The sequence below is a fragment of the Gottfriedia sp. S16(2024) genome (assembly GCF_050473765.1).
Taxonomy (GTDB): Bacteria; Bacillota; Bacilli; order Bacillales; family Bacillaceae_G; genus Gottfriedia.
Genome location: NZ_JBFLUO010000001.1, coordinates 3,975,731 through 4,033,401 on the forward strand (window position 1 = coordinate 3,975,731; position 57,671 = coordinate 4,033,401).

The 57,671-nt window shown below is 32.6% G+C and carries 56 protein-coding genes and 2 pseudogenes (2 of these 58 running past the window's edge); 14 read left to right on the forward strand and 44 right to left on the reverse strand.

Annotated features, from left to right (window positions below; translation table 11 throughout):
- Both AB1282_RS18780 and AB1282_RS18785 read left to right on the forward strand, forming a co-directional pair.
- Nucleotides 1-122 carry the end of a cytochrome c oxidase subunit II gene (locus AB1282_RS18780; protein ID WP_429899817.1) on the forward strand. It extends 349 nt beyond the left edge of the window, so 122 of the gene's 471 nt are visible here — the last part of the coding sequence; the start codon falls outside the window, past its left edge; it ends in the stop codon at nucleotides 120-122.
- Between the two features lie 8 nt (nucleotides 123-130).
- Nucleotides 131-1,786 carry a b(o/a)3-type cytochrome-c oxidase subunit 1 gene (locus AB1282_RS18785; RefSeq protein WP_429901181.1) on the forward strand — a complete coding sequence of 552 codons (1,656 nt, stop codon included), beginning with the start codon at nucleotides 131-133 and terminating at the stop codon, nucleotides 1,784-1,786.
- Nucleotides 1,787-1,969: 183 nt separating this feature from the next.
- On the opposite strand, the gene AB1282_RS18790 is transcribed toward AB1282_RS18785, so the two are convergent.
- The 9 genes from AB1282_RS18790 to AB1282_RS18830 all read right to left on the reverse strand — a co-directional run bounded on the left by AB1282_RS18790 (nucleotide 1,970) and on the right by AB1282_RS18830 (nucleotide 12,494).
- On the reverse strand, nucleotides 1,970-2,785 hold the full coding sequence (locus AB1282_RS18790) for a formate/nitrite transporter family protein (RefSeq protein WP_429899819.1): 816 nt from the start codon (nucleotides 2,783-2,785) through the stop codon (nucleotides 1,970-1,972).
- Between the two features lie 16 nt (nucleotides 2,786-2,801).
- Nucleotides 2,802-3,518, reverse strand: a complete 717-nt coding sequence (locus tag AB1282_RS18795; protein ID WP_429899821.1) for a sirohydrochlorin chelatase — start codon at nucleotides 3,516-3,518, stop codon at nucleotides 2,802-2,804.
- Between the two features lie 4 nt (nucleotides 3,519-3,522).
- Nucleotides 3,523-4,947: a uroporphyrinogen-III C-methyltransferase gene (gene cobA / locus AB1282_RS18800; RefSeq protein WP_429899823.1), complete on the reverse strand. Its 1,425-nt coding sequence runs from the start codon at nucleotides 4,945-4,947 to the stop codon at nucleotides 3,523-3,525.
- Nucleotides 4,948-4,950: 3 nt separating this feature from the next.
- Nucleotides 4,951-5,268: a nitrite reductase small subunit NirD gene (gene nirD / locus AB1282_RS18805; RefSeq protein WP_429899825.1), complete on the reverse strand. Its 318-nt coding sequence runs from the start codon at nucleotides 5,266-5,268 to the stop codon at nucleotides 4,951-4,953.
- A 25-nt stretch (nucleotides 5,269-5,293) separates the two neighbouring features.
- Nucleotides 5,294-7,693, reverse strand: a complete 2,400-nt coding sequence (gene nirB, locus AB1282_RS18810; protein WP_429899827.1) for a nitrite reductase large subunit NirB — start codon at nucleotides 7,691-7,693, stop codon at nucleotides 5,294-5,296.
- Nucleotides 7,694-7,914: 221 nt separating this feature from the next.
- Nucleotides 7,915-8,304 carry an iron chaperone gene (locus tag AB1282_RS18815; protein WP_429899829.1) on the reverse strand — a complete coding sequence of 130 codons (390 nt, stop codon included), beginning with the start codon at nucleotides 8,302-8,304 and terminating at the stop codon, nucleotides 7,915-7,917.
- Between the two features lie 18 nt (nucleotides 8,305-8,322).
- Nucleotides 8,323-9,561 (reverse strand): MFS transporter, encoded by a 1,239-nt coding sequence (locus AB1282_RS18820; RefSeq protein ID WP_429899831.1) that lies wholly within the window; start codon nucleotides 9,559-9,561, stop codon nucleotides 8,323-8,325.
- A 306-nt stretch (nucleotides 9,562-9,867) separates the two neighbouring features.
- Nucleotides 9,868-11,490, reverse strand: a complete 1,623-nt coding sequence (locus AB1282_RS18825) for a flavin-containing monooxygenase (protein ID WP_429899833.1) — start codon at nucleotides 11,488-11,490, stop codon at nucleotides 9,868-9,870.
- A gap of 53 nt (nucleotides 11,491-11,543) precedes the next feature.
- Nucleotides 11,544-12,494, reverse strand: coding sequence for an alpha/beta hydrolase (locus tag AB1282_RS18830; RefSeq protein WP_429899835.1), 951 nt, complete (start codon nucleotides 12,492-12,494; stop codon nucleotides 11,544-11,546).
- A gap of 143 nt (nucleotides 12,495-12,637) precedes the next feature.
- Here AB1282_RS18830 and AB1282_RS18835 point away from each other — a divergent pair, with 143 nt between their 5' ends.
- Complete coding sequence (locus tag AB1282_RS18835; RefSeq protein WP_429899837.1) at nucleotides 12,638-13,336, forward strand: response regulator transcription factor; 699 nt, start codon at nucleotides 12,638-12,640, stop codon at nucleotides 13,334-13,336.
- A 589-nt stretch (nucleotides 13,337-13,925) separates the two neighbouring features.
- Here AB1282_RS18835 and AB1282_RS18840 read toward each other — a convergent pair.
- The gene (locus tag AB1282_RS18840; protein WP_429899839.1) at nucleotides 13,926-14,603 is read right to left on the reverse strand and encodes a response regulator transcription factor; all 678 of its coding nucleotides are present in this window, start codon (nucleotides 14,601-14,603) and stop codon (nucleotides 13,926-13,928) included.
- 230 nt (nucleotides 14,604-14,833) lie between these two features.
- Between AB1282_RS18840 and AB1282_RS18845 the strand changes: the two genes are divergently transcribed.
- The gene (locus tag AB1282_RS18845) at nucleotides 14,834-15,730 is read left to right on the forward strand and encodes a LysR family transcriptional regulator (RefSeq protein WP_429899841.1); all 897 of its coding nucleotides are present in this window, start codon (nucleotides 14,834-14,836) and stop codon (nucleotides 15,728-15,730) included.
- A 57-nt stretch (nucleotides 15,731-15,787) separates the two neighbouring features.
- Here the strand turns inward: AB1282_RS18845 and AB1282_RS18850 are convergent, their stop codons facing one another.
- The 7 genes from AB1282_RS18850 to AB1282_RS18880 all read right to left on the reverse strand — a co-directional run bounded on the left by AB1282_RS18850 (nucleotide 15,788) and on the right by AB1282_RS18880 (nucleotide 24,576).
- Entirely contained in the window at nucleotides 15,788-16,216 is a 429-nt protein-coding gene (locus AB1282_RS18850; RefSeq protein WP_056465853.1) for a protein-tyrosine phosphatase family protein, read from the reverse strand.
- 32 nt (nucleotides 16,217-16,248) lie between these two features.
- A complete protein-coding gene (locus AB1282_RS18855) occupies nucleotides 16,249-16,995 on the reverse strand; it encodes an MBL fold metallo-hydrolase (protein ID WP_429899843.1) in 747 nt (248 codons plus the stop codon).
- Between the two features lie 304 nt (nucleotides 16,996-17,299).
- Nucleotides 17,300-18,850 carry an acyl-CoA carboxylase subunit beta gene (locus AB1282_RS18860; RefSeq protein WP_056465856.1) on the reverse strand — a complete coding sequence of 517 codons (1,551 nt, stop codon included), beginning with the start codon at nucleotides 18,848-18,850 and terminating at the stop codon, nucleotides 17,300-17,302.
- Between the two features lie 4 nt (nucleotides 18,851-18,854).
- Nucleotides 18,855-19,295 carry a methylmalonyl-CoA epimerase gene (gene mce, locus AB1282_RS18865; RefSeq protein ID WP_056465859.1) on the reverse strand — a complete coding sequence of 147 codons (441 nt, stop codon included), beginning with the start codon at nucleotides 19,293-19,295 and terminating at the stop codon, nucleotides 18,855-18,857.
- Nucleotides 19,295-20,314 carry a methylmalonyl Co-A mutase-associated GTPase MeaB gene (meaB, locus tag AB1282_RS18870; RefSeq protein ID WP_056465862.1) on the reverse strand — a complete coding sequence of 340 codons (1,020 nt, stop codon included), beginning with the start codon at nucleotides 20,312-20,314 and terminating at the stop codon, nucleotides 19,295-19,297. Before meaB ends, mce begins: the two co-directional genes overlap by 1 nt.
- A complete protein-coding gene (gene scpA, locus AB1282_RS18875) occupies nucleotides 20,315-22,480 on the reverse strand; it encodes a methylmalonyl-CoA mutase (RefSeq protein ID WP_429899845.1) in 2,166 nt (721 codons plus the stop codon).
- Nucleotides 22,477-24,576: a methylmalonyl-CoA mutase family protein gene (locus AB1282_RS18880; protein ID WP_429899847.1), complete on the reverse strand. Its 2,100-nt coding sequence runs from the start codon at nucleotides 24,574-24,576 to the stop codon at nucleotides 22,477-22,479. Before AB1282_RS18880 ends, scpA begins: the two co-directional genes overlap by 4 nt.
- A 397-nt stretch (nucleotides 24,577-24,973) precedes the next feature.
- Between AB1282_RS18880 and AB1282_RS18885 the strand changes: the two are divergent.
- Nucleotides 24,974-25,832 (forward strand): annotated as a pseudogene (locus AB1282_RS18885) (IS1595 family transposase); the annotation flags it as partial.
- A gap of 86 nt (nucleotides 25,833-25,918) precedes the next feature.
- On the opposite strand, the gene AB1282_RS18890 reads toward AB1282_RS18885, so the two are convergent.
- On the reverse strand, nucleotides 25,919-26,293 hold the full coding sequence (locus AB1282_RS18890) for a hypothetical protein (protein WP_429899849.1): 375 nt from the start codon (nucleotides 26,291-26,293) through the stop codon (nucleotides 25,919-25,921).
- A 45-nt stretch (nucleotides 26,294-26,338) separates the two neighbouring features.
- Nucleotides 26,339-26,863: pseudogene (locus tag AB1282_RS18895) on the reverse strand (class I SAM-dependent methyltransferase); the annotation flags it as partial.
- A gap of 350 nt (nucleotides 26,864-27,213) precedes the next feature.
- On the opposite strand from AB1282_RS18895, the gene AB1282_RS18900 reads away from it, so the two are divergent.
- Nucleotides 27,214-27,915: a GNAT family N-acetyltransferase gene (locus AB1282_RS18900; RefSeq protein ID WP_390312265.1), complete on the forward strand. Its 702-nt coding sequence runs from the start codon at nucleotides 27,214-27,216 to the stop codon at nucleotides 27,913-27,915.
- 136 nt (nucleotides 27,916-28,051) lie between these two features.
- Here the strand turns inward: AB1282_RS18900 and AB1282_RS18905 are convergent, their stop codons facing one another.
- The 9 genes from AB1282_RS18905 to AB1282_RS18945 all read right to left on the reverse strand — a co-directional run bounded on the left by AB1282_RS18905 (nucleotide 28,052) and on the right by AB1282_RS18945 (nucleotide 36,442).
- Nucleotides 28,052-29,011: a PDR/VanB family oxidoreductase gene (locus AB1282_RS18905; protein WP_429899851.1), complete on the reverse strand. Its 960-nt coding sequence runs from the start codon at nucleotides 29,009-29,011 to the stop codon at nucleotides 28,052-28,054.
- Nucleotides 29,012-29,026: 15 nt separating this feature from the next.
- Nucleotides 29,027-29,515, reverse strand: a complete 489-nt coding sequence (locus tag AB1282_RS18910; RefSeq protein WP_056465881.1) for a dimethylamine monooxygenase subunit DmmA family protein — start codon at nucleotides 29,513-29,515, stop codon at nucleotides 29,027-29,029.
- A gap of 6 nt (nucleotides 29,516-29,521) precedes the next feature.
- Nucleotides 29,522-30,472 carry a heme-dependent oxidative N-demethylase family protein gene (locus AB1282_RS18915; RefSeq protein WP_429899853.1) on the reverse strand — a complete coding sequence of 317 codons (951 nt, stop codon included), beginning with the start codon at nucleotides 30,470-30,472 and terminating at the stop codon, nucleotides 29,522-29,524.
- A gap of 655 nt (nucleotides 30,473-31,127) precedes the next feature.
- Nucleotides 31,128-31,424, reverse strand: a complete 297-nt coding sequence (locus AB1282_RS18920) for a rhodanese-like domain-containing protein (RefSeq protein WP_056465887.1) — start codon at nucleotides 31,422-31,424, stop codon at nucleotides 31,128-31,130.
- 16 nt (nucleotides 31,425-31,440) lie between these two features.
- On the reverse strand, nucleotides 31,441-31,794 hold the full coding sequence (locus AB1282_RS18925; protein ID WP_429899855.1) for a rhodanese-like domain-containing protein: 354 nt from the start codon (nucleotides 31,792-31,794) through the stop codon (nucleotides 31,441-31,443).
- 74 nt (nucleotides 31,795-31,868) lie between these two features.
- Nucleotides 31,869-32,129 carry a metal-sensitive transcriptional regulator gene (locus AB1282_RS18930; protein ID WP_056465893.1) on the reverse strand — a complete coding sequence of 87 codons (261 nt, stop codon included), beginning with the start codon at nucleotides 32,127-32,129 and terminating at the stop codon, nucleotides 31,869-31,871.
- 525 nt (nucleotides 32,130-32,654) lie between these two features.
- Nucleotides 32,655-33,233 (reverse strand): signal peptidase I, encoded by a 579-nt coding sequence (gene lepB, locus AB1282_RS18935; RefSeq protein WP_056465896.1) that lies wholly within the window; start codon nucleotides 33,231-33,233, stop codon nucleotides 32,655-32,657.
- A 96-nt stretch (nucleotides 33,234-33,329) separates the two neighbouring features.
- Nucleotides 33,330-34,973 carry an AMP-binding protein gene (locus tag AB1282_RS18940; RefSeq protein WP_390312260.1) on the reverse strand — a complete coding sequence of 548 codons (1,644 nt, stop codon included), beginning with the start codon at nucleotides 34,971-34,973 and terminating at the stop codon, nucleotides 33,330-33,332.
- Between the two features lie 212 nt (nucleotides 34,974-35,185).
- Nucleotides 35,186-36,442: a cation:dicarboxylate symporter family transporter gene (locus AB1282_RS18945; protein ID WP_056465901.1), complete on the reverse strand. Its 1,257-nt coding sequence runs from the start codon at nucleotides 36,440-36,442 to the stop codon at nucleotides 35,186-35,188.
- Between the two features lie 644 nt (nucleotides 36,443-37,086).
- On the opposite strand from AB1282_RS18945, the gene zwf reads away from it, so the two are divergent.
- A complete protein-coding gene (gene zwf, locus AB1282_RS18950; RefSeq protein ID WP_429899858.1) occupies nucleotides 37,087-38,586 on the forward strand; it encodes a glucose-6-phosphate dehydrogenase in 1,500 nt (499 codons plus the stop codon).
- Nucleotides 38,587-38,655: 69 nt separating this feature from the next.
- Here zwf and gndA read toward each other — a convergent pair whose 3' ends face one another.
- On the reverse strand, nucleotides 38,656-40,062 hold the full coding sequence (gene gndA / locus AB1282_RS18955) for an NADP-dependent phosphogluconate dehydrogenase (protein ID WP_429899860.1): 1,407 nt from the start codon (nucleotides 40,060-40,062) through the stop codon (nucleotides 38,656-38,658).
- Between the two features lie 247 nt (nucleotides 40,063-40,309).
- Between gndA and AB1282_RS18960 the strand changes: the two genes are divergently transcribed.
- Nucleotides 40,310-41,419 (forward strand): AbrB family transcriptional regulator, encoded by a 1,110-nt coding sequence (locus AB1282_RS18960; protein WP_429899862.1) that lies wholly within the window; start codon nucleotides 40,310-40,312, stop codon nucleotides 41,417-41,419.
- 214 nt (nucleotides 41,420-41,633) lie between these two features.
- Here the strand turns inward: AB1282_RS18960 and AB1282_RS18965 are convergent, their stop codons facing one another.
- Nucleotides 41,634-42,380 (reverse strand): SDR family NAD(P)-dependent oxidoreductase, encoded by a 747-nt coding sequence (locus AB1282_RS18965; RefSeq protein ID WP_429899864.1) that lies wholly within the window; start codon nucleotides 42,378-42,380, stop codon nucleotides 41,634-41,636.
- A 98-nt stretch (nucleotides 42,381-42,478) separates the two neighbouring features.
- Nucleotides 42,479-42,928 (reverse strand): MarR family winged helix-turn-helix transcriptional regulator, encoded by a 450-nt coding sequence (locus AB1282_RS18970; RefSeq protein WP_429899866.1) that lies wholly within the window; start codon nucleotides 42,926-42,928, stop codon nucleotides 42,479-42,481.
- Between the two features lie 1,021 nt (nucleotides 42,929-43,949).
- On the opposite strand from AB1282_RS18970, the gene AB1282_RS18975 reads away from it, so the two are divergent.
- On the forward strand, nucleotides 43,950-45,497 hold the full coding sequence (locus tag AB1282_RS18975; RefSeq protein ID WP_056465927.1) for a bifunctional GNAT family N-acetyltransferase/carbon-nitrogen hydrolase family protein: 1,548 nt from the start codon (nucleotides 43,950-43,952) through the stop codon (nucleotides 45,495-45,497).
- A gap of 469 nt (nucleotides 45,498-45,966) precedes the next feature.
- A complete protein-coding gene (locus AB1282_RS18980; protein ID WP_056465933.1) occupies nucleotides 45,967-46,746 on the forward strand; it encodes a nitroreductase family protein in 780 nt (259 codons plus the stop codon).
- A gap of 60 nt (nucleotides 46,747-46,806) precedes the next feature.
- Here AB1282_RS18980 and AB1282_RS18985 read toward each other — a convergent pair whose 3' ends face one another.
- Together AB1282_RS18985 and AB1282_RS18990 are read right to left on the reverse strand one after the other, a co-directional pair.
- Nucleotides 46,807-47,229: a hypothetical protein gene (locus tag AB1282_RS18985; protein WP_429899869.1), complete on the reverse strand. Its 423-nt coding sequence runs from the start codon at nucleotides 47,227-47,229 to the stop codon at nucleotides 46,807-46,809.
- A 300-nt stretch (nucleotides 47,230-47,529) separates the two neighbouring features.
- Nucleotides 47,530-48,189 carry a class I SAM-dependent methyltransferase gene (locus tag AB1282_RS18990; protein WP_429899871.1) on the reverse strand — a complete coding sequence of 220 codons (660 nt, stop codon included), beginning with the start codon at nucleotides 48,187-48,189 and terminating at the stop codon, nucleotides 47,530-47,532.
- A 229-nt stretch (nucleotides 48,190-48,418) separates the two neighbouring features.
- Between AB1282_RS18990 and AB1282_RS18995 the strand changes: the two genes are divergently transcribed.
- Nucleotides 48,419-49,000, forward strand: a complete 582-nt coding sequence (locus tag AB1282_RS18995) for a TetR/AcrR family transcriptional regulator C-terminal domain-containing protein (RefSeq protein ID WP_429899873.1) — start codon at nucleotides 48,419-48,421, stop codon at nucleotides 48,998-49,000.
- 155 nt (nucleotides 49,001-49,155) lie between these two features.
- Here AB1282_RS18995 and AB1282_RS19000 read toward each other — a convergent pair whose 3' ends face one another.
- From AB1282_RS19000 to AB1282_RS19015, 4 genes are all read right to left on the reverse strand, one after another.
- On the reverse strand, nucleotides 49,156-49,353 hold the full coding sequence (locus AB1282_RS19000) for a DUF6440 family protein (RefSeq protein WP_429899875.1): 198 nt from the start codon (nucleotides 49,351-49,353) through the stop codon (nucleotides 49,156-49,158).
- 12 nt (nucleotides 49,354-49,365) lie between these two features.
- Entirely contained in the window at nucleotides 49,366-49,665 is a 300-nt protein-coding gene (locus tag AB1282_RS19005) for a hypothetical protein (RefSeq protein WP_056467032.1), read from the reverse strand.
- Nucleotides 49,666-49,791: 126 nt separating this feature from the next.
- On the reverse strand, nucleotides 49,792-49,959 hold the full coding sequence (locus AB1282_RS19010) for a hypothetical protein (protein ID WP_156339587.1): 168 nt from the start codon (nucleotides 49,957-49,959) through the stop codon (nucleotides 49,792-49,794).
- A gap of 161 nt (nucleotides 49,960-50,120) precedes the next feature.
- A complete protein-coding gene (locus tag AB1282_RS19015; protein WP_429899877.1) occupies nucleotides 50,121-50,453 on the reverse strand; it encodes a hypothetical protein in 333 nt (110 codons plus the stop codon).
- A gap of 376 nt (nucleotides 50,454-50,829) precedes the next feature.
- Between AB1282_RS19015 and pssA the strand changes: the two genes are divergently transcribed.
- Nucleotides 50,830-51,321, forward strand: a complete 492-nt coding sequence (gene pssA, locus AB1282_RS19020) for a CDP-diacylglycerol--serine O-phosphatidyltransferase (RefSeq protein ID WP_429899879.1) — start codon at nucleotides 50,830-50,832, stop codon at nucleotides 51,319-51,321.
- An 81-nt stretch (nucleotides 51,322-51,402) separates the two neighbouring features.
- On the opposite strand, the gene AB1282_RS19025 is transcribed toward pssA, so the two are convergent.
- From AB1282_RS19025 to AB1282_RS19035, 3 genes are all read right to left on the reverse strand, one after another.
- On the reverse strand, nucleotides 51,403-51,756 hold the full coding sequence (locus AB1282_RS19025; RefSeq protein WP_056465949.1) for a hypothetical protein: 354 nt from the start codon (nucleotides 51,754-51,756) through the stop codon (nucleotides 51,403-51,405).
- A 259-nt stretch (nucleotides 51,757-52,015) separates the two neighbouring features.
- The gene (locus AB1282_RS19030) at nucleotides 52,016-52,192 is read right to left on the reverse strand and encodes a hypothetical protein (protein WP_429899881.1); all 177 of its coding nucleotides are present in this window, start codon (nucleotides 52,190-52,192) and stop codon (nucleotides 52,016-52,018) included.
- Nucleotides 52,193-52,408: 216 nt separating this feature from the next.
- Nucleotides 52,409-52,906: a hypothetical protein gene (locus tag AB1282_RS19035; protein WP_429899883.1), complete on the reverse strand. Its 498-nt coding sequence runs from the start codon at nucleotides 52,904-52,906 to the stop codon at nucleotides 52,409-52,411.
- Between the two features lie 405 nt (nucleotides 52,907-53,311).
- Between AB1282_RS19035 and AB1282_RS19040 the strand changes: the two genes are divergently transcribed.
- Nucleotides 53,312-54,271, forward strand: coding sequence for an AAA family ATPase (locus AB1282_RS19040; protein ID WP_429899885.1), 960 nt, complete (start codon nucleotides 53,312-53,314; stop codon nucleotides 54,269-54,271).
- 11 nt (nucleotides 54,272-54,282) lie between these two features.
- Nucleotides 54,283-54,918 (forward strand): RNA ligase family protein, encoded by a 636-nt coding sequence (locus tag AB1282_RS19045; protein WP_429899887.1) that lies wholly within the window; start codon nucleotides 54,283-54,285, stop codon nucleotides 54,916-54,918.
- Between the two features lie 351 nt (nucleotides 54,919-55,269).
- Here AB1282_RS19045 and AB1282_RS19050 read toward each other — a convergent pair whose 3' ends face one another.
- The 4 genes from AB1282_RS19050 to gnd form a co-directional block, all read right to left on the reverse strand.
- Nucleotides 55,270-55,584, reverse strand: a complete 315-nt coding sequence (locus AB1282_RS19050; RefSeq protein ID WP_056465961.1) for an iron-sulfur cluster biosynthesis family protein — start codon at nucleotides 55,582-55,584, stop codon at nucleotides 55,270-55,272.
- A 22-nt stretch (nucleotides 55,585-55,606) separates the two neighbouring features.
- Entirely contained in the window at nucleotides 55,607-56,665 is a 1,059-nt protein-coding gene (locus tag AB1282_RS19055) for a lactonase family protein (RefSeq protein ID WP_429899889.1), read from the reverse strand.
- A 117-nt stretch (nucleotides 56,666-56,782) separates the two neighbouring features.
- Entirely contained in the window at nucleotides 56,783-57,448 is a 666-nt protein-coding gene (fsa, locus tag AB1282_RS19060) for a fructose-6-phosphate aldolase (RefSeq protein ID WP_056465967.1), read from the reverse strand.
- A gap of 48 nt (nucleotides 57,449-57,496) precedes the next feature.
- Nucleotides 57,497-57,671, reverse strand: partial view of a phosphogluconate dehydrogenase (NAD(+)-dependent, decarboxylating) gene (gene gnd / locus AB1282_RS19065; protein ID WP_429899892.1) — the 3' end only. It continues 719 nt past the right edge of the window; only the last 175 of its 894 coding nucleotides appear in the window; its start codon lies beyond the right edge, outside the window; the stop codon is at nucleotides 57,497-57,499.

Sequence of the window (57,671 nt, forward strand, 5' to 3'; positions counted from 1 at the left end):
CAGGTCAAATTAATACGAAGGAGTATTCGTTTAAAAAGTCAGGAAATTATTTAATTTTATGTAATGAATATTGTGGAACGGGTCATTCATTTATGCAAACTACTATCGAGGCGGTGAAATAATGAATGAAATGATAGGAAGACCAGATCGTAAACTAGCATTAACACATATTGTAGTGGCATATCTTGCTTTTTTAATCGGTACATTTACTGGGCTTATGCAGGTTTTTGTGCGAAATAATGCACTTGAACTTCCAAAGTGGCTTGATTACTATCAAATTCTTACAGCTCATGGAGTGCTGCTTGCGCTTGTTTTTACTACATATTTTATATTTGGTTTCTTAATTACAGGAATGAGTAAAACATTAGGGGATTTTGGTTCGAAAGTACAGACATTTATTTGGCTAGGCTTTATTGTAATGACAATCGGAACAATACTTGCAGTGCTAGAAATATTATCAGGTCAAGCCTCTGTTTTATATACCTTCTATGCACCATTGCAGGCTAATGCTTGGTTTTATGTTGCCTTAGCACTTTTTGTAGTTGGTACATGGATCAGTGGATTTGCATTAGTTGGACATTATGTTGCTTGGAAAAAGAATAATAAAGGTAAAATAAGTCCTCTAATCTCTTTTATGACTGTAGCAACAATCGTATTATGGGTTATTGCCAGTCTCGGTGTAGCTGCAACAGTTCTGTTTCAATTCATTCCGTGGTCATTTGGATGGGTGGACACAATCAATGTGGAATTAAGTCGATCGCTTTTTTGGTTTTTCGGTCACCCACTTGTTTATTTTTGGCTACTCCCTGCTTATATAGGCTGGTATGCAATTATGCCAAAAATAGTTGGTGGTGAAGTATTTAGTGACTCTCTTGCACGACTCGCTTTTATCTTATTTCTTTTGTTCTCTATACCAGTAGGATTTCATCATCAACTTCAAGAACCAGGAATTTCAACCTTTTGGAAATTCTTACAGACTGTATTAACTTTTATGGTCATTATACCATCTTTAATGACAGCTTTCTCTATGTTTGCTGTGTTTGAGATTTCTGGAAGAAAAAAAGGTGCGAAAGGTTTATTTGGTTGGATTTTTAAATTACCATGGACGGATGTTCGGTTTACATCACTTTTCATTGCCATGTTATTTTTCGCGCCAGGTGGTGCAGGTGGAATCATCAATGCAAGCTATCAATTAGATGAAATTGTTCATAATACACTTTGGATTGTTGGTCATTTCCATATTACAGTTGGTACGCCTGTTGCAATGACATTTTTCGGATTAACCTTTTGGCTTATTCCTTATTTAACAGGGAAAAAACTTACAAAAGCATTCCAAAAATTAGCGTTTATACAGATTTTCACATGGGCTATCGGGATGTTTTTAATGTCAACTACAATGCATATTCTCGGAATTTATGGTGCTCCTAGACGGACTTCATATACAGATTATATGGGGCATCCTGCAGCAGCTAAGTGGTTTACTGGTTTATTCACAAATCATGTAACAGTTGCGGTTGGTGGATCTATTTTGTTTTTATCTGCTTTATTATTAATTTTTATTGTCCTACAAGCGTTATTCACTTTACCAACTGCGAATTCGAAAGAAGAAACAGTTGAATTCCCAGTTGCCGAAAGTAATACTGAAAACACACCTCGTATATTGGAAAACTGGTGGCTATGGATTGGCGTTTCCATTGTATTAATTGCAATTGCTTATACAATTCCTTTATCACATATGATGCATCAACATCATCCGACTGGCTCGGAAGGTTTCAAAACTTGGTAGGAGTGAATAAATTTGTTCATATTTACATTTTCATTAATTCTAGTATGTGTCATTGGTATCGTTATTCTTGTTGATTTAACAACAAAAGAGGAATAAAAAAGAGGTTCTCTCTTTATAAATTAAAAAGAAACAACCTAATGAGCTCAGGTTGTTTCTTTTTGTTTTTATTTTTATCAAAGTAAATTAAGATGCAATTTTATTTTCATTAATTTTAACGTTTGAATGTTTTTTATTTTTTGCTTCTGAACTAGAAATCCAGTAAGCTGCTCCAACAAATAAACTACCGCCAAGAATATTTCCAAGTGTAACCGGTACAAGATTTGAAATCATTCCAGCAAGGGTTACTGTTTCTGGGTGTTTAATAAGTAATGAGATTGATAATAATGTCATGTTTGCAACACTATGCTCAAATCCTGAAGTAATAAATGCAAACAAACACCAAAATACCATAATTAATTTTCCTGTTTCCGATTTCATTTTAAATGAACACCACAGTGCTAAACAAACAAGTATATTACAAAGAATTCCACGAACTAGTAATTCCATAAATGGTGCATTCATTTTTGCAGTAGCTGCATTATTAATAAAATCTGCTACGCCACCATTTGCCAATCCTGAGTAAGCAAATAATAACGCAACTAATACTGAGCCAAGAAAATTTCCTACATAGCTATAGCCCCATACTTTAAAAGTATCAAGCCAATTAACCTTTTTATCTAACATACCAATAGACATGATCATATTGTTTCCAGTAAATAAATCCGCTCCAGCCATTATGACTAAACTTAAGGCAATTCCGAAAGAAACACCCATAATAATTTTCGTACCCGCAAAACCAGTAGGTGCGAGTAGTCCACCGATCGTAAAGATTAATATTATTCCTAATCCTACAAAAAATCCTGCCATCATTGTAGGGACCATATATTTTGATTTACTTGCTTTGATTTGGTTTGACTTCGAAATAGCTACATTCCCAATTGAATTTATAACTTCTTTCATATTCATCACCCTATATTTAGATTTTAAACTTTTCTTGAATACGTTCTATCAGAGCTTGACTCATGAGCTCATCAAATTGTAAATTCCCACAAAGATAAAATTTTTCATTTTCAATGGAAATTCGTCTCTTAATTTTTTCAAGAAGTAATCCTGTAAATAATAAATACGGCATAATATAAATACTTTCAAATTCTTTACTCATTTTACTAATCATATCTTCTAACCTAGGTTTACCCGCTGTTAAAAAAGCTGTGCGAACCGGAACTTTCATTTGAGCTTCTACTGCATTTCCAATTTGCTCGAGCATTTCAATCGGCTCGGGGTCACTGCTTCCGCGTCCGACTAATAAAATTGCCGAGTTACTAGTTCCGTACGCTGACTGGGCACGCTTTTCTACAAGTTGGATCATTTTTTCATGAATACCAAATGGCTCAGATGTCGTAACTTTCACATGTGGAAATCGTTTTAAAATAATATTCAATTCGTCCGGAATATCGCGTTTATAGTGTCCTGCTGCAAATAATAATACTGGCACTACTAATATATGCCTAGCACCTTCTAAAATAATTTTTTCTAAAGTTTGTTGAATTGTTGGAGCAACTAATTCTAAAAATGCATACTCTTGATTTTGAATAGGAATCTCTTTGATTACAGATTGAATAAAGTGAATAAATTGCTCATTACCTTCTTGTTTGCGACTTCCGTGTCCAATATATACTACAGCATCAAACATGATTTCACTTCCAATCACCAAGCATTAATTCCTTTTGTAATTCTTCGTCAATTTTAGTAAATCCGCATTGTATTGCATATTCCTTAACCGATTCACCAATATATGCAAATGGTAAATTCAGTAAATGACTTTCATTCGTTTTCTTTAATTCTTTTATAAACCAATCAACTGATGATTGATTTGGAAAAATAATTGATTCCCATTTTGTTTCTTCAAGCATTCTTTGATTTATTACATCAAATCGTGAATCTGCAATATTTTCATGTGTGGCTATAAATTGTGAGCTTGATGGTAATTTCGTATCTTTGTCTACCGACCCTACAAATACTGAGTGGTTCTTATCTCCACTGTCCTTCTCAGCTAAAATTCCATACTTCTCAAGTTCCTTGCTTGTTTTCGGCGATATATACTCGATTTTATTAGGAAGTTTACGAACATCGAATTTTGATTGATACATTTTAGTAAAAAATAATTTCACACTTTCTGGCGAACAAAAGACGATTCTTTCTTTGCTTAGTGCATCCGCTACCTGATCATGTTGAATTGAAAGTTGAACTGATTTAAGCGTAGGAAATGCGTAAACTTCAGCACCGTTTTCTGATAAAAACGATTCTAATCCATTCTTTTCTACTGTTGCTGTTCCCTTAGCTAATAAAATTTTCCGACCGAAATACTTTTTCTTTTCAAACCAAGATATCTTTGAGCGTAATTTAACAACATCTCCAATAATTGTCATTGCAGGATTTGTAATTTCTTCTTTCTCAATAATTGATACGATTGAATCAATTGTTCCCTCAACAACTCTTTGTTTTCCAATTGTTCCCCACTGAATAACAGCTACAGGAGTATCCTTGGATTTACCATTCTTTATTAGGTGCGTACATATTTTAGGAAGATTACTTACCCCCATATAATAAGCAAGTGTGTCCCCTAACTGATCAGAACAATTCGATTCAATAAGATCTTCATTCTCCATACATTTATGGCCTGTTCTTAAGGTAAAACTTGTACTATATTCTCTATGTGTAACTGGGATTCCAGCATATGCTGCTGCAGCAATGCTAGAAGTAATTCCCGGAATAATTTCAAAAGGTATATCATGCTTTGAAGCTTCCTCTGCTTCTTCACCTACTCGTCCAAAAACGGAAGGGTCTCCGCCTTTTAATCGAACGACATATTTCCCATCTAGGGCGAATGTTACTAAAGTTTGATTAATCATTTCTTGACGCATAATATGTCTGTTAGGGAGCTTCCCACAGTAAATGAACTCACAATTTTCATTCGCTTCACGAAGTAGCCTTGGATTAGCAAGTCGATCATATAAAATGACTTCAGCAACTCGAATACATTTCAATCCTTTTTCTGTTATTAATCCTAAATCCCCAGGTCCTGCACCTACAAATGAAATAAATCCTGATTTTTTTTTCATAAGTTACACCGTAATATAAACATAACTGTCGATTACTTCGGTTTTATATGTTTTTACAGTTCCATCATCTGGTTTTTGAACTTCACCAGTTATTAATGAAATTTTCCAGTCACGAAGGGGGCAGTACACATATTCACCTGAAACAATCCCTTCAGCAAGTGGTCCATTTGTCCCTGGACAAATACCTTCGATTGCTCGAACATCTTCATTTGATAAACGGAATAAAGCAATTGATTCCCCTTTTATCACTACTTCTTTTCCAATTTGAATTGGTAAAGAAGCTAAATCTATAATTTTTATCTTCTCTTGTGTAGTGATCATTTTTTTGCTCCTCTCATGTTTGCAATTACTTTCTAATAACCTCATATAGATCTAATTGATTAGTAAGCGCTTGGCCCCATGCTTCTTCGTATGTTGATTTTGCTTGATCAAATTTCTCTACTAGAGCATTTTCTTGTTCTTTGTTTAACAATACTTCTTTAATGATTTCCACTCCGATTCGCTCTACCCAAGGAGCAGTTCGTTCTCCGTAAACTCCTGTTTCGCGATAGTATTGAACATAAGCTTTTGCCATGTGAACGACTTCTTCTTCTGTAGTTACAGTAGTTAACAAATCACATTCTCTAACTTCTGTTCCACCATTACCGCCAAAGTAAAGCTGGAACCCATTTTCCACACAGATTACTCCAAAGTCCTTAGTAAGCACTTCGGCGCAATTTCGAGGACATCCTGTAACACCCATTTTCATCTTATGTGGCGTATCAACCATTTCGATTGCTTTTTCTAATTGGATACCTAATCCTAATGAATCTTGTGTTCCAAATCGGCAAAATCGATTACCGACGCATGATTTAACATTTCTAAGAGACTTAGAGTAAGCATATCCTGAACGCATTCCTAATTCTTCCCAAACTTTAGGTACATCTTCTTTTTTAACACCATATAAACCAACACGGCTCGCACCTGTAACTTTTACTAAAGGTACGTTGAATTTATTTGCTACTTCACCAAGTTTAATTAATTCATCACCTGTCGTTACTCCCCCATACATTCGCGGTACGATTGAGAATGACCCATCTTTTTGAATATTTCCTTCCATTCTTTCATTAACGAAGCGTGATGATTTATCATCAAGATAATCATTTGGATACATCATTCTTAAATAATAATTTAGAGCTGGACGGCATTTTGAACATCCTTCTTCATTTTCAAACCCTAATACAATGCGAACCTCTCTAGGAGTTTGTAATCCTTTTTCTTTGATTTCATTTATAACTTCATCACGAGATAATGTTGTACATCCACACATACCAGGTTTTGCAGCATTAGGATCAAATGTAGCACCTAATGTAGCTGCTAAAATACTTTCAACCATTCCTTTACATTTTCCACATGATGCACCAGCCTTTGTGCAACTTTTCACATCTTCAAACGTAGTAAGTTCTTGTTCTAAAATTGATTGAACAATTGTACCTTTCGTGACCCCATTACATCCACAAACTGTATCATTTGCACTCATTGTAAGAACAAAATCTTCACCAGAGTCCTCACCTGATTTATGGAGAATAGAAGCACTTGTGTATTCTCTTATATTTGTTTCATTTTTCAACATGTTGAATAATCGATTTCCATCCGATGCGTCACCATATAAAACTACTCCAACAACTTTTTCATCTTTCACTATTACTTTTTTGTAAAGTCCAGCAAATTGGTCATTTACTATGATCGCCTGCATATCTTCTTCTTCATGGATAAATCCCCCAGAGAATAAATCACAACCAGATACTTTTAACTGAGTTGATAAAATGCTTCCTTTATATCCGTTTGTTAAATTACCAGTCATATGATCAGCAAGCACAATCCCTTGTTCATACAACGGTGCTACTAACCCATAAGTAGTTCCGTTATGCTCAGCACATTCACCCACTGCATAAATGGATGGTTCAGATGTTTGCATAAAATCGTTTACAACTATTGCACGGTTTGCATCGATTCCTGCTTCTTTTGCTAAAGAAATATTAGGTCTAATTCCAACTGCCATAACGACTAAATCACAATCTAATGAAGTTCCATCCGAAAAACTAATCCCTTCTACACGATTCGTTCCATTTATTGAAATCGTTTGTTTTTCCATTAAGAAGTTCATTCCTTGTGCTTCTAAATCTTTTTTTAGCATTTTCGCAGCAGTTTCATCTAATTGTTGTTCCATTAATGTAGGTAGTAAATGAACAACATAAACTTCCATTCCTCGATCAATTAAGCCTCTTGCTGCTTCTAAGCCTAATAGGCCTCCCCCAATTACTACTGCTTTTTTATATTTTTTTGCATAATCAATCATTAATTCAGTATCTTGAATTGTACGGAAACCGATTACACCTTGCAGATCATTTCCTGGAATAGGGAGTATAAAGGCACTAGATCCAGTAGCTAAAATAAGTTCATCATATAAAAGCGTTTTCCCTTTTTCTGTTTCAACTTTTTTTTCTGTTGTACATATTTTTGACACTTTTTCATTTGTGAGTAATGTAATTTGATTCTCTCTATACCAATTCCAATCATTAATATTGATTTCATCGAAGTTTGTTTTTCCTTGTAATACATTTGATAACATGATTCGGTTATAGTTTGGATAAGGTTCATCACCTATTATCGTAATTTCAAATAAATCTTTATTTCTTTTTAAAATCTCTTCTATACATCGAACTCCTGCCATACCATTACCAATCATCAATAATTTTCTTTTCATCTTTTCTAGCCCCCAAGTATACTTTGTGAAATTGTTCACAAGTTTTACTAAAAAAAATCAACTTCATCATTTATTAATTGTTTTTCCTATCTAAATACAAGTTTAGTATAACGGATAAAGTAATGTTTTAACGAAAATTATATGTCAAAATTTTGAACAAAAGCTTCAGCCTTTTTTCCAAAAAACCTCCAAAGCTAAAAATAGCTTTAGAGGTCCCGAACTTATTTTTTCTTTTTTAATTTCTCTTCTGCTTTTTTAATATCCTCAACTTCTCTATACTTTACAATCTTTTTTATTAGATCAAATGGAAGTGGATCGTTTAACGGAAATTGTACAGATCCTTTAGCACCTTTATAAACTGATAATTCTTGTTTAAATGCTGCAATACCACTTGCTCCAGGGTAAAATCCAATATGATGTTTAAATGCAGCAAAATGTACTAAATTTTTATTAAGCGCAAATGTAGGCATTTGGTAACTAATTCTCTCTACAGCATTTGGCACAACTTCTTTTACAGTTTTTCTTAAGGCTTGTAACTTTTCCTGAACATCTGGCTGAAATTGTAAAATATATTCATCAATCGTTTCAGAGGTTTTTTTAGTATTTTCCATAAAATCTCCTTTAGCAAATTATCCTGCTTTTTCTGTTTTCTCTCCAAAAAGTGAATTAATTCTTCTAAGTGAAGGGAATAAATACATCCAAAGTCCTGCAACTAATATCGTTCCAAGTCCACCCACAAATACAGCTGGTACCGCACCAATTAATCCAGCCATCGTTCCAGATTCAAATTCCCCGAGCTGATTTGAAGTTCCAATAAATAGAGAATTTACAGCATTTACTCTGCCTCTCATATCATCCGGTGTCTGTAGCTGAACTAGCGAAGAACGTATTACTACGCTGACTACATCCGAGGCTCCGATGATAAATAATGCAATTAATGAGATGACTAAGTTTGTTGAGATTGCAAATAGCATAGTTGCCAGCCCAAAAATACCTAACGCTCCAAATAATATTGGACCATATGATCTTTTAAGTGGAAAATAAGCTAAAATTAAAGACATGATTAATGCTCCAACAGCTGGTGCAGTACGCATTAGCCCTAAGCCCCAAGCACCTGTATGTAAAATATCTTGCGCATAAATTGGTAAAAGTGCTGTAGCTCCTCCGAGTAAAACGGCAAATAAATCAAGTGATATCGTTCCTAAAATGATTGGGTGCTTATAGACAAATTCTAACCCCATAAGCATTGTACGTAAAGTTACTGGTTCTGATTTTCGAATAAATTGACTGTCTAATTTTATAAAAAATGTTAGGATTGATGAAAGTAATAAAGCAATTGCTGACGTTGCATATACGTATGCTGGTCCTACCGAAAATAATACCCCACCAAGAGATGGCCCTAGTATTTGTGCTGTTTGACCTGCAGATGTACTCCAAGAAATGGCTTGCTGTAAAATAGACTTTGGCACAACTTGAGGTAATAATGCAGAAGAAGCAGGTCCTTCAAAAGTACGGCATGCACCGAGTATAAAAGCAGCAATTAATATTTCCTCTTTGCCAAGCCAATTAGCAAAATTACCATATAATAGAAGCCCTGCTATTATAGCTTCTACCATTTGGCATATGAGAACAATCTTCCGACGATCAACCCTGTCAGCAACTTGACCAACTACTAAAGTAAGTAAGACCATTGGAATAAATTGCGCCAAACCAACTAGCCCCAGACTAAACGCGTCATGTGTCAAATCATACATTTGCCATCCAATTGCCACCGATAGCATCTGAAATGAAGTCGAAGTAAACATACGAGAGACCCAAAAATTCGTAAATGAGGTCCCTTTAAAGATAGATTTTTTTGATGCAGACAAATTAAAACTCTCCCCTTTTTAACTCTAACAAATAGCAAATTGAATATTTATACTATTAATGAAATTTAAATACATATCATTATACTATTTTTACTCTGAATTTGTGGATTAATTCAACTTTCATTAAATGAATTTTAATACTTGGAGAGATCTGTTCTATTTACACTCCAACTAATTGTAAGTAAGCTATATTCATCTTTTCGCTGTTTTACTTACTCATGAACCACTTATGAAGTACTAAACTTTAAGCACATTGAAAAACACTTCTCTATAAAAAGAAGTGTTTTTCAATGTGTTGTATTCTAATTAATGAACTGCTGTTGAGGTTAATACAAAACCTTCATATCCATTTGTTGCTATTTCATCACATTTTTTACGATATGCTCCTACACCACCAAGGTAAATTTGAAATCCTCGTGGTTTTCCTTTAATATTTGCCCCGGTGTACCATGAATCTGTTTTTGTAAATAGCGTTGCTTCTGCAACTTCCCTACAATGTTGGCTCCATTCATTCTCTGCATCAACATTAGCTTCAATAATATCAATTTCTTTCGTACGTAAGAACTGAATACAATCAGCGATCCATTCTACGTGTTGCTCAATTGAAACTGGCATGTTGCTAAGTACTGAAGGACTTTCAGGCCCAGTAATCATAAACATATTAGGGAAACCTGCATTAGCAATTCCAAGATATGTTCTCGTTTGTGCTCCTCCGTCCCATTTTTCTTTCAAACTAATTCCATCTTTTCCTTTAATATCAATCTTCATTAATGGTCCAGTCATTCCATCATACCCAGTAGCAAATACAATCACATCTAATTCATATTCATTGTTGATTGTTTTCAACCCATTAGGTGTAATTGATTCAATTGAATCGTTCTTCACATCAACTAAAGATACGTTTCCACGATTATAGGTTTCGTAGTAATTTGTATCAATAATTGGACGTTTTGTCCCATAGTAATAGTATGGCATTAATTTTTTGGCAACTTCTGAATCATGTACAATTTCACTAATTTTTGATCTTATAAATTCAGCAACTGTCTCATTTGCTCTTTCATCAATTGTGAGATCAGTGAAAGCCCCAAAGAGTCCAAGTCCACCATTTTTCCAACTATCTTCATATATTTTGTTTCTTTCTATTGGATTGACCTCTAAAGCTGATTGTGTAGGTGGTACAACCGGTTGGCCGCCAGTCGATTCTCTCATTTGTTTTTTAATTTTTTTAAAGTTTGCTTTAGATTTTCGTATATATTCCGGGTCATAAAGATGGTTTCTTGCTGGTGCACTATATTGAGGTGTACGCTGGAATACAGTTAGATGACCTGCCTGTTCTGCAATAACTGGAATAGCTTGTACCCCGCTCGAACCAGTTCCAATAATTCCAACACGTTTACCTTTAAAATCAACTACCTTATTTCTTGGCCAGTGACCCGTATGGTACCATTCACCTTTGAATGATTCGATTCCTTTGAAATTAGGTACATTTGCCGCTGATAAACACCCCACACCAGTAATAAAATATTTAGCCGTTACATTCGTATGATCATCTAAATTGATCGTCCATCTATTATTTTTCTCATCATAATGAGCTGATTGAACCCTTGTATTAAATTGAATATCTGAGCGCAAATCAAATTTATCTGCCACAAAATTTAAATATCTTAAAATTTCAGGTTGCTCTGGATACCTAGACGTCCAAGTCCATTCTTTATATAACTCTTCTGAAAAAGTATAATTATAGTAAACACTTTCTGAATCACATCTTGCGCCTGGATAACGATTCCAAAACCACGTTCCTCCTACACCTTCACCTGCTTCATATACACGAACTGAGAGTCCATCCTCTCGTAAGCGGTGAAGCATATATAGCCCCGAAAAACCAGCACCAATTACAATTGCATCAAAGTGTTGAATGTTAGTTTTCATTTGGTATCCTCCTTTTATAAATAGATTTATTTTTATTTTTTTCAGACTTAAATTTACCTTTTATTTAATACTGTTTGATCCACTTTATTTAAAAACTCATCAATTCGATTGATTGACTCTTCAATTCGCTCAGGAAACACTGCCATATTTGTAAAGTATCCATGAACTAGTCCTTGTTCACAATGCAGCTCTACATTTACTCCAGCCTCTTTTAAACGTTTACCATATTCAATTCCTTCATCTCGAAGTACATCATTTTCCGCTGTAATAATAAGAGCAGGGGGTAGGTTCGTTAAATCTTCAGCTACAAGTGGTGAAACATACTTATTTCTAGCATCTTCTTTGGAATTTATATAATGATTTCCAAACCAAATCATTAAATCTCGATCAAGTCCATAGCCTTCTTGGAAATCTAAATAAGATTTTGAATCATAAGTTAATGCAGTAACAGGATAAACCAGCACTTGTGCGACAACTTTTGGTCCGTTTTGATCTTTGGCAGCTTGTGAAACTACCGCAGCAAGATTCCCTCCAGCACTATCACCGCCTACAACGATATTGGAAGCGTTTCCATTAAATTCTTTAGCATGTTCACTCACCCAATTTAATGCAGCAAACGAATCTTCAAATGGGATTGGAAACTTGTATTCCGGAGCAAGTCGATAATCTACTGAAACAACGATTCTTTTCGTACGGTTAGCAAGCATTCTACAACTTGCATCCGATGTTTCTAAATCACCAATAACCCAACCGCCACCATGGTAATACACAAATACTGGTAAAGGACCTTCACCTTTAGGAGTGTAAATTCTGATTTTAATTGTTTCACCTTGTCCCACTTGAATTAATTTATCTTCAACTTTCGCTAATGAAGCAAGTTCTACTTCAACTGGTGGAGCATCTGCAAACATTTCTCTTACAGCTTCCGGTTCCATTTTGTGAATTGCTGGCATTTGATTAAACATCTCCACATATGCTTTTGCTTTTGGATCTAAATTAGCCAATTTACATCTTCCTTTCAGATTGGATTTTAATTTACTTTCGAGATCCTATATCTCAAAAAGCCTATCTAAAGGGTATAACTTTTAGTATAATTAGAATATTCCTAATTTTGAATATATAATATCCCTAAAAAGGAGATGATAACGTGGTATCTGACTATACCATTCAAGAACATATTCGAAAACTTGAAGTTAGTACAAGTCATGAAGAACATATGTACAATATTCTTGATATCTATATGAATCTTTTCCCCGTTCGAAATGCTTATTTATTTAGATATTCTCCTTTTGGATTTTTAGGTGAAGGCATTATTTTGATTTCAAATGATGGATTATCACATATACGAGAGATAAGAGATGATATTCGTTCGCTCCCAATCATCTTTTCAGCAATTTGTGAGCGAAAAGCAAAGTTTTGTTCAGGGATTGAATACTTAAAACAAACGAGTAGTAAATATATCTTCCCTTCTAGTGTTAACTCTATGATTGCTGTGCCAATCTGTTTCGGTTCAGTAGTTGTTGGATATATTTGTTCAACGGAATTTAAAGATGATTTTATTAATATGGATGATAAACTACTCTCTTCATTTACATACTATGGTAAGTTAATTGGTAAATTTTTAGAAAATACAACTGGGGCTTATCATTCAATCATTTTAAGTAAAAGAGAATTAGAGGTAATGAAACGCATTGCTTGGGGAGAAAGCACAAAAGAGATGGCAGATTCCATGAATATTAGTGAACTTACAGTAAAACAATATGTGAAATCTGCTATTAAAAAACTTGGTGCTAACAATCGCTCTCATGCTGTTGGTGAATTAATTCGAAAAGGAATTATTTCTTAAATTTTGAAAGCGCTTTAAAAATAAAAAAAGCACTAATCCTTTTATGCAGGAGATTAGTGTCAGACTGTTGAAGTATAAAAGGTCTATAAGGAAAACAAAATTTAGGGGAATTGAATTGATGTTAAAATTCATTTTTTTATATTTAGTAACGATTTTAAATGTTAAAGTGTTTCAACAATTTTAATATACCAACAAACTATAGTAATTGTTTTTTCAAATTTTAGATATATCGTTTTAAATGATTAGTTTATTAGTTAATGTTCGATCCCAATTTACCTAAAAATTGATTATTAAACTGCTACACTAAGTAAAGGATACTTAATTAGTATTTTTTCCGTAAACTTTTATTGATGGATTAGTTGATTGGAATGGAGGGATGCTCGACTCCTATGGGATATGCGGGAAGGCTGAGACCCCGCAGGCGCGCCGAGGAGGCTCAGGTCTCGCCCCATGGAAAGCGAGAGTCCTGTAATCGAAATCAACAACACTCTACTTCTTTTACGAAAATTTGATAATTATAATTTACAAGATGGTTTTACAAAAGCGTGACACTAATCCTTTTATGTAAAAGAATAGTGTCATTTTTTTCTTAATCAAGCGAAATCCAATTATTTTTCATTGCAAAAATCACAGCGTTTAGTCTGTCAGATACTTGTAATTTTTGGATTATATTTGAAACATGGTTTTTAACAGTTTTACTCGAAATAAATAATTCAGATCCTATTTGGATATTAGAATATCCTTGAGCTAGAAGTTGTAAAATTTCTATTTCTCTTTTTGTTAAAAGACTATTCATAGCCTCTGAATCTAGTTCTTTCTTTTTCTTTCCATTCTCAAGAAGTCGTGTATTTTCTTCAATAATTAAATTTGTTAATCGAGAATCTAAGAAAAATTGGCCATTTTGAACTTGTTTTACAATATAAAGTAAATATTCTTCATCAATGTCAGTTAAGCAAATTCCATTTACCCCAATTTCTAGTAAACTCTTTATTTCTTTATAATCTATATTATTTTTTATGATTATTATATTAATGTTCTTATCAATTAACTTTAAAAGCTGAGATTTTACTCCCATCTCTTCATTTTTCACATGACAAATAAAAAATGTTTCATTTAAATCACTTGTATTAATTTCATGGAAATCTATTTTTCTAGCATCTAGATTATGATGTATTAAAATTGTACATATACCAGATACGAAAAGAGTATTTTCAACAAAAATAAATGTTTTATTTTCGTGGTGATTAAACTCATTGTTAGTAAACATTTTTATTCCCAACTTTCAACAGTAATTAGACTCAATTACTGATATTTCATTACTTAATCCTAATTAATCCTATAAAATTAAATGGAATTAAGTAGTATTTTACATCGTTTACGGAAGAAATTATATTTCATATATGTTAAGCTATAGTTAAGTAATACTTAACAATGTAAAACACTTAAATATATTAAACTATTGATAGGATAAGTTAGTTTTTATATTAGGAGGATAAAATGAACTTTGAACAACTAGAATATGTTGTAAGTATCGCAAAAGAGAAGTCGATTTCAAGGGCAGCGAAAAAATTGCATATTTCTCCTTCTGGGGTTAGTCAAGCCATAACTCAACTTGAAAGAGAATTAGAAATAAATATATTTAATCGTTCTAGAGGCGGAATTACGTTAACTTTTGAGGGAGAGTTAGTATTATCTAGGTCAATTGATATTTTAAATAATTTAAAAGAATTAAAAGATCAACTTTCGACTTTTAAGGAAACTAGAGTAAAACATATGAAAATTGCATGTGCACCTACGTTCACTTTTACAATTCACGATGTTTTAAAAAAATACTCTGGGAAAAACAATGGCGCTACAATTGAATTAATTGAACAAGGTTCACCTCAGATCATTAACAATTTAACAAAAGAGGACTATGATTTAGCGTTAGTTGTTTCTTCAAAACCGGAATTAGAAAAGGAAAATAATATTAATTTCGAATTTTTAAGTAAAGGAAATGTTTGTATTATAGTAGGTAAAAATTCTCCTTTATATGATTTAGATTTTGTTACAGCTGAAGAACTACTTTATCAAAAAGTTGTAATGTATAATTTTTCAAATAAACATTTTCTGCAATTAGTTAAAAAATTTAAAAATGAGATTGTTCTTAAATCAAATCGGACGATGACACTAATTGAAATTATTAAAGAAGGAAGCGTATTTACATTTGTGCATAATACAACTTTAAAATATTTTCCTGATGTATTAAATGGCGAATTAAAAGTAATTCCCATTAAAGAAACAGATTATGTTTATGAGGACTTTTGGGTGATCTCTCCAAATACTAAAGAAAATACAAGTGACAAAAATGAATTTATTAAGTGTGTAAGAGATCTTTTAAATGGTATTTCTTAATAAAAAACGCTAAATGATACAAAACAAACTTGTATAATTAGCGTTTTTTATTTTTATTTAAGCATTAGGAAAAATCTTTTTTAAAGATTCCTTCATATCAGGATTCGATTTAATTGTTGGACGTATTGATCTAGCCATTTTTTCAGCTTCTTCAATTGTTTCTGCTTTGTTTAGTGCAATTAATGCTCCTATTGCCACTGTACCTGCACGAGTATTCCCCCCACCACAATGGAAATACACTTTTTGATCATTTTGATAAGCTTCTACGACATGATCAATCGCTTTTTTAAGTGTTTCTGCTTGTTCTTCTTTATCATCAACAATCGGACTATGTACACGGTTAATTTGAGGGTCAACCTCATAATTTTTTACCCTTAAATCAAAAACAATATCTGCATTTTCGTTTTCCATCATGTCTTTAACGTCATCTGCCCCACCGAAAAAGACACGATCTTTTATTAATTCTTGATAATTCTTGTTGCTCATCTTTTTGCCTCCAAAACGTTTCTTTACTATTTTTATTGAATGATTTCACTTAATCTTTCTTTTACATTCCCCTCAAATAATCCACCATGATAACAGATTACTTTTTCAATATCGAATGATAATATAGCCTCAAGTGATTTGATTGATTGTTCAATATCATAAGTGTACCCCGGGTTTGAAGGGTTTAATTGACCATTTTCAATCATTAGTGCATCTCCTGCAACTAATGTTTTCGACTCTTTATGATAAAAGCTTATATGTCCTGGTGTATGTCCAGCAGTGTCAATTACAGTAATACCACCACAAATTGCCAAATCATTTCCTGGTGTAACAATATGGTCAACTTTACCTTTTGGGGGATTTTCTAATCTGTTTTTAAATGCTTTTCGGAATTCATCTGTTGTATCTGCTGGCAATGCCGCTACAGCATTCGCAATTTTTTCTGGCGTAATTTTAATAAGTAACTTTTCACCTTGAATATAAGGTTTTTCTATTTCACTCGCATAGACTTCAATTTTATTAGTAGACTCTTCTACGATTACAGAAAGACTGCCAATATGATCAATATCTTGATGTGTAATCAGTATTTTATTAAGTTTTTCAAATGGTACTCCTACAGTTTCAAAGCAATTTTGAAATTCGTTTAATTGTCCTGGATAGCCTGTATCAATTAAAACCACATCTTCGTCATCCCAAATTAGCGTTGGATGAATTGTATTTGTCATTCCATTTGAATTCATCGTAATGTTTAACATTTGAATCTTACTACTACCAAGCATAAAATCACTCCCGAACTATATTGTGAATCATTTCCAAGTACTATCGTAACGATTAAAGCCCACAGAGTCAACACGAAAATATTTTATTATAACATAAAAATTTTTATTTGTCAAAATATCAATTAATTTAATAAAATGTAATTTTCAACATTTTCTCACAAAAAAACTAGATATACTAATCTTGAAGTATATCTAGTCACTTTAGTTTTATTAAGGACATGTTAAATCTACCAAAATTTTCACAGTAGAGGTAGTTTAGTGAGGATTATTTCCATACCTAATATACTCCTCAATTCCCTAATCTTTAAAGCGGTATATTTCCATGTTTCTTGTTAGGTCTTGTTTCACTTTTTGTTCTTAACATTTCTAAGGATTGTTTTAAGACTTTACGTGTTTCTCGTGGATCAATAACATCATCGACCATACCATGAGAAGCTGCAACATATGGGTTTGCAAACATTTCTCTGTATTCTGAAATTTTTTCAGCACGAGTTGCAATTGGGTCGATACTTTGATTGATTTCTTTTGCAAAGATAATATTCGCTGCTCCTTCTGGTCCCATTACGGCGATTTCTGCATTTGGCCAAGCGTATACTACATCTGCACCAATTGCTTTTGAATTCATTGCTACGTATGCACCGCCATATGCTTTTCTTAAGATTACAGTAATTTTTGGAACTGTAGCTTCTGAATATGCATATAAAATTTTAGCTCCGTGACGGATAATTCCACCATGCTCCTGGTTTACTCCTGGGAAGAAACCTGTTACATCTTCAAATGTAATTAAAGGTATATTAAATGAATCACAGAAACGGATAAATCTTGATAGTTTATCAGATGAATTAATGTCAAGACCGCCTGCCATTACTTTTGGCTGATTTGCTATGATTCCTACGCTTTGTCCATCAATTCGACCAAAACCGATCACAATATTTTTTGCAAAGTTTGGTTGAACCTCCATGAAATCTCCAGAATCAAGTATTTGCTCAATGACTTTTCTTACATCGTAAACTTTCGTAGATTCAATTGGAACTAAGTCAATTAACTCTTCTCTCCAATCATCATTTTCAAAGAAAGGAACGCCTTCTGGTTTTTCATTATTATTTTGAGGTAAAAAGCTAATAAGTCTACGCACCTGCTCTAAAATTTCAGGTTCTGATTCTTCAGTGAAATGTGCTACACCGCTAATCGAAGAATGAACTTTTGCTCCTCCTAGATTTTCTGAAGTAATTTTTTCACCAGTTATTGTCTCAATTACTTTTGGACCAGTAATAAACATTTGGCTCGTCTTCTCAACCATAAAAACAAAATCAGTAATTGCTGGTGAATAGACTGCTCCTCCTGCACATGGGCCCATTATGACAGAAATTTGTGGTATAACGCCTGAATAAATCGAATTGCGATAAAATACATGACCGTAACCGTCTAAAGAAACTACTCCTTCTTGTATTCTTGCACCGCCCGAATCATTTAACCCTATAATCGGAGCGCCAACTTTTGCTGCTAAGTCCATAACTTTCGCAATTTTTAAAGCGTGCATTTCACCTAATGCTCCACCAAAAACTGTAAAGTCTTGCGCAAATACATAAATTAGACGTCCATGTACTTTACCGTAACCAGTGACAACGCCTTCACCCGGACTATCCATTTTATCCATTCCAAAATTCGTAGCGCGATGTTTAATAAAGGGATTTAATTCGACAAAAGTATCTTCATCTAATAAAAGATTTATACGTTCTCTAGCAGTTAATTTTCCTCTATTATGCTGTGAATCTATTCGTTCGTCTCCACCGCCCAATTCAATTACTCTCTTTCGATCCATTAATTCATTAATTTTCTCATAAGCTGTTGTCATGACTTTATTCAACTTCCTTTCTGGTTAAACTAGATGATGGTTGGCATAGCTCGAACAATACTTTATTCGTTGAATTTGGATGAAGGAAAGCAACTAGGCTATCGTGCGCACCCTTTTTTGGAACTTCATTAATTAGTTTAATTCCGTGTTCTTTCACAACTTCAAGCTGTTTCTCACAGTTTTCTGTTTCTAAAGCAATATGATGAATTCCTTCGCCTTTTTTCTCAATAAACTTTGCAATTGGGCTTTCTGGACTAGTTGCTTCTAAAAGCTCAATTTTCACTTCACCGATTTCGATAAATGCTACTCGTACTTTTTCACTTTCAACAGTTTCAATTCCTTTAAGTTTTAAACCAAGCACATTCGTATACAATTGAATAGAAGTCTCTAAATCTCTTACTGCAATTCCAATATGATTAATTTTTTTAGGACTAGTCTCTTGCATTACAATGTCTCCTTCCTATTGCCTTCAAAAATGGATAATAAATAGTTTGCAGCTGAAGTTGCTGTTAATTCTCCATTTACAATTGAACTTTCAATCGTTTTTAAATTTAGTTTCACACTTTCATGATTCATAAAACTTAGTTTCAACTGTTCAAAAACCATGTTGTACATCCAATCAATCATTTGTTTTTGACGTCGCAAAGAAAAATAGCCTGACTCAGTTGTTAGATCTTTAAAAGCATTAATTTCATTCCATATTTCTTCAATACCTTCACCAAGTAACGCAGAAGCGGTATATGCTTTACTTGTCCAGCCAGGAGTTGAAGGCTGTAATAAGTGAAGTATTCGATTAAATTCAGCCTTAGCCGCATTAGCTTTTAATTTGTTTTGTCCATCAGCTTTATTGATGATAATTGAATCTGCAAGTTCCATGATGCCTTTTTTAATTCCTTGTAGCTCATCTCCTGCTCCAGTTAGCATGACTAAAAGAAAAAAATCTACCATTGAACGAACCTGTACTTCACTTTGTCCAACACCGACAGTTTCGATTAAAATCACATCATAGCCTGCTGCCTCGCATACTAGCATTGATTCCCTTGTTTTACGTGCAATCCCACCAAGAGAACCACCTGATGCAGAAGGTCTAATAAATGCATTCGGATTCTTTGAAAGTGAATCCATTCTTGTTTTGTCTCCTAAAATACTACCTTTTGTAATTGTGCTACTTGGATCGATTGTTAAAACGGCTACTTTATGCCCTTGTTCACACAAATAAGTTCCAAAGCTTTCTATTAAACTACTTTTACCGGCTCCTGGAACCCCAGTTATTCCAATCCGGATCGAACGACCTGAATGAGGAAGTAACCTCGTCAACACATTTTGTGCAGAATACATATGTGCTGACGAATTACTTTCTATAAGGGTAATTGTTTGGGCTAAAATAGTTCGATTGCCTTCAAGTACTCCATTTACATAGTCGTCTTCAGAAAGCTTTTTCTTTCTCTTGTTTTCTTGATCCATTTAAATCGAATCCTCAAGTCGGCGATTAATTTCTTCAATAACCTTTTGTGCCGCAACTGGGATAACAGTACCTGGTCCGAAGATTGCTGCTGCTCCGTTTTTCAATAAAAACTCATAATCCCCTGCTGGTATTACCCCTCCAGCTACAAGAACAATGTCCTGTCGACCTAGTTTTTTTAACTCTTCCATCAATTGTGGAAGTAGCGTTTTGTGACCACCTGCTAAAGAGCTCATTCCGATAACATGAACATCATTTTCAACTGCTTGAAGTGCCGTTTCCGCTGGTGTTTGGAATAAAGGACCGATATCTACATCAAATCCTAAATCCGCAAATGCTGTTGCGATTACTTTCGCTCCACGATCATGACCATCTTGTCCGAGTTTAGCTATCATAATTCGAGGACGACGACCTTCTTTCTCTTCAAAATCATCAGCCATTTTACGTACAATCTCTATTTCATCTTTTTCACCGTATTCCGCACTGTAAACACCCATAATTGAACGAATAACAGCTTTATGTCTACCTACTACTTTTTCATAGGCATCCGAAATTTCACCTAATGTTGCACGAGCTCTAGCAGCCTCGATTGCAAGCGCTAACAAATTACCTTCCCCAGACTCCGCAGCCTCAGTAATCGCGGTTAATGCTGCCTGCACTTTAGCTTCATCTCTAGATGCTCGAAGCTCTTGTAATCGCATAATTTGCGCTTCACGAACTGCAGTATTGTCGACTTCTAAAACATCTAATGGATCTTCTTTTTCAAGGCGATATTTATTAACGCCAATAATTGTTTCTTTACCTGAATCGATGTGAGCTTGACGTCTTGCCGCAGCTTCTTCGATTCTCATCTTTGGTAAACCAGTTTCAATCGCTTTTGCCATACCACCTAATGATTCAACCTCTTGAATATGTGCCCATGCTTTTTGTACTAATTCATTTGTTAACGATTCAACGTAATATGAACCTCCCCAAGGGTCCACTACATTACAAATTCCAGTTTCTTCTTGTAAATAAAGCTGCGTATTACGGGCAATACGAGCAGAGAAATCCGTTGGTAATGCAATTGCTTCATCTAAAGCATTCGTATGAAGTGATTGAGTATGCCCTAACACAGCGGCCATCGCTTCAATACAAGTACGAGTCACATTATTAAATGGATCTTGTTCTGTTAAACTCCAACCAGATGTTTGTGAATGCGTTCTAAGCGCCATCGATTTTTCTTTCTTTGGATCAAATGATTTTATCAATTTAGCCCAAAGCATGCGTCCTGCTCTCATTTTTGCGATTTCCATGAAATAGTTCATTCCGATTCCCCAGAAAAATGATAAACGAGGAGCAAACGAGTCAATATCGATTCCCGCTTTTAAACCAGTTCGAACATATTCCAATCCATTTGCTAAAGTATAGCCTAACTCGATATCAGCAGTTGCCCCTGCTTCTTGCATATGGTAACCAGATATACTAATACTGTTGAATTTAGGCATATTTTGTGAAGTATAAGAAAAAATATCAGCAATAATACGCATTGATGCTTCTGGTGGGTAAATATAAGTATTTCTCACCATATATTCTTTCAAAATATCGTTTTGAATCGTTCCTGTAAGCTGTGATTGATGTACGCCTTGTTCTTCAGCAGCAACAATATAAAATGCTAAAACCGGAAGTACAGCACCATTCATTGTCATTGAAACTGACATTTTATCTAACGGAATACCATCAAATAAAATTTTCATATCAAGGATTGAATCAATTGCAACCCCTGCTTTTCCAACATCCCCTTCAACACGAGGATGATCCGAATCATACCCACGGTGAGTAGCTAAATCAAAAGCAATCGATAAACCTTTTTGACCAGCAGCTAAATTTCTTCGATAAAATGCATTACTCTCTTCCGCTGTTGAAAAGCCTGCGTATTGGCGAATTGTCCAAGGTTTGTTAATATACATCGCAGGGTAAGGTCCACGTAAAAACGGAGCAATTCCAGAAACATATCCTAAGTGTTCCATCTGATTAAGATCAGTCGAATCATATAATGGTTTTACATCTATTTGTTCTAAAGTTTTCCAATCATCTTGATTAACTTGCATCTGTTTAGGAGGTGCTATATTTGGTGCTGAAAATGTTGTATTAAATGGCATCTTTGTAAAGTCTGTTAGTTTGTTCATTTCAAAATCCCTCCATCCTTTTGAAGATTTTCTAACTTCTCAAAATTATTTACATTGATATGAATGAAATCATCAATTCCAACTTGTTTGTATAAATTCATATCATCTAATGACGGCTTTCCTGCTAAAAGTACTTTGGCATTCGGATTAATTGTTTTAATCTGATTTGTTATAGAAGGTACAACTTCTGAATATTGATCATCAGTTGAACAAATGACAACAATAGTCGATTCTGATTTTTTAAATGATTCGATTACTTCATCAATGGATGTAAAGCCTTTATTTTGTAGCACCTTAAATCCTCCAACTTCAAAGAAATCAGTAACAAAGTCAGTTCGTGGCTTATATGCTGCAACTTGTCCAAAATTTGCTACAAATATAGTTGGGAATTCACCAGTACTATTTTTATAGCTTTGAGAATTTTGGCGTAATGATTCATAAGGTTGTGCACCACGATGTATGTCTAATTGATTAATTCTAGGAAGTTCTGAATCTATTAAATTCATTGCATTTAAAATATTCGAAATTATTGCACCATTATTTGCTGCATCAATTATATCTTCAATTGAACAACCAGTTTGTAATACTAAATGTTCGGAAGTGTCCTCGAAGTTTTCTTTAGTCACTTCAACTTCTGCACGATCCAATTCTTTTTTCTCTATTCTTGTTTCATTCAGATTCGGATAAATATTAGTCCCAATAAATTTAGCTTTTCTATTTTTTATGTTGTTCGATTTTTCTTCTGCAACCTGTCTAACTAATGCTTGAGGAAAACCTTCTTGTATTGCCTTAACCATTCCACCTTTTTCTTCAATCTTTTGGAATAGTTCCCATGCCTTTTCAGCCAAAGAGTAAGTAAGTGATTCAATATACCAAGAACCACCAGCTGGATCAGAGACTTTTGATAAATTTGATTCTTTTTCAAGAATTAAATGTGTATTTCTCGCAATACGTCTAGAAAACTCATCAGATGATTTTATCGATTCATCGAATGGCGAAACATGAAGTGAGTCAGATCCTCCAATTACTCCTGCAAAAGCTTCAACAGTTCCTCTAAGTATATTTACATAAGGATCATAAATCGTTTTTGTCCATGCAGATGTACGTGAATGAATGTTCATTTTTTGTGCAGCTTCTTTGCCACCTAATTCTTTTATAATTCTTGCCCAAATCATTCTAGCTGCTCTTAATTTTGCGATTTCCATAAAGAAGTTCGATCCGACAGAAAACGAGAATAGTATTTTAGCCGCTGCATCATCAAGCGGGATTTGTCGATTATCCATTTCACGTAGATACTCTAATCCAGTTGAAATAGCAAATGCTAATTCTTGAACTGCATTTCCTCCTGCATCGTGATAAGGATGTGACTGTACTAAAATATTTCTTAAATTTGCTGTATGATTAACTGACCATTTTGTGATCTCTGCCATCATTTTGTAAGCATTTTCAAGAGAATACGGAAGTGTCCCTTCTTTCACTAAATTACTGATCGGATCCATTCCAATAAAGCCATTTATTTTATTAAAATCGTAATTTTGTTGTTGTAAATATGCGATAAATGAACCAAAAAATGCTTGCCCACCGTTAACTGTTTCAATATATAAAGGAACTTCCTCTAAATTTATATTTTGAAAGGCTATTCTAAAATCATTAATAGATGTTAAAATTAACCCTTTATTTGAATTATTATTTTGACTAGTTGTTTCTAAAGATTCGTTTAGTTGAATCTTTAACATCGTTTGACCTTTGTCTAAATCATGTTTTGCAACACGGTTGAACTCTATTGGAGAAGAACAATCTAGTTCCTGACTAATTTCCCATGGCTTTTCTAGATAACCTTGTTCACTTGTTCCTCTAACGAAAGGAAATTCTCCTGGTTGTGCGTTTAGATAAGGATAGTTAGCGATATCTTCTTCCCCATACATCGGCTTCAAAATTATTTCTTCATATGTTTTTGTTACAAGCTTTTCCTCAATAGTGGCTCCTTTTAAGGATTTTTCAACAACATCTCTCCACTCTTGTACAGTAGGCTTTGGAAATTCAGCAAATAAATTCTCTTCCAAGTTAAGGTTCGAAGTTTTAGTATTTTCTGACATGTATAAAGCCACTCCTTTCTTTATCTCTTAATTTAATAAGATGTAAATATAAATTGGATCGTCGAATTTACCTATGTAATAAACTCGATTTTTCTTTTCATTAAGAATATAAATGCAAAGAATAATTAAAATTTCGACAAAGACTTTCAAAAATCCTCCAAAATTATGAAAATTACGTATTTTTTAAATGCTCTTATTTATAAATATATTTCGACATTAGTTTTTTTAATAAACCTCTGTTAAATTTGAACTAAAAAAGGCTGTCTAATTAGACAACCTTTATGAACCCTTATGTAACTAACGCATGTCCATTAATTTAGCAATAAAACAAGTCTTTTTGTATGGCTGTTTTCGCATAGATTGTTGCTATTTTGACCATACTCCTTAAGGGTGCAGCGAAGGTCTTGGTTGTGTTCATTGTGGAAGTATAAAGGTTAAGCGAAACGGAAAATATCGTGGAAGACAGCGTTACTTCTGTCATGATTGCTCCAAGTCTTTTAATGACTTAACAAATACCCCAATTTCAGGTTCGCGATATCTTGGAAAATGGGCTAAATATTTTCGTATGATGATTGAAGGCTACACCTTACCCAAAATTGTTGAAGAGCTTAAAATTCACATTTCAACTTGTTTCTATTGGAGGCACAAGATTTTATTTGCATTGCGTTCATTAGGATTTCAAGGTTTAAAGGGAATCGTTGAAAGTGACGAGACCTTTTTTAAAGAGTCCTTTAATGGACGTAAAGTAGAAGGCAGAGACCCCAAAGAACGTGGTGGAAGAGACCCAAAAAGAGGTATAAGTAGTCTAAAAATTGCAGTTGTAGTTGCACAAGACCTAATGATCAAGTAGTTGTTAGAAAAGCAGGTCGTGGTCGTGTCCGAGCAGAAGAAATCGATGCGGTAATTGGGGAGTATATAGACCCCTCTGCTTTGTTATGCACAGATACTGCAACGAACTATAAAAAGTTTGCATTGGATAAAGGTCTAAAACACGAAACAATTAATGTCAGTAAAGAAGGTTATGTGAAAAAAGGCATATACCATGTTCAGCATGTCAACAGCTTTCATAAACGCCTTGGAGATTGGATGGATAGATTTCAAGGAGTGGCTACTAAATATCTCGACAACTACCTATACTGGTTCAAATTCTTACAACAAAATAATAAGTTAGCTACTAATGACAGAGTAAAGGATATGATGTTAGGTCCTGTCAAATTCCTAATTACATTACAGTTAAATATTTACGAGAAGTATAAATATAGTTGAATTAAAAAAGCCATATCAATGATATGACTTTTAATGGCTTCCTGCTTATTAATTAATCACCTAATGAAATGATTAATTAATTTTGTTCAAGCGCTTCTAAGCACAATACCTTTAGTTCATTTGCAAATTTTCTAATTTCCTTTTCTGTACGGTCATATTCAGCTATGTATTTAGTTAACATGTAATCGCACAAATTTAGCAATTCCTTAATTTCTTTTTCTCTAAATAAAGTATCAGCATATTGGTCCAAATAAGTAAGCAACCGCATACTTGCATTATTTCTTTCCTGATTAGAAAGATACACATGAATTTTTTCATCAAAAGATACGTGTTGTCTATCTAACCAGTCTCGTTTCTTTTTCCCTTTTGCTAATATAAAATCAAAGTGATGGCATTTTGCGTACTCCTCGAAATAACTATTTTCTTTAATTATACATGATTTTCTGAACAACCAATCTACCATTTTAGTTGAATAACGATTAATGATAATTGTTCAGATTTCTATTGATTTACTTTCTAATGATATGCCTTCTTCGTTAGAAAGAGGAAAGGTTGCTGTAGTAATTTCACCTGTACGCCAATTGCTTGGTAATTCCAAATCAACTATTAGGCGCCCTCCTGGCATTAGATGATTATAAAAACATTTCAGTGCATCTTTAGCATCCGTTAAATTGTCTATCAAGCAAAAGGAGCCAGTAGGTATAACGACAGCTTCATATTTTGATTCCAAAGAAAAACCACGTAAGTTACCTTCATAAAGCTTCGGATTTAAGCCTCTTTCTTCGCATCGTTTTTGACAAGAATCTAACATTTCAGTTGAATAATCTATGCCATCAACAATAAATCCATTTTCAAGTAAGGGAATTAAGAATCGGCCAGAACCGACAGCTGCTTCAAGTATTTTCCCTTTAGTCCCTTTTAGTCTTTCAAGATAATATTCAATATCACCATCAATTGAATACCCCACTGGTTTGGTAAAATCATATACTTCCGTACTTAATGCACCATAATAACTAAACATTTCATTTCCTCCAATATTATATGCGGAAGAATTTTAATTGAAATATGAAAACTTCTGCACCTCAAGTTTGTTAGATGTAGGTAAAGAGCTGACTATCATATTAAATCACTCACTTTCTATAATATTGTTACAATTATACATTTTTTGTAGAATCAATCCAGTTATTTCAATCATATTTCCACTCCCGCTTTAATGCTGGTACCATTAAAATAGTCGCATCTAGTACTTTTGATTTTACTAGATTGTGATTGAATAAAGGTAAATGAGCTGAATAAAATGGTTAAAACACTTAAGTTCTGCACGCCTTCCAACTAAACTGTAGTAAAAAATAAATAAAATGTGGTGATTAAATGAATCAGAGAATAAACAAATACAACCAGCCAATTGGTGAGGAGTTGTCCAATTGGGAGATAAGAGAATTCCCTTCTGATATGTATTATGTTGGAAAACATACTATTGTCACTAGATTATCTCGTACTCATACTAAAGATCTCTATAATGCATTTAAAATTTCTAATCCTAGTAATTGGACTTATTTAACCGACGAACCACCTCTCAACTATGAAAATTTTGAACAAACATTACTAGAAAAAATAGAAAGTAGCACTCAGATCTATTATGCTGTGATAAATAAAGAGACTAATAAACCACTTGGAATATTTAGTTTAATGAGGATTGATCAGACAAATGGGGTAATTGAAGTTGGAAGTATAAATTTTTCGGATGCTTTAAGAAGAACAATAATCTCGACCGAAGCACACTATTTATTAGCTAAGTATGTTTTCGAAGAACTCCAATACCGACGTTATGAATGGAAATGTGATTCTCTTAATGCTCCCTCCATTAAAACAGCAAAACGTTTAGGATTTAGTTATGAAGGCACCTTTAGAAATAACGTTATCTATAAAAACCGATCACGAAGCACCACCTGGTTTTCAATGCTAATAGAAGAATGGCCCCTACATAAACAGGCATTAACTCAATGGTTGGCAGAGGAGAACTTTGATGAAGAAGGAATTCAAATTCAAAAATTAGAATCATTTAAGCAATAAGAACAAAAAAATATGCTTCATCATCAGCTTTTAGAAAATCAACTTTACACTCTAACAGAGACTTCTAAAAAAAGCATAAAAATAAAACAGCTAGTCTATCAATTAAATAGGTTAGCTGTTTTAATAAAATCGAACCCTATATTTCTAGGATTATTTGATTTGATTTTGCCCTAGAAACACAAGTTAAAATCATATTATTACTTTTTCTTTGATCCTCGTCCAATAAAAAGTCGAGATGCTCAATTTGGCCATCGATTACGTTTACCTCACATGTCCCACATCTTCCAACTCTACAGGAATATGGTACTTTTATGCCCTCGTCGAGTAAAACATCTAATAAAGTTTTATCAACGGGAACTTGTTTTGTAGTTCCATTCGCCAGTCTAACCTCAAATGGTCTTGAATTAGCCAATATTTGTGGTGTGAAAATCTCAATATGGACACTTGATTTTGGATAGCCAAATGCAAATGCCGATTCATTAAATTGAGAAATAAACCGATTAGGACCACAAAAATAGACATGAGTTCCGATTGAATGGTCTAAAAGAGTTTCAACTTTTATTCGACTAGAATTATGCTCTTTCGTAAAGTAAAAAGTAGTCACTTCCTTATAATATTCATTTAAAAAGTCATAATATGCACTACTTGATTTAGTTGCCGAAGTATAATGAAGTTCAAAAGATTTATTTTTACTTTTTAATTCTTTCATCATCGATAAAAATGGCGTTATGCCAATACCCGCTGCATAAAACACATGATGTTTTGCTCTCGAACTTAATGGAAAATGATTTTTTGGATAGCTAATCCGTAGTCGATCACCTACTTTAATTCGTTCATGCCAATATTCTGAACCGCCCTTTGATTCCGAATTTAAATGAATGGCAATTTTATAAGTGTTATCAATAAGTGAATGATGAACTAATGAATAAGGTCTGCAAATAATCTCATTTTCTGCAGCAACATATGTATTAATATGAGAACCTCCACTAAAAGTTGGAAGATTAAATTCATCAATTGGAATAAAACTAAATTCTTTAACCTGTTGTGTTATTTGCTTTATTTCATTAACACGAACTAGTATCGTATTCTCAATCAATACATCCACTCCCATCTACAATTTAGCGATGTTTCCTAAATATGCGTCATAATGGACCGAATAATGGTCAGAAACTGAAAGTAATAAATGACAGTTTTGACACTGAATTTCTTTACCAATTTCTAAATTTTTTAATTCAGTTAAACTATGACAACGACAACAAAAAACGTTCGAATTCAGTTCACCATACCCAACATATTGTACTTCATCTTCAAAAAATCCAACATCCTCTATAATTGACCGTAAATTTTTAAGTTCTTCTTTACTAAGTGCTATATATAAATAGCTACCCATTTTCTGGCTTTGCAACCAAGTTTTAATATTATTTTGCAATTGTTCTGGACTTGAATCAAATCCGATGAATACAAAATCAAAAGAATAATTTTTCTCAAGTAACTTTTCTAAGATTGGCTGAATTAGCGGCCTACCTCTATGATTCGAACAGATTAAATATTTTCTTTTTCCATCTATAAAACTAGCTTCTTCTACTATTAATTTATTCATCACATTCTACCTAACTTCATCAAGTTTATTTTTTAAATATGTTATTACTTCTTTTTTATATGAAGAGATTCCTTTATAATCTGAAATAAAATCCGGCAATTCACTTAGAATTTTATAAAATTGCTCTAACCATTCCTTATTTAAAATTAATTGCTCTAGTGGTAATAAGTGAGTATGAATCGTAAATAGGAGCCCATTACTAGCAGCCAACCTAAATAACTTTTGAACTTCAACACGTAAGTGAACGAATTTCCCGACATTATCTGTAGTAACTTTTTTTCTATCTTTACCCCATTGATCAAATGTTTCTAATGAAGTATCTAGTCTTTTTCCTGCCATTAATGACCAATTTTTACGAGCCCAAGGTGTTCCTTGTTCAATATTTTTTAAGAAACGAAGAATTCGATCATCCAATGATTTTTCACTAAACATAGGGATTGGCTGATGAATCTCTTTAAATCTCATTCCTAGTTTAAAAGTAAGTGACCAATTTGAAGGAAAACAAAGATGTCCAGCATCTAAAAATAAATCGCCATCTCGTTGACTCATATAAATTAAATCCTCTTGTACATGTCTACCTATGAAATTCAATGGCTTTCCTAAAACAGATGTTAGATCCCTAAAACTAAATTGTTCCTCCTCCATTAGAAGCTTATTAAATATAGTCCAATATTCATGACCCTTATGAACTTCAAAATAATTTGGATAATACTTTATTAAATGATCTAAAACTAATTCTACAATTTCCCATTGACCTTCTAAACTAGTAGGAAGTGCTTGATAACAATGGCTAGGTGTCTTGTGTAACAAGCTTCTTTTTAATTTTATTTCATTCTCATATTTAGGTGTAATCTCGATGCTTGCAGGTGGATCTAATAGAATAGAATTATTTGAGTAACGATAAATCTCATCTTTAAACGGATACGGAAAACATTCTAATTCATTAACTTGATTCATCTGAACACCCTTTATAGTAGATTAAAAGTAAACCGTACAAATTAGTTAAACTAGATAAAGATAAACTCATTACTAATTTCTGTGTTTTTGTTACATTAGATTTTAATTAATTATAAGAATATTCTGTTTTTTATGTCAATAGTTAGTCCGATTTATTGTGCATTTTAATTGAATGTTTACAAAAGAATTATATATGAGTAGGTTATTTTCATTTTTTGCTTTTTAACTTACTTATGAACCATTTATATAGTACTAAAACTGAGTTTTTTGCCTTTTTACTTACTCATGAACACCTTATGAGGTACTAAATCTCAGCTTCTTTCTATTTTACTTCCTCATGAACCCTTTATGAGGTATTATATTTCAGCCTTTTGACTTTTTACTTACTCATGAACTCTTTATGAGGTACTAATTTACAGCTTTTTGACTTTTTACTTCCTCATGAACCATTTATGAGGTACTATATCTCAGCTTTTTGACTTTTTACTTCCTCATGAACAACTTTTAAGGTACTAAATCTCATCTTCTAGCTTTTTTTACTTACTCATGATCCCTTTTTTTCTGTTTTCTCTACTAATAAACCTGAAAATATTGTGACCTTTCAATACATAAAAAAATTGCTTATATTCTTTTATAAGCAATTTTGGCATTTTGTTTATTCAATTTCGCCTGTCCATGCAAGCATACCGCCAGACATATTCACAACATTGAATCCATGACTTTCTAAAAACTGTACTGCTCGGCTACTTCTGCCGCCAGCATGACAAACAACGATGTATTCATTATTTTTATCTAGATCAGCCATGCGAAATTCGATTAAACCAAGTGGAATATGCGTCGCACCCGGGATTATTCCGTTTGCTACTTCATCAGCCTCGCGAACATCAATAATATTAAGTTTATCTCCGTTTTTTAGTAGATCTTCAAGTTTTTCTGCTGTAATTTCTCTCATTCATTATTCTCCTTTATTAAGACCAAGTACTCATTCCGCCTTTTACATTTGTAATATTGGTATAGCCCATTTTTTTAAGAACTTTACATGCTTTTTTACTTCTCATTCCACTTTGGCAAATAATAATTGTTTCTTGATCTTTTGATAGATGATTTATATTTTGTTTTAACAAATGTAATGGAATATTTTTGAATTCTTTAATATGTCTTCCTTTATATTCTGCAGAAGTTCTAACATCAATGAATTGTTTTCCCTTACTTTTCAATTCATTTTTTAATTCATTTGTTGAAATTTGCTTAACTCCTTTAATTGGAAGAAAAGTTTGTACTAGAAAATAAGCAATTAATACGATGATTAGAATATTTAACATTTCCAATTAGTCTCACTTTCAAGAAGTTGATGTTCAGTAATATTTGGCCAATGATAGGGTTTTACAAATGTTTATTATCTACTTTTTACTAATAAGTTAACTGCTTCTTTTACAAGCTCTTCTGCACTTTCTCCATTTTCATCAGCTAGTCTTACACATTCAATTAGATTCGTACTTACGATGACTCCAATTGTACGATCCATTGCCGCTCTTACTGCCGATAATTGAGTTATAACTTCTTTACATCCTTTATCCTCATCCATCATTTTTAAAATGCCTCTAAGCTGCCCTTCAATTCTTTTTACTCTATTTTTTATTTGATCATCATAAGACATAGAAATCCTTCCTTTCTAAGTAAAATTTTTACATTAGTTAAAATGAACTATATACCCAGATAGGTATGAAGTCAAATAAATTGTTGTCCTTTTTAGATTTATAGAAGAAGTAGAGCTAATGGCATATACGAGTTAAAAAAACACGAAACTACCTATTTAATAGACAATTTCTTTTTAAACAGCATAAAAGCCTGGTATCTAACTATTCCAGGCTTTACTACTTTACATATTTATTACTAAGAAAGGTATGGTGATGATCGCTATGATCATTAATAACCAATTGTTCTTCTTAATTTGAGTAATTTCTTCCTCTAATAAAAGTTCTTCACTTTTTTTCATTATATATTCCTACTTTCAGTTTTTATTAATTTATTCTTATATTTAAGATTTATTGCCTTAAATACAGCTTAAAATACCTGTAAGTATCAATTTTATTGCTTTTTTACTTTATATAATGAAAATGAAAATTTAATGAAAAATCTTTTACTAATTTTTTATACTATTTAATCCATTTTACTTTTCCTTTTAGTGTATTATTCTTACTCGATCAAACGGAAAAAAAACTCCTTCAACTTTGCCGACTATTTCAGACTGCTTTATATACCCTAAACCATTTCTACTATCTTTACTATTCAAACGATTATCTCCCATTACTAAATATGACCCGTTAGGTACTTTCACTTGATTAAATTGGAGAAATTCTCTATAGACATTTTTCAAATGGTCATTTAAATAGTTTTCAGATATATGTTTTCCATTAATATAAAGGCGTCCATTCGTTAAATTAACATAGTCACTTGGCAAACCAATTATTCTTTTGACATAATACTTAGGGTCATTTTCTTTTTTTATAATGACAACTTCGCCTCTATTTATTGATGAAATATGAAATGAGGCTTTGTTAACAAACAAATAATCATGATTATGTAGGGTCGGTTGCATCGAAGCACCTTCAACAATAAAGGGAGAAAAAATAAAAATCTTAACAATTAATGCGATCGTAAAAGAATAGACTATTAGTTTAAAAGTTTGCCTTGTAGATTCCTTTTTTCGTATTTTCAACTTTTTATCCCCTTTAAGTGTTTTGTGTCCACATTTTAACATAATAGGATTAAATGTTTTCTTTATAAATATTTAATTAAAAAATAGCAATGTTTTCTGTTTCACTTTGCTATTTCTTTAATGATTAAACCAGATCGATTAAACTTGTTTTTGAGCAGTTTCTATAGCTTGCTCTCTAAGTCGGAATTTCTGTATTTTTCCCGAGGCAGTCATCGGGTACGCTTCTACAAATTCTATATATCGTGGAATTTTATGTTTTGAGATTTTTCCTTTACAGTACAATCGAATATCCTCTGGTGTAATTTTTATACCTTCTTTAAGAATAATCCAAGCCATTACTTCTTCCCCATACACATCATCTGGTACTCCAACAACTTGTACATCTAACACATCTGGGTGAGTATATAAAAATTCTTCTATTTCACGAGGATAAATATTTTCCCCACCACGGATAATCATGTCTTTTAGCCTACCAGTAACTTTGCAATACCCATTTTCATCCATGATTGCTAAATCCCCAGTATGTAACCACTCATCTTCGTCAATTGCAACACGAGTAGCTTCTTCATTTTTGTAGTAGCCCTTCATGACATGATAACCTCTAGTACAAAGTTCTCCTTGTACTCCACGAGGTACTTCAATAGATGTGCCTGGTTCTACAATTTTCACTTCAACATTTGGTAATGCCTTACCAACCGTTTCAACTCGTACCTCAATTGGGTCATTCGTTCTAGTTTGTGTAATAACTGGAGAAGACTCCGTTTGACCATATGCAATTGTAATCTCTGTAATTCCCATTTTTTCGATTACGGCCTTCATAACTTCAATTGGACAATTTGACCCTGCCATAATTCCAGTTCGTAAAGTTGATAAATCATATTTAGAAAATTCAGGTTCATTTAATTCAGCGATAAACATTGTCGGAACTCCATGTAATCCCGTACATTTTTCATCTTGTACTGTTTGAAGTACTCTTTTTGGACTAAAGTCTTGTACAGGTACGATCGTTGCTCCAACAGTAACACAAGCCATGGTTCCTAAAACACATCCAAAGCAATGGAAAAATGGCACAGGAATGCATAAACGATCAGCCTTTGTTAATTCCATACAATTCGCGATATTAAATCCATTATTGACGATATTTGAGTGTGTAAGCATTACCCCTTTTGGGAAACCAGTCGTTCCAGATGTATATTGCATATTTATAACATCATACGGACTCATTGATGCAATTCGCTTATCCAACTCTAAGTCTGATGTATTTTTTGCCATGGAAATAAGCTCATCCCATGAGAATGTTCCAGGGTATTTTTTCTCACCAAGAACAATTACGTTCCGTAAAAATGGCAGTCGACTACTATGAAGTTCTCCAGGAACAGCATCCTTTAATTCTGGAATAATTTCATAAAGCATTTCAATATATGAAGAATCTTTATACTGATCCATTAAAATAATTGTTGTTGAATCAGATTGCTTTAACAAATATTCTAGCTCAGCTGTACGATAATTTGTATTTACTGTAACAAGAACTCCACCCATTTTGCCCGTTGCAAATTGTGACGTAAGCCATTCAGGTGTATTTGAAGACCATATTGCAATATGATCACCTTTTTGAATTCTTAGACTCATCAAACCTTTTGCTACTTCTCTACAGTGTTTTTCAAATTGTTCGTAATTCATCCTTAAACCTCGATCCGCATAGACAACAGCCTCATGAGTAGGATGTAATTTCGCTTTTTCTTCTAATAGTTTCCCTATCGTAATATCTAGTAAATTTGTCATCTTATCCTCCTTAATTGGTTCCCTTCCAAAAGGACGCGTTATTAAAAATTAAACCAAACATAATTAAGAATATTCTATGTTTTTAGACTTTTCCCTTTAAAAAAACTTCTGTAAAATAAGAAAAGCCACAAGGAAATTCTTATTCCTTGTGGCTACTCTTTTAGATAATTCATTTGAGAGTCAAAATTAAACTATTTTTTCTATATTATACGTTACATAGCAACGTTATTATCATTCTTCACCACTTCTGGTTTAAAAGCACCTTCCCATTTAGCAATTACAACTGCTGCTAAAGAGTTACCTACTACGTTTACTGCAGTTCTAGCCATATCTAGAATACGGTCAATACCAGCAATAAATGCTAAACCTTCAACTGGAATACCTGCAGTACCTAATGTTGCTAATAATACAACAAACGAAACGCCTGGTACACCTGCGATACCTTTTGAAGTGACCATTAGAACTAACATTAGTGAAATTTGAGCAGTGATTGATAAATGAATACCATACATTTGAGCGATGAAAATTGCTGCTAATGCTTGATATAAAGTTGATCCATCAAGATTGAATGAGTAACCAGTCGGAATAACGAATGAAGAAATTGATCTTGGTACTCCGAATTTTTCTACTTTTTCCATAATTCTTGGTAAAACTGTTTCAGAACTCGCAGTAGAATATGCCAAGATTAATTCATCTTTAATTAATTTAATAAACTTAAAGATATTAACTCCTACCATTTTAGCTACTAAACCTAATACTACAACGATAAAGAATGCCATTGTTAAATACACAGTTATGACTAATTTTCCTAATGGAATTAAAGATTCTAATCCAAATTTTGAAACTGTAACACCGATTAATGCAAAAACACCAAATGGAGCAAATTTCATAATTTGATTTGTAATGTAAAACATTGTATCAGCTGTTCCTTGGAAAAATGCTAATACAGGCTTTCCTCTTTCTCCCACAGCTGTAATACCAAGACCAAATAGCACTGAGAAAAAGATAATTGCTAACATATTTCCTTCAACAAACGCTGAAAAAATATTCGGCGGTACGATATTTACAAATGTATCTGCAAAACCATGACTTTTCACTTCTTTAGCTGTTTCAACATAAGTATTTATATCAGTTTTGTGAAGAATACTCATATCTACACCAGCGCCTGGTTTAACGATATTCGCTACTAGTAATCCGATTAAAATCGCAACTGTTGTAATAATCTCAAAGTAAAGAATCGTTTTCCCGCCTAAACGGCCAAGTTTTTTCGTGTCACCAACACTAGCAACACCTACAATGATACTTGAAACAACGATTGGTATTACAATCATTTTAATCAGACGTAAAAAGATATCTCCAATTGGTTGTAAATAATCTGCAACCTTTGGATTACCATAAAAAATTGCGCCTACAATGATCCCGATCACAAGACCAATTAATATTTGCCAAGCTAAGCCAATTTTTTTCATAATAAAAGTCCCCCTTGTAGTTGAATTTTGCCAAGTTTTTTAATTTACTAAAAATAACAAAACCATTTAAATTTTTATTAAATGGTTTTAAGCACTACTTGGCTTATTAAGATATCGATGGAACTCTCATAAATTACCCATCATTTCCATAATTTAGTTTTTGATTATATTCAGAATTTACAATCAAAAAAAGTTATAAAAACAGTATAACAGAAATCATTACGATTTCAATTTTACTATATTTTCCAAATGTCGATAAAGGTACATTACAATTCTACTAAAAAACTGAGATTTTGACAAATTCTCCTTGCTGTTTTTTAATTATTTTTTAATTTTTAACCAAATAATTACATATTACTATTTAAAAGAAGAAAAATGTTGCATTATCTATTTCATTTAAAACCTCTTTGTTTACAGGGAATAAGAAGAAAAAAGTTAAATATTATCATGACACTTATTTACGAATCTGTTCGTTTTGTTTATGATATAAGATGAATAATTTGGAAATTTAACTTATTTTTTAATAATTAATGAAAATGCTTTCAAAATATTTTTTTGAAAGTGACTTTACATAATTTGTATAATCAGCCTTGATTATTACTAAAATAAGTTAGAATTTATGTTTAAGAAGTGAGGTAAATTAATTGAAAACTAAAGTAAACCCAAAAGCAGTTATTGTCATTTTTGGAGCAACGGGAGACCTAGCAAAAAGAAAGCTTTTTATTTCAATATATAGATTATTTTTAAGTAAAAAAATTGATGAAGGATTTGCGGTTGTAGGTGTTGGTAGAAGACCTTGGTCAAACGACGAGTTTCGTGAAACAGTTAAAAAATCAATACAATCTATTGCTTCATCTGACTCTGAAATTGAAAGCTTTTTATCTCATTTTTACTACCATCAATTTGAAGTATTAGAACCGTCTTCATATATAGAATTAGGAAATTTACTAACAAACTTGGATAACCATTATTTAATTCCTGGTAACCGTGTTTTCTTCCTAGCTATGGCACCAGAATTTTTCGGAACAATTGCTAAGCAGTTAAAACAGAATGGTTTGGCTGATACAGAAGGTTGGAGCCGAATTGTAATTGAAAAACCATTTGGACATGATCTACCGAGTGCAATTGAATTAAATGATGAAATTCGTGAAGCATTTTCAGAAAGTCAAATCTACCGTATCGACCATTACTTAGGTAAAGAAATGGTTCAAAATATTGAAGTGATCCGTTTTGCGAATGCAATGTTTGAACCACTTTGGAATAATCGATTTATTTCGAATATCCAAATTACATCTAGTGAAATTCTTGGTGTTGAAGACCGTGGTAAGTACTATGAGAATTCTGGAGCTTTAAAGGATATGGTTCAGAATCATATCCTTCAAGTGGCGGCACTACTTGCTATGGAGCCTCCGATTAAATTAACAACTGAAGAAATTCGTAGTGAAAAAGTTAAAGTATTTAAAGCTCTTCGTAAAATTGATGAAAACGAAGTAAAAGATTATTTTGTTCGCGGACAATATGATGCTGGTGTAATTAACGGTGAAGAAGTTCCAGCATATAGAAATGAAAACAATGTTGACCCTGAGTCTCAAACTGAAACATTTGTTGCTGGGAAACTTTTTATCGATAATTTTAGATGGGCTGGTGTACCATTCTATATTCGAACTGGAAAAAGAATGGCTACAAAGTCTACTAAGATTATTGTTCAGTTTTCAGATATACCAATGAACCTTTATTACAATACAAAAGAGACAATGTCTCCAAATTTATTAATTATCCATATTCAACCCGATGAAGGTATTACATTACAATTAAATGCAAAAAGATCTGGCTCAGAAGATGGCTACACAAAGCCAATTCAACTAACATTTAATAATAATTGCGTTGATTGTATTAATACACCAGAAGCATACGAGCGATTAATTTATGATTGTATGTTAGGTGATGGAACAAACTTTACGCATTGGGATGAAGTTAAATATTCTTGGAGCTTTGTAGATGTCATTTCAAAAGCTTGGGATCAAAAATTAGCACCACTCACAAATTATGATTCTGGCTCGATGGGACCAAGTGAGGCTGATACTTTATTGACAGTTGATGGTCATAAATGGTGGCCTGTTTCTGAACGATTAAATGAACATTAAGAACGTTTATATAAAAAAGTTACCCCCACATAATCGAGGGGGTAACTTTTTTATTTTTCGAAAATAAAATTATGTCCACTGAGTATGGAACTTACCTTCTTTATCAATTCGTTCATAAGTATGTGCACCAAAATAATCTCTTTGTGCTTGAATTAAATTAGCAGGAAGTGTTTCAGTACGATAGCTATCAAAATAAGCTAAAGCTGCAGAGAAACATGGAATTGGTACACCAGCTTCAATTGCTACAACGCTAATTTTTCTTAATGCACCTTGATAACTTTCTACGATTTCTTTGAAATATGGATCAAGTAATAAGTTAGAAAGATTAGCATCTAGATCGTAAGCTTCTTTAATTTTTTGTAAGAAAGCCGCGCGAATAATACATCCGCCTCTGAAGATCATAGCAATATCTCCGTATTGTAAATCCCAATTATACTCATCAGATGCAGCTCTTAATTGAGCAAATCCTTGAGCATATGAACAAATTTTGCTCATATAAAGGGCTTTACGCACATCTTCAATAAGTTGCTCTTTATCACCATTATATGTACTTGTTGACGGACCAGTTAATAATTTACTTGCTTTTACTCTCTCATCCTTCATTGCCGAAATGAAACGTGCAAATACAGACTCAGTAATAATAGAAGTTGGAACACCTAAATCTAGTGTGCTTTGACTAGTCCATTTTCCAGTACCTTTTTGTCCTGCTTTATCTAAAATAACATCTACAAGTGGTTTACCTGTTTCTTCGTCTGTTTTAGTGAAGATATCAGCTGTTATTTCAATTAAATAGCTATCAAGCTCGCCCTTATTCCAATCACTAAATACACGGTGCAATTCGTCAGCACTTAAGCCAAGTACATTTTTTAATAAAAAGTATGCTTCTGAGATTAATTGCATATCACCATATTCAATTCCGTTATGGACCATTTTTACGTAATGACCAGCACCATCTGGGCCAATATATGTTGTACAAGGCTCATTATTTACTTTTGCAGCAATCGCTTCAAAAATAGGTTTTACTAGTTCAAATGCTTCTTTTTGACCACCAGGCATAATTGAAGGACCTTTTAAAGCTCCCTCTTCTCCACCTGAAACACCTGTTCCAATAAAATGAATTCCGCTATCAGATAACATTTTGTTTCGTCTTTGCGTGTCTTTATAGTATGTATTTCCACCATCAATTAAAATATCACCTTTATCAAGATGAGGTAATAATTGTTCAATTGTTGAATCAGTTGGTGCTCCTGCTTTTACCATAATCAATATTTTTCTAGGTGTTTCAAGAGAATTTACAAATTCTTCAATTGAAAATGTTCCAACTACATTTTTACCTTCTGCTTCTTTTAAAAATTCTTCTGTTTTTTCAACTGATCGGTTATATACAGAAATTGAGAAACCTCTACTTTCAATATTTAAAGCTAGGTTTTTTCCCATTACTGCTAAACCAATTACGCCTATTTGTTGTTTAGCCAATTCAATTAGTCCTTTCTAATTAAAATTTGCAAGGGTTTTCAAATTAAAAATTGTAAAATATTTACTATCTTTAATATATCCTCTGATTAGTTTTGCTATCCTGTTAAATATTCTAAAGACTAACCGAGCAAAATCCTTGCATACCATAAACTTAAGGTCAATAATGATATTAACATAACGAGCACGATGAATAAATGTAAACATGACCTATATATTAAAATTTTATAATTTGAAAAGAAGTGAAACGATGGTAATAAATTACAAAGATAATAAATGGACTCAGCTTTTATTTACTTTAATTATTGCAATTATTGGTGGATTTTTATTTCAATTATTTAAACTACCAATACCTTGGCTCCTTGGACCAATGTTTTTTGTCCTTATACTTTCTAAAATTAAGGGGGTTAAACTGTATTGGCCAAGTAAAATTCGAGATACAGCCATGATCATAATCGGCTACACAATTGGGCTATCATTTACATCTTCTACGTTTATTCAAATCGGACATCAATTAACTTCTATGATTTTGATGACCTTTCTACTCATCCTTTTTACAATTTCAATTTCAATCATAATTTCTAAAGTATTTAAAATACATTATCCAACTGTTTTATTAGGTAGTATTCCCGGTGGACTAAGTCAAATGATTGCTCTGGCTGAAGAGATTAAAGATATTGACTTTACAATTGTCACTTTCTTACAAATTTCCAGGCTTATGATGATTATTTTTATGGTCCCATTATTAATTTTCAGTCCATTTTTTAATGTACATAAAAGTTCGATTTCAGAAGCTATTCACCATTCTTCGGCAAGCTGGCATGGCTTATTTCCAAACATCATTATTTTTGCTATTTTCTGTACACTACTTGGTGTTTTAGGGAAGAAAATAAATTTTCCAACAGCATTACTTTTAGGTCCAATGATCGCTACAATCATCCTTAATTTATCAGGACTACATGGACCTGCCTTACCTTCTATTATCTTAAACTGTTCCCAGTTAATGATGGGAAGTTACATTGGCTTATTATTAAAACCAGAAAACTTAAATAACAAATTAAAAATTGTTTTAGTTTCAGTCTTAAGTGGAGTTGTTTTATTAACCTTTTCGCTTTTATCAAGTATATTTTTAACACATATTCACACCATTGATCATATCAGTGCCTTATTAAGTTTAGCCCCTGGTGGAATGGATCAAATGGCCTTAATTGCTAAAGAAGTAGACGCAGATATAACTGTCATTATGTGTTACCAACTATTTAGAACGCTATTTATATTTATTGTTGTACCATATTTATTAAGATATATTTTTAGAGCAAGAATACAAGAAAGTAAGGTTAAGCGAGTAAGTAATGAATAAGAAAAGGAAAACCTTTCCTTGCTTTAGTCTGTAGACAAAATACAAAAAACTTGAGTATCAGACTGATTGCAAGCGCTTGTCTTTCGAGGCGCGAAGCCTGGTGAGGAGCGGAGTTACCCTAGATGGTAATGAGCACCGCAGACAGGCGAAGCAACGAAGAAAGCGAGCGTTTGTCAACAGTCTGAAGCAAGGAAAATAAGCTTTCCTTGCTTTTCTATTCTTCATAGATCATTTTTCTAGTCATTCCACCATCAATTATGATATTTTGACCATTAATAAAGTTATTTTCTGGATCAGCTAAATAAATACAAGCTTTAGCTATATCTTCAGGCTTGCCTACTCGATTTGACCAATGTTGAAGATGATCAGTTTCTTTTAATTCTTCTTTCTGGTCAACATGTATCCATCCAGGGCTAATGCAGTTTACTGTTATACCATTTGGCTGAAGCGATGCTGCTAATGAATGGGTAATTGATACACTTCCACCCTTTGAAGCTGCATACGCTTCTGAATTCGGCTCCGACATGATCGCTCTAGTTGATGCCATATTTATTATTCTTCCATTATTATTCATGACTTTAGCAGCTTCTCTTGATGAAATAAAAACGCTTCTCAAATTAGTATTTATTACTTGATCCCATTCATCTGTTGATAAACTTAAAAATGGCTTAAAAGCGGAAATTCCAGCATTATTTATTAAAATATCAAGTCTACCAATTTTGTCAAAGACGGTGCGAATAAGATTTATGATGTCTTCCTCTTTACTAACATCAGTCTTATAGAATATTGCTCTTCCACCATTTTCCTCAATTTGCTTTACAACTCTATTACCTTTTTGTTCATTGATATCAGCTATAAAAACAATTGCTCCTAATTTTCCAAATGCAATTGCAATACCCTCTCCAATTCCATTCGCACCACCTGTAATAATAATTGATTTCCCTTTAAACTTTTCTTCCATATTTTTATACCTCTTCTTACAATTAGTCTATTTTTATTATTTCCAGCCTTAACAAAAAAAGCCGTCAAATGACAGCTTTTAATTCGAATTAAGTTATCTCAATCTTGAGGTTGATTTTTGCTTAATCCTATCTTTTTTAATAAATAGATTAACATATCTTTTTCAGCTGAATTTAGTTGAGAAAATAAGCTATGAATCATTTCGCTATGAGCTGGAAAGATGCAACTAATTACTCTTCTCCCCTCTTCAGTCAAAGCTGCATAGATAACTCGTCGATCTTTTGGACAATGAATGCGTTTAATATATCGCCTTGCCTCTAATTTATCTAATACATACGTCATATTTCCGCTTGAGATTAATATCCTTTTTCCAATTTGTTGGATTGGCTGATCTCCTTTATGATAAAGCAATTCTAAGACTGCAAATTCAGTTAAATTCAAACCAAAACATTTAATATTATTAATAGAAGCATCATTCAAAAATCGATTTGCTTTACAAATTTCAGAAAATAATTGGAGCGAATTAGTTGAAACTTCATTTTGATTCATTTCATTTCAACTCCTTTCAACTATCTTGAATTAAAGATAATTTTAAAGTATTTTTTGAATGTAGTCAATGTCCTAAAATGTGATTAAATACATAATGAAGATTTGTGAGTGTTTTCAGTTTACATAATATTATTATAAAATACAGGTTTAATTCCTTATGAATCTCTTATGAGTAACTACATTTCAGATTCTCACCGTTTTACTTCCTCATGAACCTCTTATGAGTAACTACATTTCAGTTTCTCACCGTTTTACTTCCTCATGAACCTTTTATGAGTAACTACATTTCAGATTCTCACCGTTTTACTTCCTCATGAACCTCTTATGAGTAACTACATTTCAGTTTCTCACCGTTTTACTTCCTCATGAACCTCTTATGAGTAACTACATTTCAGATTCTCACCGTTTTACTTCCTCATGAATCTCTTATGAGTAACTACATTTCAGATTCTCGCTGTTTTACTTCCTCATGAACCTCTTATGAGTAACTATATTTCAGTTTCCCGCTGTTTTATTTCCGCATGAACCTCTTATGAGTAACTACATTTCAGATTCTCACCGTTTTAATTCCTCATGAACCTCTTATGAGTAACTACATTTCAGATTCTCACCGTTTTACTTCCTCTTGAACCTCTTATGAGTAACTATATTTCACGTTTTTGTTTATTTACTTACTCATACCTTTCCAGTTACTAAGAAGAAAAAAGTAATTCGATCGCTCCATACAAAAGGAATACAAATAAAAAGGACATTTTGATTAAAAAATGTCCTTTCTACCTCTATCTTTTACCGATCAATCTCTCAGATTTTACTTTGATTAGCAAGGGCCATTTCTTGACAGGGATAAGACTAAATATGGCTTTTTTTATTTTCATAAAATCTGTTGTAAATAGAAATCTCTTTTTTAGATCATATTGAAAAGGTAAATTGTGGGTATCCTAACTATAAGAATCGGAAATGCCATAGACCTTTTATGCTGGACCCTTAGTAAGTGAGACATTTATATTTAGGACGTGAGATTATGTCAGAGACAGATATGTCAAAATACGAAAAGAAAATTGAAGTTCGAAATATACGTATGGAAGATATTAGTGAAATTATGAAGTTATCAAACCGTTGTTTTCCTGGCATGGAAGGATGGAAACGCGAACAGTTAGAAAGTCATATTCGCATTTTTCCTGAAGGTCAGTTTTGCGTTGAGTATGAGGATAAAATTATTGGTTCTTGTTCAAGTTTAATGGTTGATTTTGACGAATATGATGATCAGCACACTTGGAACGTCATAACTGATAATGGTTATATTACAAATCATGATCCGAATGGGTTTAATTTATATGGAATTGAAGTAATGGTTGATCCTGAATACCGTCGTATGAAAATTGGCCATCGTCTTTACGAAGCACGAAAGGAATTGGCTCGACAGCTAAATCTTCAAAGCATTATCATTGGTGGTCGAATCCCAAATTATCATAAACATAGAGATGAAATGTCACCACGTGAGTATGTATCAGCAGTAGAGAAACATAGTATTTATGATCCTGTTTTGTCATTCCAGTTGATGGAAGGTTTTACAATTAAACGAATTAATACACGGTACCTTCCGGATGATAAAGCGTCAGATTCCTTTGCCACTTTGATGGAATGGAGTAATATTGACTATCTGCCAAAATCTAAACGTGTTTATCGAGCTTCATTCCCAGTTCGCATATGCGCAATTCAATACATGATGAAAAAAATCGATTCATTCTCTGATTTTACAAAGCAAATCGAGTATTATGTTGACGTCGCCGCTGACTTCGGTTCGGACTTTGCTGTTTTCCCAGAGTTGTTTACAACACAATTGATGTCCTTTCTAGAAGAAAAACGCCCCGATCAGGCTGTTCGTAGGCTTGCAACATATACTGAGCAATACATCGAACTTTTTACAGAACTTGCTGTACGTTACAATGTCAATATTATCGGGGGATCTCATTTCGTTGAGGAAGATGGCAATATCTACAATGTTGCGTATTTATTTAGACGCGATGGTACGATTGAAAAGCAATTAAAAATTCACGCAACTCCTAATGAGCGAAAATGGTGGGGAATTTCAGAAGGTAACGAAATCCATGTATTTGATACAGATTGTGGAAAAATCGCTATTCAAATATGCTATGATATCGAGTTTCCAGAACTTGCTCGTATTGCCGTTGATCAAGGAGCAAATATTATTTTCGTTCCATTTTGTACGGATGATCGTCAAGGGTATCTTCGTGTTCGTTATTGTGCTCAAGCAAGAGCGATTGAGAACCAAGTATATACTTGTATCGCAGGAACAGTTGGAAACTTAACACATGTAGAGAACATGGACATTCAATATGCACAATCTGGTATTTTCTCCCCTTCTGATTTTGGGTTTGCAAGAGATGGTATTGTTGGTGAATGTGATGCAAATGTTGATACTGTCGTAGTCGGAGATGTAGACCTTGAAAAATTAAGACGTTCTCGAAATACGGGATCAGTTCGTCAATTACGCGATCGACGTCGTGATTTATATCGAATTGAATTTAAGAATTTAAAGTTAGAATAATGAACTTAGTTGATAATTAACACTAAAAACTAAAAAAAAGAAAATTAAGCTCAGTCTAAAATAGGATGCTGAGCTTAATTTATTTTCTATTTTATTAAATTTATATGTGTTAGAAATAGGCTACAAATTGTAAAGATTGATGAAATGTAAAACGAAAATGGAACTTTAAAATATTTCCGTTTCTACTATATTCTACCAATTTTGTTAGATTCATTTATTTTTAACAACTACTACTCTGTAATTTTTTGACATTTTTAGACAATATACTATTCTAAAATAATATTAAACTGAGTAATTTTCCCTAAAATTTATTGAAAAGTACAAATTTGTGTACGGTAACGTTTTTTTATGATATGTTTACTTTATAATTTGATTATTCAGAAATAATTACAAATTTAAATAATATGTCGACTTTTGTATATTTCTTATTATTTCTAATGAAATCTTTTTAATATGAGGAGTGAAAGTTTTGGAATTTAACGATGTTTTACACGGGCACAGATCAATTCGAGAATACGAGGATAAGGAAGTAAGTCAAGAACTGCTAGATCAAATATTAGATGCAGGTATTCGTGCTTCATCAAGTGGCAATATGCAATCTTATTCGATTATTGTCACAAAAGACAAAGAGATTAGAAAAAAATTATATTCTGCTCATATGGAGCAATCAATGGTTATTGATGCCCCTATTCTTTTAACTTTTTGTGTGGATTTTAATCGAATGAGAAAATGGCTTACGCTTAATGATGCACCTGTACATTTTGATAATTTTATGAGCTTTATGATTGGTGCCATTGATGCTACATTGGCATCACAAAACTGTGCATTAGCAGCTGAGAATGCTGGCCTTGGTCTATGTTATATGGGCTCTACACTTGCAAATTGTAATCAAATTGGAGAGATTCTTAACTTACCACCAAATGTCGTTCCAATTGTAGGTTATTCATTAGGCTATCCTAAAGAAAACCCTGCATTACGTGACCGACTTCCAAGAAATGGTCTAGTTCATTATGAACAATATAATGATTATTCAGATGAAGATATTCTTGAAATCTATAAAGAAAGAAATGAAAAAGGTTGGCAACGTTATATGGACGTTCCAAAGCTTAAAGAAATGACTGAAAAACTAGGATTAAAGAATTTAGCTCAAATTTATACAATCGCAAAGTATACACAAGAATCTCACCATGAATATTCTCAAACAGTTCTAGAATATTTAGAGAAACAAAATTTTATGAATAATAAATGATTATTAACAATAAAAAAGTCGATTTCCTTTGAGGAATCGACTTTTTATATTGTTCTAAGATTAAGTTAATAATTGATCCTTTATTGGTTGTAATCTTTTGAATTTTTTATTGTAAGATTGTCTCTCTAACAATTCCTCAACTAATTTTATGGCATCTTCTTTTCGGTTTGCTTTTACATAACATTCAATTATTACTTTATATTGTTCATCATAAGGAATTTTCTCTTGTTTAACTAGCTCAAAAGCTTGATCGAAGCTGTTGGTAGCATTTTTATAATCATTTAAATAAGAATAAGTTCCACCATTACCCACAAGTAATTCTGCACGTTGTAAATCAGTTAGTGATTGTAAATTCAGACCTTCTGTTCTTACTTGAAGAGCTTTTTCATATTCTTTTCTTTCATCATAATTAAAAGCCTCGTTATGGAAGTGCTCAAATTTTGTTAATTTTTTTCTAGACTTTTTTATTTTTAGTATAATCACAATTATAAATAAATCGATGAATATTTAAATAGAATCAAAAACTAGATTTTGTAGTGTATACGTTCCCCAAGCCTTATATACTAAATGAATGAGATCCCATATTAGCTTGAAATACAAAATATATAGAAGAAATTTTCTCAAACAGGTCCCAACTTTCTATAATTATCTATATTTATTATAACAATCTAGAATTTAAATGGGGAATTTTAACAAAAATTCTTCAACTTACATGCCAAAATATTCTTTAAGATTAATAGTCTTGAAACTCGAATACTTATATAATTCAATTAATAAACATTATCATTTATAAAGATAAACATATAAACTGATACCTTCTTGCTTAATGTTATAATTCTTAAATTCAGTTTCATTTATTAACATCTCAAAATTTTCTTTTGTATACGCACCTTTTTTCAAGAAAGTTTTAAATGCAAATTTTACATAATACTTATCAAAACCATTCATTTCAGTTTTTCTTATTTCACCTTCAATATCTTCAGCAGTTGCATTATAATTCATATCGATAATAAGCGACGTTCCACCCGGTTTTAATACCCTATACATTTCTGATAGTGCTTTGACTGGATCCATAAAGTTCTTAAATGCTGCACTGCAAACAATAAAATCAAATGTGTTATCATCACAAGGTAGATTTGATGCATTACCTTCTTTAAAATCTACTAAAACATTTGCTTCCTTCGCATTATTTTTTTCGATGCTAACAAAATCTGGACTTAACTCTACTCCTGTAACATCAAAGCCCATTTTCGCTAGTTCAATAGACAAATATCCTGGTCCAGGTGCTACTTCTAAAATTCTTGCTCCCTCTTTAACTAAAGATTTAATTTCGTTTGCGTATTCTTGCATTTGTGTCAAACGACTTTTTCGTGAGTTTTTGTCATACCATTTTGCTGTATATCCGTAAATTCCAATATCTTTTTTCTTACGCATATTTTTCATCATCATATCCACCCGATCTCTTTTTTTATATTATCACTCATTGTTCAAGTCTTATATTTAAATTTATTTGATTTAACTAGTAGGTAATTTGTTTGAACTTTAAACTAATTTATATTTTTAGTACAATAAGAGAACAAAACGTCTAACAACGTTAGTTATCTAACATCGTTAGATTAACATCTAACACTGTTAGAGTCAATGGCAATTATTAAATTTTTGGAGAGATTTTATGGCTATAACGAAAGAAGCAATTGTAAAAGCATCCCTTGATATTTTAAATCGTGACGGAATCAGTAATTTATCGATGCGCACATTGGCAAAGGAACTTGAGATCAAAGCCGCATCCTTATATTGGCATATTAAAGATAAACAAGCTTTGTATGATTTAATTGCTGAGCACTTAAATAATGAAATTGTCCTACCTGAAGGATTGGATGATGCTAAGGAAGCTTTAACAGCTCTAGCATTTGAAGTTCGAAGAGTTCTATTAAAGACACGAGATGCAGTAGATGTTTTTGCGCAGTCTATGCCAACTACACCAAGCAGATTAAAAGCAGTCAAATTCACTTTAGAGAATTTGACTAAATACGGGGTATCTGATCAAAACTGTCTTGTTGCGGGTAACCTATTTAACAATTATGTATTATCTTTTGTAGCAGACGAACATCGTGCAAAACAGTTCACATACACTCATGAAGAAATAACTGCATTTACTTCATTTTTTGGTGAACAGTATCATTATAGTTTTGACTTTGAAGAACAATTTCTATATGGATTAAAGGTAATATTCGCTGGATTACATACTGAATAAATTCAAAAAATCACATCATACTTTCGATGTGACTTTTTGAAATAGTATTTAGAATTGACATCAAATTTTAATACGATAACTTTCTTTGAAAACGTTGGTTTATAAAATAATATGCACTCCTCTGAAATGAAAAAGAGCTGATTCATAATCAGCTCTTACTCCTTTTCGCTCTTTTCCTTTATAACCGGTTGCCCGTCCTTATCCAATAATGGAGTGAGCCCTCCAGCATAGCCATGCCAACTAAATAAATATTGTATTCCTGTCTCTTTATCTTCTATTATTTTTACGCCAGAGGTCATTTTCGCTTCTTTATAAGTTACATTAAATCTAGTATCCAAATCTTTTTCGGACATATGTATTCCTCCTTAATCAAAGCGTACTGTATCAAAACCATCCATTATATCTTCTAATTCAGTTAAAAAATTTAATTGGACTGGACCAGGAATTTGTTCCAACCACTTTTTAACTTCAGGTAACTCTTCTGCATCTTCAATATTTGTTGGTTTTGGATCAAGCGTTTCCCACCATTTCTTCAATTCATCAATAAATTCATAGAAATAGCGTTCAAATCTTTCTGCCCATTCTGCTCCTTCATCATCAGTCGTTTTTTGCATCATGCTCCAAGCTTCCATTGCTGTTTCAAAGTATTCATCAATCTTTTTCATGCTATTTTCCTTTCTTGGTAAAAATACTACTTTCTCTATTATATTAACTTTTTCAAGCTTTAACTTCATTTGGAAATAGAATTAATTGGGTGTATTTTTTTTCCATACAACAACCACACTTGTGATTTAAAATCTTGGTCGATCATTGTTATGTGTCTGTCTAGTAATTTCTTCATGCAATTTTTGACTTTCCGTTTTATCTGGTGCTTTAGTTCCGAATTTTTTTTGCATAAAGAAACCAAATGCAATTGCGACAACTATAAATCCCCAAAATAAATAACCAAAAAGTGTCAATTCAACCCCTCCAATAATTTAAAGATATTTTCTTCTACTTTCTTGGTAATTTACTCATGAACCATTTTTTAATTAGATCTTTTATCTTCTTGATTTTTAAATAAAAAAATCGACGAGAAGTCGATCTTTTTATATAGCTAATCAAATAATTTTGTTTCTGATTATTTTACAAACCTATTAAATAATTCAATTAATCCAGGAAGTAACATCAATACTATTGAGCAATAAACTAAAAGTCCAGTGACTTTATTCGTTAATTTCTCCTTACCTTTCCCATTGTACCATCCACTGAATTGGAATTTGTTTCGATATAAGACAAATATTAAAATAAGGATTCCAAACGAACTCCACCATCCCGAATTAGATAGATTCACACCTATTTCTGTGTATACTACTGATAAAACTGTTGAAAATAAAGCACCTAATACCCCAAAGATTACTATAATTCTAATCAATTCTAATATTAATCCCATTGAAGCTGATATTGTTTTCATTTAAAGCCTCCATAAATGATTTAATTGCTTTTTAGAATAGTTCCCATCTAATAAATATTCGATATTTGGTAATTTTCACCTTTTTTATTCTATTTATGAGACCAATATCTTAACGTTTTCGGTAAAAATTAAATGTAACATACGAAGTATACCCGAATAATAACTCCATTTTAGCATTAGCTTTAAATTTTCAAAACTTGCAATATGAATTTTCAGCGGAAATTAATGAGTGGAAATTTACTAAAGGACGTTTTAATACCATCCTTTTTATTTGTACGCACTTTTCAAATCACTAGGTTAATGCTTCTTTTAAGGAATAAAGTGTAAATAGATAGAAAATACTATTGAAAGGTTTTTAATGTTCTGGGGTGATTCTTTGTTTAGTCAGGTCGTAAAATCTATACCTAATTTACTTACAATCGGAAATTTATTATGCGGTGTTCTCTCGATTACGTTTAATATGAGTGGTTTAATAATGATTTCTTCAATTTTTATTTTCATTGCTGCTTTTTTTGATCTTCTTGACGGAAGAGTTGCAAGGAAATTAAAAGTGAATAGTGAATTCGGGGTAGAATTAGATTCTTTAGCGGATATAGTAAGTTTCGGAGTTGCCCCTGCTCTTTTGTTTCATTCCATTTCGGCACCATCCATCTTAACATCACTTGCATTTATCCTTTTTCCTACAATAGGGGCATTAAGATTAGCAAAATTTAGTGCTAAACCAACGATAGGTTATTTTAAGGGCTTGCCGATCCCTGCCGCTGGATTACCACTAGCTGGTATGGGAATGTTTTTTTATAGTAATGCATGGATTACTTTAATCCTTGCATTCTTAATGGTTAGTCCAATCAGGTTTAAAAAGCTTTAATAACTTCAATATAAAATGCTATTACCTTTTGTAAAGGAAATAGCATTTTTAATTTTTAATGAAATATTTTTGTCGCATAAATTATTTATTATTAAATGAAATGATTGAATTTTTTAAAGTGTAGAGTTTTGCTGTGAAAATATAAAGTTCATTATAATTATTTTCCACATATTCATCAATAACGCTTATTCCTTTTATAAAGTTCTCGATCAATAAATATGTATATTTTCCATCCCATGCGAACCGATTAATTCTGAATAGTTCATCTGCCAATACTTGGAATCTAAATTCTTCAATTAATAGTTTTATTTGATATATTTTGTCTTTATTATTTGTAGATGTGTATTTACTATTTTCATAACTATTATGTACTAATTTGACAAAATCATTTATATCTTCAGCCAACATATTCGCTTTTTGCATTTCAAATTTCATTTCTCCATCCCCTAAAGTGTTAAAAATATACATCACTAGAGTGTATGTTTTTATTTTAAATCATATCACAAACAATCCAATTAATCCTGTATCCTACACCTTAATGGAAAAAGCATTTCAAATAAAATAAGGTCCACTATTGTAACTCTTTAGTCCACCCGCCAAACGCTCGTTTCGTTACTTCACCTGCCTTCGCATTGCTTATTACCCTTTATAGAAACTTCGCGCCTCTAAAAAATCATTTTTTTGAGTGGAAGAGTTACTTACTTTTAAGTCTACTCTTTACCATATATTCTTCGTATGCTTCATCTATTTTCTTTTTACAAATCTCACTCCACATTGTTTTAAGATCTTTAACTTTTTCTTCACTAGCATGTTCTGGCTCCATCTCACCGCCAAAACCTATATGCGAATCAACATCCGCAACTAGACCCAATTCATCTGTATAGGCAATCTCATTTGGAACATATGTTAAGCCTTTATGTTGACAATTATATTCGATACAATGAAAACCTGGTTTTTTAACTTGTTTACAAAATCCTGGAATTATTGAACTTTCTTCATTTTTACTACTATGTAAACAATAGATTTCTACTAATAATTGGTTATAAGAAATAATAATATACTCCTTTCATCGTTCCTAATCTATTAATTAATCAATCTGTTTTCCATGTTCATCATAATACCGATTTTCTATACTAAATGCATTTGATGCTTTGTACAAAGTAATGATTTTAGCACTCGGTCTACCAACTTTTATCTCAACTATTTCAGTGCTTCCAGTAGCATTCACAAGGCAAACACTCAATTTAGAGACAGTATTATAATGATTTGAAATGACTAGTATTTTCAATGGTAAAGACTTGTCATCTTTATATTTGATAGGCAAAGCAAAGTCTTGTAAGTTTGAATTTACTGTATTTTCATTATTACTGTCACCTTCATAGTTCGATTCATATTCAGCATTTAGAAATCTATAGTTTCCTATTTTGTCTTTTTTAAAGTGAATGTATGACGGAGTATCGTTTTGCAAATAGGCGACATATCGATCATTTCCAAAATCAAAAGTTTTAATAATATCAATAGTCTTTACCCCATTGGATACTGAATGGATTGTTGATATGATATTTTTTTTATTGTTTCCATTCATTTGAATAGTAGGCTTAAGGATATTGCAACTGATGAAGACAAAACTCAACAAAAGCAATAGTTTGTATTTTATTTTCTGATTGAAAACAGTCGACCTCCATTGACTTTTTTTTGCTTCTATTGTTCTTAATTATCCAATACACATAATTTTCCGTCAATTGGGTTATTTTTTACTTCTAACTATATTTATTCCACTCTTCTGTTCATATAAAAAACTAACCAACAAATTTTGTTACAAATACCTCATCTCGAAATATGGTAATTCGTTCAAATTAATGGAAATTTTACTATCAGCAGCTTTCATTTGAATATATAATATAAAGTGCGGAAGTGTTCAATTTAAACTTTCGCTCCATCAAATCGTAATACCTTACTGTTCTGCCTTTTTGAAAAGGGAGGAAGTAAAATGCAAAAATTGATTTATATGATTGGAATTCCTGGTAGTGGAAAAAGTGAAATGGCTAAACAAATCGCCAAAAAAGAAAAAGCTATTATTTTATCCACCGATGAGTTACGTCAAACACTATTCTTTAATGTGAATAAGCAAAAAAGAACGAATCTTTTGTATATTGAATTATACAAAAGAGCCAATCATTTACTTGATGAAGGGAAAAGTGTTCTCATTGATGCAACAAATATTGAACGTGAAAGACGAATGAAAGCATTAAATAAATTTGTTAACGTTCACAAAGAGTGTTATTACATGGATGTGCCGTATGAGGTTTGTGTAGATCGTAATAACAAGAGAAAACGAGTAGTAGAAGATCGAATACTTGTTAAGATGAGGAAGAACCTAGATTTTCCTTTAAAGAATGAAGGCTGGGATGTCATCCACACAATTCATGAGCCATTTTCTTATGAAATGACGAAAGAAGAATTAACAAATCTATTAGTAAGTGAAGTTTCATACGAAGAGTTATTCGAAAAGCTCAAAACTGTACCGTTTTTTAAAGCAATGAAGGGTTTTGACCAAGAGAATCCTTTTCATTCAATGACGTTATGTCAACACACATACGGACTCATTGAGTACATTAATGAAATGTACGAAGAGAAAGATAAACTCCTTCTGCAAATGGCGGCCCTGTTTCATGATGTTGGGAAGGTATTTTGTAAGACGTATAAAGTTACCAAAGGGTATTATTCTTACTTTGGTCATGAAAAAGTTTCTTCACAAATTGCATTTCATTTTTTAACAGAGCTAGGTTTTGAAGATGAGATGATTCAAGCTGTTGTTGGGATCATCGAAATGCACATGTTAATTAACTACGGTGGGAACGCGGGAGCGACTGAAATTTATCATTTACTTGGGGATGAATTACTCGCAAAACTTTATTTCTTTCGTGAAGCAGATACGTTTGCGAAGTGAGGTATTAGAATATGAAAATTAAGTATCCAAAGACATTTCACTTACCTTGGTCAGAATCTAAAACTTTTGATGATAAAACACTTCATAATGTTGACCATTTTATTGGAAAAGAAGTTGTTGTAACGGAAAAAATAGATGGTGAAAATTGCTCGATTTATCGAGATTCGATTCATGCAAGGTCAACTGATAGCCTAGACCATCCATCCAGGCATTGGGTTAAAATGCTACAAGCTACGATTGGTTATCAAATCCCTGAAAATTGGCGAGTTTGTGGGGAAAATGTATTTGCAATGCATTCGATCCTTTATGAGGAACTAGAAAGTTATTTTTATGTCTTTTCGATATGGGACGAACAAAATAAGTGTCTATCCTGGGAAGATACCATTATATGGTCCGAATTATTAGGACTAAAAACGGCACCGGTTTTATACAAGGATGTATTTAATGAAGAAGCTATAAAAGCTTGCTATACAAAGAAGTCTAATTTAGGCGGAGAACAAGAAGGATACGTTATACGATTAGTTGATGGATTTCAATACAATGATTTTAAACATTCGGTTGCAAAGTTTGTTCGAGAAAATCATGTTCAGACAGATAAACACTGGATGACCAAACAGATTCAAGCAAATCGACTTAAACAAGAATAGAAGCGAATATTTTTCACTTTAAAAACAATAAGTTAAGAGAAAGGAATGAGAACAATGTAATTTGCTAATTGTATTAAAAAAAATGATGTAAAGCCATAAGTATTCAATGTTAAAGAGTTGATTTATCTATGTAAGGGTAGTTTAACGGTAGAACAACCAATTTAAATTGGCAGGAATGGGTTCGACTCCCAACCATTACACCAACATTTGTATTTGCAATTACCCCCTCTCTTTTTTTTTGATTCTAAAATAGACATAATCATTAAAAAGAGACGCTAATCCATCAAAGAATCGCATCTCAAAAAATATTCTTCTTTTGTAATCATTCAAGATCCTTATTTAATCTTAAACCTACTTAATATAAGTTAATCCGATTCGATTATTAAAAATTTGATTCCGATTTTTGAAAACAAATGATCCATCAACATAATCAATTACTAGTTGGTCTTCATATACATCTTCAAAATTTTTATTTACCATAAATTCAAATTGGTCTCCAATTATCATTTTTTCATTAGGACCACATTCTCTTTTATCAATAACTTTTATCTCATAAATGTTATTAACGACATCACAGCTCCCACGGTCAAATTCTAATTGAAGTATTTTATTTTGATCTACTGCACCAAGTATTTCTTTGGCTGCATCAGTTATTTTAAAATCCATCTTAAAAGTCTCCTAATTTAGATTATGCGTTTAAAAATTTCACACATACTGCTTCTGGTACTTGTACGTCTGATTGAACCACTGTTAATTTTCCAGTCGTTTTATTTCTTGTATATAAAACTAAATTCCCTGACATTTCATTTGAACCAACTAAATAGTTCTCAGATGGATCTAAAACGAAATCTCTTGGCCAATTACCTTCACTTGAAGTGATTTCCACTAATTCAAGCTTACCAGTATCTTGATTTACACTAAATACTGCGATACTGTTATGACCACGATTTCCTGCGTAGACGAATTGACCGTCTTTTGAAATATGGATGGCGCTACCTTGATTGTTTTCAGTAAAATCACTAGGAATTGTAGAAATGTACTGTAAATCTGTAAAGCTTCCGTCCTCATTTAATTGAAGAGCAATTACTTCTGAACTAAGTTCAGTCATTATATAAGCGAACTTTCCACTTGGATGGAATGTGATATGGCGTGGCCCACTTCCAGGTTTAACAGAAAGACTGCTTACTTCAATTAAAGAATTATTTTCGATTTTATATGTAATTAATTGATCGATTCCTAAATCAATTGCAACTACATATTTTTCATTTAGTGTATAGCCAGAATAATGGGCATGAGGTTTTTCTTGGCGCTCTTTATTTGGACCAGTACCTTCATGTTGCATAATTGATTTAACCTCACTAGCAAAACCATTTTCTTGATTAATTTTATATAATTCGATTGTACCTTTATGATAATTTGCTGTAACAATATTTTGCTTTCCTGTATCAATGCTAATATGACAAGGTGAAGCGCCTTCATTAAGCTGTTCATTTAATTTTTTAAGCTCACCACTGTTTTCATCAATCACATAAACAGCAATTCCACCTAAGTTTCCTTCTTTTGCAACAGCATATAGATTCTTATTGTCTTCACTAATTGTTAAATAAGTAGGATTTCCTAGTTCAGCAACCGCTTTAACATCAGTTATTCTTTGTTTTTCTGTATCAAGCGTAAATTGATAAATACCTTTACTTTCACTTTTTGTATATGTACCTACATAACCAAAAAATTTCTGATTCGAATTCATTCCTATTTCCTCCTCTATTCCTTGTTTTTATGTAAATACCCCCATTTCATAGCTACAAACCTAGGTTTCAATGAAGATGGGGGCTTTATACTTATTTAATTTAAAGTTTCTTACAAATTATAATGAAGTTTTTGCCCAGTCAGCAGCAAATTTTTCAATACCTTGATCTGTTAATGGGTGTTTAGATAATTGCTCAATAACACTGTAAGGAATTGTTGCGATATGAGCTCCAGCTAATGCTACACGAGTAACATGGTCTGGGTGACGAACTGACGCTGCAATAATTTGAGCATCCATATTATGAACTTTGAATAATTCAGCAATTTTAGCAACTAATAATACGCCATCTTCAGAAATATCGTCTAAACGACCTAAGAATGGAGATACATAAGTAGCACCGGCTCTAGCTGCTAATAATGCTTGGTTAACGGTAAAGATTAATGTTACGTTTGTTTTAACACCTTTTTTCGTTAAGTAGCGGCAAGCTTCTAAACCAGCAAGTGTCATTGGTAATTTAATCGTAATATTTTTATCTCCACCGTTTATTTTAATTAGCTCGTCCGCTTCAGCGATCATTTCTTCAGCAGAAACAGCGTTTGGCGTTACTTCTGCAGATACTGATTCTACTTCAGGAACTAATTTTAAAATTTCTTCAATACGGTCTTCGAATTTAACGCCTTCTTTAGCTACTAAAGATGGATTTGTTGTTACTCCAGATAATACGCCCATTTTATAAGCTTTTTGGATGTCTTCTACATTAGCTGTGTCAATAAAAAATTTCATTTTTAAATTCCTCCATTTTTTAGGGATATTTCCTATTTTATACTTTATTTATTTCTTTTCAACTGCATGTCCACCAAATTCATTACGAAGAGCCGCAACAACTTTACCAGTGAACGTGTCGTTATCTAATGAACGGTAACGCATTAATAATGACATTGCAATAACTGGTGTAGCAGCTTGAAGGTCTAGAGCTGTTTCAATTGTCCATTTTCCTTCACCAGAT

Coding starts and splice junctions, on each gene's coding strand:
- AB1282_RS18785 (WP_429901181.1), top strand. CDS start 131: ATGATAGGAAGACCAGATCGTAAACTAGCATTAACACATATTGTAGTG.
- AB1282_RS18790 (WP_429899819.1), bottom strand. CDS start 2,785: ATGAAAGAAGTTATAAATTCAATTGGGAATGTAGCTATTTCGAAGTCA.
- AB1282_RS18795 (WP_429899821.1), bottom strand. CDS start 3,518: ATGTTTGATGCTGTAGTATATATTGGACACGGAAGTCGCAAACAAGAA.
- cobA (WP_429899823.1), bottom strand. CDS start 4,947: ATGAAAAAAAAATCAGGATTTATTTCATTTGTAGGTGCAGGACCTGGG.
- nirD (WP_429899825.1), bottom strand. CDS start 5,268: ATGATCACTACACAAGAGAAGATAAAAATTATAGATTTAGCTTCTTTA.
- nirB (WP_429899827.1), bottom strand. CDS start 7,693: ATGAAAAGAAAATTATTGATGATTGGTAATGGTATGGCAGGAGTTCGA.
- AB1282_RS18815 (WP_429899829.1), bottom strand. CDS start 8,304: ATGGAAAATACTAAAAAAACCTCTGAAACGATTGATGAATATATTTTA.
- AB1282_RS18825 (WP_429899833.1), bottom strand. CDS start 11,490: ATGAAAACTAACATTCAACACTTTGATGCAATTGTAATTGGTGCTGGT.
- AB1282_RS18840 (WP_429899839.1), bottom strand. CDS start 14,603: ATGTTTACTAACAATGAGTTTAATCACCACGAAAATAAAACATTTATT.
- AB1282_RS18845 (WP_429899841.1), top strand. CDS start 14,834: ATGAACTTTGAACAACTAGAATATGTTGTAAGTATCGCAAAAGAGAAG.
- AB1282_RS18850 (WP_056465853.1), bottom strand. CDS start 16,216: ATGAGCAACAAGAATTATCAAGAATTAATAAAAGATCGTGTCTTTTTC.
- AB1282_RS18855 (WP_429899843.1), bottom strand. CDS start 16,995: ATGCTTGGTAGTAGTAAGATTCAAATGTTAAACATTACGATGAATTCA.
- AB1282_RS18860 (WP_056465856.1), bottom strand. CDS start 18,850: ATGACAACAGCTTATGAGAAAATTAATGAATTAATGGATCGAAAGAGA.
- mce (WP_056465859.1), bottom strand. CDS start 19,295: ATGCAAGAGACTAGTCCTAAAAAAATTAATCATATTGGAATTGCAGTA.
- meaB (WP_056465862.1), bottom strand. CDS start 20,314: ATGGATCAAGAAAACAAGAGAAAGAAAAAGCTTTCTGAAGACGACTAT.
- scpA (WP_429899845.1), bottom strand. CDS start 22,480: ATGAACAAACTAACAGACTTTACAAAGATGCCATTTAATACAACATTT.
- AB1282_RS18880 (WP_429899847.1), bottom strand. CDS start 24,576: ATGTCAGAAAATACTAAAACTTCGAACCTTAACTTGGAAGAGAATTTA.
- AB1282_RS18900 (WP_390312265.1), top strand. CDS start 27,214: ATGAATCAGAGAATAAACAAATACAACCAGCCAATTGGTGAGGAGTTG.
- AB1282_RS18910 (WP_056465881.1), bottom strand. CDS start 29,515: ATGAATAAATTAATAGTAGAAGAAGCTAGTTTTATAGATGGAAAAAGA.
- AB1282_RS18915 (WP_429899853.1), bottom strand. CDS start 30,472: ATGAATCAAGTTAATGAATTAGAATGTTTTCCGTATCCGTTTAAAGAT.
- AB1282_RS18920 (WP_056465887.1), bottom strand. CDS start 31,424: ATGAGAGAAATTACAGCAGAAAAACTTGAAGATCTACTAAAAAACGGA.
- AB1282_RS18925 (WP_429899855.1), bottom strand. CDS start 31,794: ATGTTAAATATTCTAATCATCGTATTAATTGCTTATTTTCTAGTACAA.
- AB1282_RS18930 (WP_056465893.1), bottom strand. CDS start 32,129: ATGTCTTATGATGATCAAATAAAAAATAGAGTAAAAAGAATTGAAGGG.
- lepB (WP_056465896.1), bottom strand. CDS start 33,233: ATGTTAAAATGTGGACACAAAACACTTAAAGGGGATAAAAAGTTGAAA.
- AB1282_RS18940 (WP_390312260.1), bottom strand. CDS start 34,973: ATGACAAATTTACTAGATATTACGATAGGGAAACTATTAGAAGAAAAA.
- AB1282_RS18945 (WP_056465901.1), bottom strand. CDS start 36,442: ATGAAAAAAATTGGCTTAGCTTGGCAAATATTAATTGGTCTTGTGATC.
- AB1282_RS18960 (WP_429899862.1), top strand. CDS start 40,310: ATGGTAATAAATTACAAAGATAATAAATGGACTCAGCTTTTATTTACT.
- AB1282_RS18965 (WP_429899864.1), bottom strand. CDS start 42,380: ATGGAAGAAAAGTTTAAAGGGAAATCAATTATTATTACAGGTGGTGCG.
- AB1282_RS18970 (WP_429899866.1), bottom strand. CDS start 42,928: ATGAATCAAAATGAAGTTTCAACTAATTCGCTCCAATTATTTTCTGAA.
- AB1282_RS18975 (WP_056465927.1), top strand. CDS start 43,950: ATGTCAGAGACAGATATGTCAAAATACGAAAAGAAAATTGAAGTTCGA.
- AB1282_RS18990 (WP_429899871.1), bottom strand. CDS start 48,189: ATGAAAAATATGCGTAAGAAAAAAGATATTGGAATTTACGGATATACA.
- AB1282_RS18995 (WP_429899873.1), top strand. CDS start 48,419: ATGGCTATAACGAAAGAAGCAATTGTAAAAGCATCCCTTGATATTTTA.
- AB1282_RS19000 (WP_429899875.1), bottom strand. CDS start 49,353: ATGTCCGAAAAAGATTTGGATACTAGATTTAATGTAACTTATAAAGAA.
- AB1282_RS19005 (WP_056467032.1), bottom strand. CDS start 49,665: ATGAAAAAGATTGATGAATACTTTGAAACAGCAATGGAAGCTTGGAGC.
- AB1282_RS19015 (WP_429899877.1), bottom strand. CDS start 50,453: ATGAAAACAATATCAGCTTCAATGGGATTAATATTAGAATTGATTAGA.
- AB1282_RS19025 (WP_056465949.1), bottom strand. CDS start 51,756: ATGAAATTTGAAATGCAAAAAGCGAATATGTTGGCTGAAGATATAAAT.
- AB1282_RS19035 (WP_429899883.1), bottom strand. CDS start 52,906: ATGAATGGAAACAATAAAAAAAATATCATATCAACAATCCATTCAGTA.
- AB1282_RS19040 (WP_429899885.1), top strand. CDS start 53,312: ATGCAAAAATTGATTTATATGATTGGAATTCCTGGTAGTGGAAAAAGT.
- AB1282_RS19045 (WP_429899887.1), top strand. CDS start 54,283: ATGAAAATTAAGTATCCAAAGACATTTCACTTACCTTGGTCAGAATCT.
- AB1282_RS19050 (WP_056465961.1), bottom strand. CDS start 55,584: ATGGATTTTAAAATAACTGATGCAGCCAAAGAAATACTTGGTGCAGTA.
- AB1282_RS19055 (WP_429899889.1), bottom strand. CDS start 56,665: ATGAATTCGAATCAGAAATTTTTTGGTTATGTAGGTACATATACAAAA.
- fsa (WP_056465967.1), bottom strand. CDS start 57,448: ATGAAATTTTTTATTGACACAGCTAATGTAGAAGACATCCAAAAAGCT.